The organism is Herpetosiphon giganteus (genome assembly GCF_016907925.1).
Classification (GTDB): Bacteria; Chloroflexota; Chloroflexia; order Chloroflexales; family Herpetosiphonaceae; genus Herpetosiphon; species Herpetosiphon giganteus.
The window spans coordinates 115,343-173,013 of sequence record NZ_JAFBCZ010000007.1 but is presented as its reverse complement, the minus strand read 5'-3'; the positions used below and the strand labels follow the sequence as shown (position 1 = coordinate 173,013).

At 51.3% G+C, this 57,671-nt stretch carries 45 protein-coding genes and 1 pseudogene (2 of these 46 running past the window's edge); 11 read left to right on the top strand and 35 right to left on the bottom strand.

The annotated features are described in order from the left end of the window. Both JOD20_RS08735 and JOD20_RS08730 read left to right on the top strand, forming a co-directional pair. Positions 1 to 1,711 carry the 3' portion of a GAF domain-containing protein gene (locus JOD20_RS08735; protein WP_204754899.1) on the top strand. It extends 1,166 nt beyond the left edge of the window, so 1,711 of the gene's 2,877 nt are visible here — the last part of the coding sequence; its start codon lies beyond the left edge, outside the window; the stop codon is at positions 1,709 to 1,711. 116 nt (positions 1,712 to 1,827) lie between these two features. Continuing rightward, positions 1,828 to 3,675 (top strand): arylsulfotransferase family protein, encoded by a 1,848-nt coding sequence (locus JOD20_RS08730; protein ID WP_204754898.1) that lies wholly within the window; start codon positions 1,828 to 1,830, stop codon positions 3,673 to 3,675. A 39-nt stretch (positions 3,676 to 3,714) separates the two neighbouring features. Here the strand turns inward: JOD20_RS08730 and JOD20_RS08725 are convergent, their stop codons facing one another. Then, complete coding sequence (locus JOD20_RS08725) at positions 3,715 to 4,176, bottom strand: PX domain-containing protein (RefSeq protein WP_204754897.1); 462 nt, start codon at positions 4,174 to 4,176, stop codon at positions 3,715 to 3,717. Between the two features lie 316 nt (positions 4,177 to 4,492). Here JOD20_RS08725 and JOD20_RS08720 point away from each other — a divergent pair, with 316 nt between their 5' ends. The 3 genes from JOD20_RS08720 (at position 4,493) to JOD20_RS08710 (ending at position 6,758) form a co-directional block, all read left to right on the top strand. Continuing rightward, entirely contained in the window at positions 4,493 to 4,990 is a 498-nt protein-coding gene (locus tag JOD20_RS08720; RefSeq protein WP_204754896.1) for a hypothetical protein, read from the top strand. 17 nt (positions 4,991 to 5,007) lie between these two features. Continuing rightward, positions 5,008 to 5,841, top strand: a complete 834-nt coding sequence (locus tag JOD20_RS08715) for a hypothetical protein (protein ID WP_204754895.1) — start codon at positions 5,008 to 5,010, stop codon at positions 5,839 to 5,841. Positions 5,842 to 6,092: 251 nt separating this feature from the next. Continuing rightward, positions 6,093 to 6,758, top strand: a complete 666-nt coding sequence (locus JOD20_RS08710) for a DUF6915 family protein (protein WP_204754894.1) — start codon at positions 6,093 to 6,095, stop codon at positions 6,756 to 6,758. 54 nt (positions 6,759 to 6,812) lie between these two features. Here JOD20_RS08710 and JOD20_RS08705 read toward each other — a convergent pair whose 3' ends face one another. Continuing rightward, a complete protein-coding gene (locus JOD20_RS08705) occupies positions 6,813 to 7,703 on the bottom strand; it encodes a LysR family transcriptional regulator (RefSeq protein ID WP_204754893.1) in 891 nt (296 codons plus the stop codon). 177 nt (positions 7,704 to 7,880) lie between these two features. On the opposite strand from JOD20_RS08705, the gene JOD20_RS08700 reads away from it, so the two are divergent. From JOD20_RS08700 to JOD20_RS08675, 6 genes are all read left to right on the top strand, one after another. Further along, a complete protein-coding gene (locus JOD20_RS08700; protein WP_204754892.1) occupies positions 7,881 to 9,611 on the top strand; it encodes an FAD-dependent oxidoreductase in 1,731 nt (576 codons plus the stop codon). Positions 9,612 to 10,025: 414 nt separating this feature from the next. Beyond that, on the top strand, positions 10,026 to 11,570 hold the full coding sequence (gene guaA, locus JOD20_RS08695) for a glutamine-hydrolyzing GMP synthase (protein ID WP_204754891.1): 1,545 nt from the start codon (positions 10,026 to 10,028) through the stop codon (positions 11,568 to 11,570). 79 nt (positions 11,571 to 11,649) lie between these two features. Next, positions 11,650 to 14,283, top strand: coding sequence for a winged helix-turn-helix domain-containing protein (locus JOD20_RS08690; RefSeq protein ID WP_204754890.1), 2,634 nt, complete (start codon positions 11,650 to 11,652; stop codon positions 14,281 to 14,283). A gap of 32 nt (positions 14,284 to 14,315) precedes the next feature. Beyond that, positions 14,316 to 15,338, top strand: coding sequence for a hypothetical protein (locus tag JOD20_RS08685; RefSeq protein ID WP_204754889.1), 1,023 nt, complete (start codon positions 14,316 to 14,318; stop codon positions 15,336 to 15,338). A 30-nt stretch (positions 15,339 to 15,368) separates the two neighbouring features. After that, positions 15,369 to 15,977 (top strand): CobW family GTP-binding protein, encoded by a 609-nt coding sequence (locus JOD20_RS08680; protein WP_110514616.1) that lies wholly within the window; start codon positions 15,369 to 15,371, stop codon positions 15,975 to 15,977. A 12-nt stretch (positions 15,978 to 15,989) separates the two neighbouring features. Then, the gene (locus tag JOD20_RS08675; RefSeq protein ID WP_204754888.1) at positions 15,990 to 16,337 is read left to right on the top strand and encodes a hypothetical protein; all 348 of its coding nucleotides are present in this window, start codon (positions 15,990 to 15,992) and stop codon (positions 16,335 to 16,337) included. Here JOD20_RS08675 and JOD20_RS08670 read toward each other — a convergent pair. The 33 genes and pseudogenes from JOD20_RS08670 to mraY form a co-directional block, all read right to left on the bottom strand. Then, entirely contained in the window at positions 16,329 to 16,850 is a 522-nt protein-coding gene (locus JOD20_RS08670) for a peptide deformylase (protein ID WP_204754887.1), read from the bottom strand. The genes JOD20_RS08675 and JOD20_RS08670 overlap by 9 nt on opposite strands. A 19-nt stretch (positions 16,851 to 16,869) precedes the next feature. Next, the gene (locus JOD20_RS08665; RefSeq protein WP_204754886.1) at positions 16,870 to 17,151 is read right to left on the bottom strand and encodes a hypothetical protein; all 282 of its coding nucleotides are present in this window, start codon (positions 17,149 to 17,151) and stop codon (positions 16,870 to 16,872) included. Then, positions 17,151 to 19,838 carry a serine/threonine-protein kinase gene (locus JOD20_RS08660; protein ID WP_204754885.1) on the bottom strand — a complete coding sequence of 896 codons (2,688 nt, stop codon included), beginning with the start codon at positions 19,836 to 19,838 and terminating at the stop codon, positions 17,151 to 17,153. Before JOD20_RS08660 ends, JOD20_RS08665 begins: the two co-directional genes overlap by 1 nt. Positions 19,839 to 20,031: 193 nt before the next feature. Then, the gene (locus tag JOD20_RS08655; RefSeq protein ID WP_204754884.1) at positions 20,032 to 20,655 is read right to left on the bottom strand and encodes a class I SAM-dependent methyltransferase; all 624 of its coding nucleotides are present in this window, start codon (positions 20,653 to 20,655) and stop codon (positions 20,032 to 20,034) included. 132 nt (positions 20,656 to 20,787) lie between these two features. After that, on the bottom strand, positions 20,788 to 21,975 hold the full coding sequence (locus JOD20_RS08650; RefSeq protein WP_204754883.1) for an acyl-CoA dehydrogenase family protein: 1,188 nt from the start codon (positions 21,973 to 21,975) through the stop codon (positions 20,788 to 20,790). Positions 21,976 to 22,366: 391 nt separating this feature from the next. After that, the gene (locus JOD20_RS08645; RefSeq protein WP_204754882.1) at positions 22,367 to 23,233 is read right to left on the bottom strand and encodes an HNH endonuclease; all 867 of its coding nucleotides are present in this window, start codon (positions 23,231 to 23,233) and stop codon (positions 22,367 to 22,369) included. Positions 23,234 to 23,579: 346 nt separating this feature from the next. Then, entirely contained in the window at positions 23,580 to 27,065 is a 3,486-nt protein-coding gene (locus tag JOD20_RS08640) for a tetratricopeptide repeat protein (protein WP_204754881.1), read from the bottom strand. Next, positions 27,062 to 28,306, bottom strand: coding sequence for a GGDEF domain-containing response regulator (locus tag JOD20_RS08635; RefSeq protein WP_204754880.1), 1,245 nt, complete (start codon positions 28,304 to 28,306; stop codon positions 27,062 to 27,064). The genes JOD20_RS08640 and JOD20_RS08635 overlap by 4 nt, the downstream gene beginning before the upstream one ends. A 37-nt stretch (positions 28,307 to 28,343) precedes the next feature. Continuing rightward, positions 28,344 to 29,282 (bottom strand): carbohydrate kinase family protein, encoded by a 939-nt coding sequence (locus JOD20_RS08630; RefSeq protein ID WP_204754879.1) that lies wholly within the window; start codon positions 29,280 to 29,282, stop codon positions 28,344 to 28,346. Between the two features lie 24 nt (positions 29,283 to 29,306). Further along, the gene (locus JOD20_RS08625; protein WP_204754878.1) at positions 29,307 to 30,611 is read right to left on the bottom strand and encodes an SPFH domain-containing protein; all 1,305 of its coding nucleotides are present in this window, start codon (positions 30,609 to 30,611) and stop codon (positions 29,307 to 29,309) included. 464 nt (positions 30,612 to 31,075) lie between these two features. Next, positions 31,076 to 31,870, bottom strand: a complete 795-nt coding sequence (locus tag JOD20_RS08620) for a segregation and condensation protein A (protein ID WP_204754877.1) — start codon at positions 31,868 to 31,870, stop codon at positions 31,076 to 31,078. A gap of 276 nt (positions 31,871 to 32,146) precedes the next feature. After that, on the bottom strand, positions 32,147 to 33,397 hold the full coding sequence (locus JOD20_RS08615) for a Glu/Leu/Phe/Val family dehydrogenase (protein ID WP_204754876.1): 1,251 nt from the start codon (positions 33,395 to 33,397) through the stop codon (positions 32,147 to 32,149). A 38-nt stretch (positions 33,398 to 33,435) separates the two neighbouring features. After that, positions 33,436 to 34,380, bottom strand: a complete 945-nt coding sequence (locus JOD20_RS08610) for a 2'-5' RNA ligase family protein (RefSeq protein ID WP_204754875.1) — start codon at positions 34,378 to 34,380, stop codon at positions 33,436 to 33,438. 66 nt (positions 34,381 to 34,446) lie between these two features. After that, positions 34,447 to 36,195, bottom strand: coding sequence for a peptide ABC transporter substrate-binding protein (locus JOD20_RS08605; RefSeq protein WP_204754874.1), 1,749 nt, complete (start codon positions 36,193 to 36,195; stop codon positions 34,447 to 34,449). Positions 36,196 to 36,449: 254 nt separating this feature from the next. Next, entirely contained in the window at positions 36,450 to 37,439 is a 990-nt protein-coding gene (locus JOD20_RS08600) for an ABC transporter ATP-binding protein (RefSeq protein ID WP_204754873.1), read from the bottom strand. Between the two features lie 12 nt (positions 37,440 to 37,451). Then, positions 37,452 to 38,426 carry an ABC transporter ATP-binding protein gene (locus JOD20_RS08595; RefSeq protein ID WP_054534926.1) on the bottom strand — a complete coding sequence of 325 codons (975 nt, stop codon included), beginning with the start codon at positions 38,424 to 38,426 and terminating at the stop codon, positions 37,452 to 37,454. A 25-nt stretch (positions 38,427 to 38,451) separates the two neighbouring features. After that, complete coding sequence (locus JOD20_RS08590; protein WP_204754872.1) at positions 38,452 to 39,423, bottom strand: ABC transporter permease; 972 nt, start codon at positions 39,421 to 39,423, stop codon at positions 38,452 to 38,454. A 53-nt stretch (positions 39,424 to 39,476) separates the two neighbouring features. Next, positions 39,477 to 40,544 carry an ABC transporter permease gene (locus tag JOD20_RS08585; protein ID WP_110514626.1) on the bottom strand — a complete coding sequence of 356 codons (1,068 nt, stop codon included), beginning with the start codon at positions 40,542 to 40,544 and terminating at the stop codon, positions 39,477 to 39,479. 327 nt (positions 40,545 to 40,871) lie between these two features. Further along, entirely contained in the window at positions 40,872 to 42,827 is a 1,956-nt protein-coding gene (locus tag JOD20_RS08580; protein ID WP_204754871.1) for a peptide ABC transporter substrate-binding protein, read from the bottom strand. Between the two features lie 329 nt (positions 42,828 to 43,156). Next, positions 43,157 to 44,335, bottom strand: coding sequence for a cell division protein FtsZ (ftsZ, locus tag JOD20_RS08575; protein ID WP_204754870.1), 1,179 nt, complete (start codon positions 44,333 to 44,335; stop codon positions 43,157 to 43,159). A 69-nt stretch (positions 44,336 to 44,404) separates the two neighbouring features. After that, complete coding sequence (ftsA, locus tag JOD20_RS08570) at positions 44,405 to 45,652, bottom strand: cell division protein FtsA (RefSeq protein WP_204754869.1); 1,248 nt, start codon at positions 45,650 to 45,652, stop codon at positions 44,405 to 44,407. 253 nt (positions 45,653 to 45,905) lie between these two features. Further along, positions 45,906 to 46,250 carry a small basic family protein gene (locus JOD20_RS08565; protein ID WP_201783493.1) on the bottom strand — a complete coding sequence of 115 codons (345 nt, stop codon included), beginning with the start codon at positions 46,248 to 46,250 and terminating at the stop codon, positions 45,906 to 45,908. 11 nt (positions 46,251 to 46,261) lie between these two features. Further along, positions 46,262 to 47,110: a cell division protein FtsQ/DivIB gene (locus JOD20_RS08560; RefSeq protein ID WP_204754868.1), complete on the bottom strand. Its 849-nt coding sequence runs from the start codon at positions 47,108 to 47,110 to the stop codon at positions 46,262 to 46,264. After that, positions 47,107 to 48,192 (bottom strand): D-alanine--D-alanine ligase, encoded by a 1,086-nt coding sequence (locus JOD20_RS08555; protein WP_204754867.1) that lies wholly within the window; start codon positions 48,190 to 48,192, stop codon positions 47,107 to 47,109. The genes JOD20_RS08560 and JOD20_RS08555 overlap by 4 nt, the downstream gene beginning before the upstream one ends. Beyond that, positions 48,189 to 49,097, bottom strand: a complete 909-nt coding sequence (murB, locus tag JOD20_RS08550; protein WP_204754866.1) for a UDP-N-acetylmuramate dehydrogenase — start codon at positions 49,095 to 49,097, stop codon at positions 48,189 to 48,191. The genes JOD20_RS08555 and murB overlap by 4 nt, the downstream gene beginning before the upstream one ends. A 2-nt stretch (positions 49,098 to 49,099) precedes the next feature. Beyond that, a complete protein-coding gene (locus JOD20_RS08545) occupies positions 49,100 to 50,380 on the bottom strand; it encodes a tetratricopeptide repeat protein (protein ID WP_204754865.1) in 1,281 nt (426 codons plus the stop codon). A gap of 4 nt (positions 50,381 to 50,384) precedes the next feature. Continuing rightward, positions 50,385 to 51,716 carry a UDP-N-acetylmuramate--L-alanine ligase gene (gene murC / locus JOD20_RS08540; RefSeq protein WP_204754864.1) on the bottom strand — a complete coding sequence of 444 codons (1,332 nt, stop codon included), beginning with the start codon at positions 51,714 to 51,716 and terminating at the stop codon, positions 50,385 to 50,387. A 161-nt stretch (positions 51,717 to 51,877) separates the two neighbouring features. Then, on the bottom strand, positions 51,878 to 52,510 hold the full coding sequence (locus tag JOD20_RS08535) for a hypothetical protein (RefSeq protein ID WP_204754863.1): 633 nt from the start codon (positions 52,508 to 52,510) through the stop codon (positions 51,878 to 51,880). A gap of 5 nt (positions 52,511 to 52,515) precedes the next feature. Next, positions 52,516 to 53,550 (bottom strand): UDP-N-acetylglucosamine--N-acetylmuramyl-(pentapeptide) pyrophosphoryl-undecaprenol N-acetylglucosamine transferase, encoded by a 1,035-nt coding sequence (locus JOD20_RS08530; RefSeq protein WP_275580590.1) that lies wholly within the window; start codon positions 53,548 to 53,550, stop codon positions 52,516 to 52,518. A gap of 367 nt (positions 53,551 to 53,917) precedes the next feature. Continuing rightward, a pseudogene (gene ftsW / locus JOD20_RS08525) lies at positions 53,918 to 54,967 on the bottom strand (putative lipid II flippase FtsW); the annotation flags it as partial. 49 nt (positions 54,968 to 55,016) lie between these two features. Beyond that, positions 55,017 to 55,880, bottom strand: coding sequence for a rhomboid family intramembrane serine protease (locus JOD20_RS08520; RefSeq protein ID WP_204754860.1), 864 nt, complete (start codon positions 55,878 to 55,880; stop codon positions 55,017 to 55,019). A 152-nt stretch (positions 55,881 to 56,032) separates the two neighbouring features. Then, positions 56,033 to 57,331 carry a UDP-N-acetylmuramoyl-L-alanine--D-glutamate ligase gene (gene murD / locus JOD20_RS08515; protein ID WP_204754859.1) on the bottom strand — a complete coding sequence of 433 codons (1,299 nt, stop codon included), beginning with the start codon at positions 57,329 to 57,331 and terminating at the stop codon, positions 56,033 to 56,035. Between the two features lie 61 nt (positions 57,332 to 57,392). After that, on the bottom strand, positions 57,393 to 57,671 hold the final stretch of the coding sequence (gene mraY, locus JOD20_RS08510; protein WP_204754858.1) for a phospho-N-acetylmuramoyl-pentapeptide-transferase. It continues 879 nt past the right edge of the window; only the last 279 of its 1,158 coding nucleotides appear in the window; its start codon lies beyond the right edge, outside the window; its stop codon occupies positions 57,393 to 57,395.

Sequence of the window (57,671 nt, the reverse complement as noted above, 5' to 3'; positions counted from 1 at the left end):
GCGCATCGCCGATGTGCGGGTTGATAAACGCTGGGTTGAATTGCCCTCAACTCGTGGCCGCGTGCGTTCGGCTTTGGCGGTTCCGCTGTTGCGCGAAGATCAAGTGCTCGGCGTGATGACCTTGACCCACCCACGGATCGATCATTTCAGTGCTGCCGATTTGGAGTTGGTGCGCTCGGTTTCGGCTCAGGCAGCGGTGGCAATTGAAAATGCCAATTTGTTTGCCGAGCTTGAGCAACGGGTGTTTGATTTAGAGGGCTTGAATTCGACCAGCCGCGAATTGGCTAGCTCGCTTGATCCGCTGGAAGTGGCGCGCAAAGTGGCCTATCGCTGTGCAGAAATGCTGGCCGCGCCGATGGTTGCGCTGTTGCATGTTGATGATAAAGGCGGAACCTTGCCCTTGGTTTCGTTAATCAATGGCCAAGAGCAACCGCTGTTGAAGCTTGGGCCAATTAGCGCCGCGCTGAACGATCAGGAGCCTGTGCTGTTGACCTCTGCTGGCAGCCAAATTGAGCTTTTGGTCAATAACGAAGAGCCATTGGGCGAAAGCTGGATTGGCGTGCCGCTGATGCTTGGCGATGGGATTAACGGCTTGTTGATTGCCGCCGATGAGCGCCGCGATGCCTTCGATGCCTACGAACGCCAACTCTTGACGGCCTTGGCGGGCCAAGCAGCAGTTGCCATGGAAAGTGCGCGGCTGTATGTGACAGCTTCCGAGGAGCGCACGCTCTTGGCAGCGGTAATTGAATCGGTCAGTGACGGAATTTTGCTGACTGATGAAGGCCAAATTGTGGTTGCCAACCCAGCTGCTGGCGCAATTGCTGGGGTTTCTAATAATCGTTTGGTCAACCAACCATTGCTCACCTTCTTCCCAATGTTGGCAATTTTGGCTCGCCGCGAAGATCAGGAAAGCAAAGAAATCGCGATCAACAATCGCTACTATGCGGTGAACACCGCGCCCTTGCAAAACAGCTCGTTAGGCGGCCAAGTGATTGTGCTGCAAGATATTACCCATTTCAAAGAGCTAGACCAAATCAAGAGCCGCTTTGTTTCGATGGTTTCGCACGACCTTAAATCGCCATTGACCGCAATTCAAGGCTATGCCCAATTGGTCGCCGATGGCCATATGGGCACGGTCAACGAGATGCAGCGCGATGCCTTGCAAGCAGTTGTTCGCAACACTGGCGCAATGACCGCCTTGATTAGCGATTTGCTCGATTTGGGCAAAATCGAGGCAGGCATCGGCATTTCGCCGCAAGAAACTGATTTGTCGGTGGTGCTGCGCGAAGTAATCGATGAATTGAAACTGCGCGCCAAGCAAGGCCAAATCAGCGTCCAGCCAGAAATTCCGCCAAGCTTGCCGTTGCTGGCCGATCCATCGCGGATGCGCCAAGTTTTTACCAACATTCTCTCGAATGCGATCAAATACACGCCAGCAGGCGGCAAGGTGTTGGTCAAAGCGAGCAATGGCGATACCAAAGTGCATGTGCAAATTCAAGATAGCGGCTTGGGTATTCCCGAAGATTCATTGCCGCATATTTTCGAGCGCTTCTATCGCGTCAAGCGCGATATTGATTCGCCGGTTGAGGGCACGGGCCTTGGGCTAGCAATTACCAAAAGCATTGTCGATGAGCATGGCGGCACAATCGAGGTGCAAAGCGCAATTGGCCAAGGCACAACCTTCAACGTCTACCTTCCCCAACACAAATAAATTCAAACAGGGCAGCCCAACCTGCCCTGTTTTTTTATGAGCATCGCCCTTTGATGCTCGCTTAAACCTTACGGCAGCCCAATTGTGGGGTGCTTAGTCTAAGGAGAAAGCTAGCAATGCGCCAATTTTTTGGATGCGCCTGCATCCTAATCGTGATGCTAAGTTTCAGTTTTCCCTCTCGTCAGCCTGCCCAAGCAGCCCCCATGGTCGAATATCGCGATCCAGCGCCATCTGCCAAGACGGTCAACCCAAGCACGACGATTGCAATTCGGCTCGGGCCGCGCTTAAGCAAAGCCGCAGCAGCAACGCTTGATTTTCAGGTGTTCGGCTCGCAGAGCGGATTGCATCAAGGCAAAGTCGTACTCGCCGAAGATCAACGCACCATCATTTTTCAACCAACCACAGCTTTTGCATTTGGCGAAACGGTGCGGGTCAGCATCACTAGCCCGACAATCGCGGCCCTTGATCAACAACAATGGTCGTTTAGCATCGTTGAGCGTGTGGTCGCACAACCAAAGCCTAGCCAACAACTCCGCGCCGAACAAGCTAGCAAACCAACTAGCTCAGCCCAGCCAACAGGCGGCATGCAAATGCTGCGCACCGTGCCCTTCAATATTCCGCCAGTAACCGTCACTTTAGCCATCAGCAACACACCTGGCTATATTTTCGTTAGCCCATTCGATTGGGTCAGCGATGTTACGCCCAATCGCTATTTGCTGATGCTGGATAACGCTGGCGCGCCGATTTATCATCATGGAGCAGGGGCTGGCGATTTCTTGCTCGATTTTCGCAAAATTGCCCCCAATTTGCTTACCTATTACGATAGCTCAACTCTCAAATATCATGTGCTCAATCAACACTATCAAGAAGTTGCAAGCTATCAAGCTGGCAATGGCTATCAAATCGATTACCATGAATTGTTATTGACCCCAGATAATCATGCCATTTTTATGATTTACGCCAATATTCCTTATGATTTAAGCCCGTATGGTGGCGAACAAAATGCCATTCTGACTGAATTAGTTCTGCAGGAGTTGGATGCGGCGGGCAATGTCGTTTTTCAGTGGCGCTCATCTGAGCATATTCCAGTTGGCGATAGTAGCCATAGTTTGGCGGGCAGCGCGCCGGTTGATTATATTCATGGCAATGCGATTGAAGTTGATACTGATGGCCATTGGTTGATCTCCAGCCGCCATACTGATGAAATTACCAAAATCAATCGCCAAACGGGAGCGGTTATTTGGCGTTTTGGGGGCGAGGGCAATCAATTTCAATTTCTCGATAACAGCCCACGCTTCTTTCATCAGCACGATATTCGGCGCTTAGCCAATGGCAATATTATGCTCTACAACAATTGGAATAGCTTGCCACCAAGCGCCAATGCCTTCTCAATGGCCATGGAATATAAGCTCGATGAAATCAACAAAACTGCTCGTTTGGTCAAGAGTTTTCGCACCAATCCCGATCGCTATGGCGTGGCCATGGGTAGTGCCCAACGGCTTGATAACGGTAATACAGGTGTTGGCTGGGGCAGCACAAGTACGCTCTATACCGAGTTTAATGCGCTTGGCCAGCCAGTTTTCGAGTTAACCACGGTCGAGCCAATCGTCAGCTATCGAGCCAAACGCTACGAATGGCAGGGCCAGCCGACGTGGCCGCCAACTCTCGTGGCCGAAAGCCATGGCAACAGCACAAGCTTGTACTACAGCTGGAATGGCGCGACCGAGGTCGCCGATTATCAGGTTTATACTGGGCCAACCAGTGCAAGCTTGAGTTTGCAAAATACCACTCCCAAAACCAGCTTTGAAACCAGCACGAGTGTGGTTAATAATGCCCACTGCTTTGTCCAAGTGCGGGCGCGAAATAGCCAAGGCACGGTTTTAGGCTTATCGGCAATCGCCTTTTTAGCCAGCGATAGCTGTACGCCAAATCGCGTGTACTTGCCAAGCATCAGTATCCAATAACGCTTGCAGCGCGGCACTCGTTTAAACAGTGCCGCGCTGCTATTCACAACGCGCTGGAATCGCTTGCTCACGATCAATGTGTTGGCAAATATACCAAAGCCCATCGATTTTTTGCAGCAGCAACTGGCTCGTCTGCGAGACAGTGTTACTAAGATCAAAAAAATAATGAACTTCGATCGCGGCATAATCGGCCTGTATATAGCGAGGTGCTTCATGAGTCATTGAATAAATTGGCCCATGGACTCGAAATGGCCCGCCATAGCCAGCAGCAAAAGATTGTTGATTATTGATCGTAAAGCCAGTCCGTGCTTTGGGCGTATACAATGGCTCAATTTCAGCATAGCGTTGCTTAACGCTCAACTCGCCCAACAATTGCACCACTGTTTCAGGTGCTTGTTGGGCGGTTTGATGGGTTGCATTCGCAACCACTACGGTTTGACTATTGCCACCACAAGCACTCAACCAGAGCCAACAGCCGAAAATAACTAAAATTCGTTGCATTGCATAGTCCTCCCTAAATCCTCAGTAATTAAGCAGCTAGCATACAGTGTGACAGCATTTGACACAAGCATGTGGTATAGCTAGGTCGATTGATTTAGTGAGAGCAACGACCTATGCCTGAATATCCCACTCTGCGCTTAAACCAGCAAAGTTTACGCAATCATTTTCAGCAAATCGCAGCGAAAGCTACGCATCAACTTGCAACATATGAGCACGTTGGCCTAGCCCGAAGCGCGTACTATTTGCGAAAGGCGAACATGCTTTCAAACGCTGCCAACCAAGCCCAGCAATGTAAGTCAGTGGGAGCAAACAACCTATGAGCATCGATGGCCCATTGCTTGAACCAAGCGCCAATCCCGCCCAACGCTTACTCACGCTATTGCAAGCTCACCAGATTGTCGCGATCGAATGGTCAATCTACAACAACAACGATGAGGCCGACGAGGGTTTCTGTAACTATCACTTTGCTGATGGCAGCAGCACGCCGTTTCATCAAGGCCTCGCCAACCAAGAATTAGAGCGCTTGGTTTGGGATGTAGTCAATGAGGATTGGTCTAACGCTTTTGCGGGCCAGCAACCATATGGAGTGTATCGGCTTGATGTGCAAACCGCCCAAATCAGCTATTTAGGCATGCTTTGGAGCAGCTACGAGTATGAAGATTTACGGGCTTTTGCTGAATTTGAGCCAAGTGCAATTCCCCATCCCGTCATTCAACACCCAGTTAACCAAGATTTGTATGTGATGTATTTGCCCGATGAGCTGCGCCAAGCGGTCGATCTGGCGCATTGGAATGGCACACAGCAGAGTTATTAGCTTTGAGTGGAGAACCTATGCAATTAGCATATCCGACCCTGCGCTTAAATCGCCAACGCTTGCTCGATACTGCGCAACGAATATACAAGCAATCCCAAGCCGAGAGCGAAATTTATGGCTTGAACCGACCAGATTTTGCTCGCTGTTTATATTATTTGCGTAAACCGCAGGCCGCTGATTATTTGCGCCAAGTCGCGCAGAAACAGCCTAATCTGCTAAATTATGAAGCAGCGCGGATCAATTGGTATCGGCTAGCAGGCGATCAGGCAGCGATGCAAACTCTCTATCAGCAATTATTACACAAAGCAGCCAAAGCAGACCGCCGCGCTTATGCTGATTATCAAGTGCAAATCTTCGAAGCCCACTTTTGGCTCAGCAACGATCGCGAATGTATCCAGCTCTATCAACGCGAAGCAAGCCTTCAAGAATGGCCATTATTAAGTTTAATCGCCCAAATTGCTGAAGCCCGCTTAACTCGTAACCAACACCTAGCCTTGGCAATGGCACAGCGCTTCGCCCAAGAAATTCGTACCGAATTACTTGAACCATGGGATGATTGGCTGCTCAATTATTGGGATTTATATGAAATTTGCTGTAGCTTGCTCGACCCGCCGCTCCAACTCGATACAGCCTTGATTGCGCCAGCCAGCAACCCGAGCCAACGCTTGCTTGAGCTATGCCATGCCGAACAGGTTGTTGCCGTTGAATGGGCAACCTACAATAATGAAGATGAGGGCGAAATTGGCTATCAAAGCTATACCCTTGCCGATGGCACAACCAAATCGTTTGGGGCAGGCTTTGTCAACCAAGAATTAGAGCGCTTGGTGTGGGACATCATGAATTTTGATTAGTTTCAGGCAATCTCCCAATATCAACAATATGGGATTTATCGGCTGGATGTTGCGAAGGCAGTTGTCAACCATATAGGCGAGATTTGGACGAGCTACGATTACGACGAAATGGAAGCCCAAGGCTTGCTTAATGACAATTATGCGCTCACGCCGCATCCTACCGATCCTGACTTGTATGTAATGTCTTTGCCTGAAGCACAACATCAAACCATTGATGTGGCCTTTTGGCAGGGCCAACGGCGGAGTTATTGATGTCGCATCCCTATTATCACGCGCGCAGCGCAGCCCAGCGCTGGGGCGGCATTTGGCAAGATTATTGGCCAATTGAACATTGGTTTGATAGTAGCAAAAGCTATTGTATCGATCCGCGCCATCGCATGTTGTTGCATCAAGCCTATGGCATTGAATTATGTCTAGCAATCTTTGGCGAGGTTTGGCAGCGAGCATCCGATCAACAAACTGTGCCAACCGAGTTAATCGCCATCCAGCATATTCAAGAGGATTTTGCTGGCATAGTGCCAAGCCTTGAGCAATGGTTTGCCAGCACAAGCACGCCTGCATGGCTGCGACCCAAAGCTGGAATTACTGAAATTTGCCTGCAACGCTTTGGCGGCCACGAAACCGATTATGCAGATTTTGAAACATGGTTCAATCGGCCAAGTCGTTATGGAGCTGATCCGCATTATCAATTATTGGTGTTGAACACATTCGCAGCCTTTTTATGCGAGCAAACTTTAGGCGTGCTGTGGCAACGTCCATCGGATGCCAAGCAATTTCCAACCCGCATTATTGCCGAAGCGATTATCAATCGTCTGTGTGGCGGCTATATTCCTGCGCCGTTGGAGGTGCTCAAGTTCACGCCGGTTAAGCCATGGATGAGCCAAGGAGCCAAAGCACTTTCACGCCAATTTGATTAACTCATCCCTCACTCCAACCCCTCTCCCACGGCGCGGGCGAGGGGCTTTTGCATTTTATGGTTCTTGGGCATAATGCTGGCTGACCCATTCGTGCAATACCTGATGGAGCGCCGCCGCTGCAGGCGAAGGCTGGCGTTGACTATGGCGAATCAGCCGCAAGGTGCGGTGCAAGCCGCCATCAGCAATCGTCAAGGCATGCAAGCCGATGCGTTGATCGATAGCTAATTGCGGGACGACCGCCACACCCAAGCCTGCCGCCACCAAGCTGACCACCGTATCCATCTCGCCGCCATCGAGCACAATCCGCGGCGCAAAGCCAGCTTGCTCGCAGAGTTGCAAGGTATAATTGCGCAATTCGTAGCCCTGCGGAAACAAGATAAAGCCTTCATCACGTAACTCGCTAGCAAGCACACTCTGACGCTGAGCAAAGCGATGCTGCTGACTAACTGCCACGACCAGCGGCTCGCTCAGCAAGGTGGTCGATTCTACGCCATGCACAAGCGCTGAAACAATCGCCAGATCAACCACGCCTGCATTGAGCAATTCGACCAACTCGCTGGCTCCAGCCTCGTGCAATTCGAGTTGAATGCCTTGGTAGCGCCGATTGAAAGCCGCCAAGGCCTGCGGAATTAGCCGCGTGCCGACCGTTGGCGTAACGCCCAACGAAACATGGCCAACCGTCAGATCGGCGCGGGCTTGCAAAGCTTGGCGCGCTGCCTGAATTTCGGCCAAGATTCGCCGCGCATAGGGTAGTAGCACATGGCCAGCATCGCTCAATTCAACCCCACGCCCAACCCGATCAAACAACTGCACCCCAACTTCCTGCTCCAACGCTTGCAACGCTTTGCTCATCGAAGGCTGGGCAATATGCTGTTCGTGGGCAGCTTTGGTCACGTTGCCCAACCGCGCCACCGCTTCAAAATAGCGTAATTGACTAAATTCCATCGTTGCTCCTTGATTAATATGTGATAGCCTCAGGCTATGATTTATAGAGCAATCATATCTTAGACGTAGCGATTTGTTAACGGTAGAGTAAGCAACAACAACTATATGCCTTGGCGCAATACGGGGCAATCGTTGATTGATTGCGCTGAGGCTTCATGCTACACAACGAGGTATGTTATGCGGCAGCGTTACACAAGCGATGTTTTGGTGATTGGCACAGGCGGGGCTGGTTTACGGGCAGCAATTGAGTTGCACGATCAAGGCTTGAAGGTGTTGTTGGTTGGTAAGCGGCCAAAAGCCGATGCCCACACGGTTTTAGCTGCTGGCGGCATTAATGCAGCCTTGGCGACGGTCGATCCTGAAGATACGTGGGCGATTCATGCCGCCGATACCTTGCAAGAGGGCAGAATGCTCGGCGACCCACGCATGGTCGAATTGCTCTGCCAACAAGCACCGCAAGCAATTGCTGAATTAGAAGCCTGGGGCATGCCATTTGCGCGCACAAGCACTGGATTGATCGATCAGCGCTATTTTGGGGCGCATCGCTATCGACGCACATGCTTTGTTGGCGATTACACTGGGCTTGAGATTATTAATGCCTTGATGCGCGAAGTTGAGCGCCGCCAAATTCCAATTCTCGAACGAGCATATATCAGCGATTTGCTGCACACTGGCAATCGGGTCAATGGCGCATATGGCTTTTGGCTGGCAGATCAACGCCAATTTGTGATTGAAAGCAACGCCGTTATTTTGGCAACGGGCGGCCATATTCACATCTATCAACGCTCCTCGTCGCGGCGACGCGAAAATACTGGCGATGGCATGGCCTTGGGCTTGCACGTTGGCGCACACTTGGCTGATATGGAATTAGTGCAATTCCACCCATCGGGCATGATTTTCCCACACGAATTGGCCGGAACCTTGGTAACTGAAGCAGTGCGCGGCGAAGGCGGGCAACTTTACAATCGCCATGGCGAGCGGTTTATGCAGCGCTACGATGCTGAACGCATGGAATTATCGACCCGCGACCGCGTGGCCTTGGCCAATTACACTGAAATTATGGCAGGTCGCGGCAGCGAACATGGCGGGGTTTGGCTCGATATTAGCCATATGCCAGCAAGCTTGATTCGCGAACGCTTGCCACGGATGGTCGAGCAATTTCAAGCTGTGGGCGTTGATATTACCCGCGAGGCCATGCAAATTGCGCCCACCGCCCATTATTCCATGGGTGGCTTGAAAGTCGATCCCTTCAGTCACGCGACTAATGTTGCTGGCTTGTATGCTGCTGGCGAGGTAACCGCTGGCGTGCATGGAGCCAATCGCTTGGGCGGCAATAGTTTGGCCGAAATTTTGGTCTTTGGGCGGATTGCGGGCCAGCATGCTGCCGAATATGTGCGCCAACACAGCGAGCAGCCAGTCCAAGCGGCGCAAATTCAGCAAGCAGCTGAACGCTTGGCGTGGGCTAGCCAGCAAGCAGGCGATTTCCAGCGCAGCCTGATCGATCAATTGCAGCAGCTGGTTTGGCACGGCGCGGGGGTGGTACGCAACGAACAAACGCTCGAAGCCAGCCTTGATCAACTGCATACACTGCGTTCTCAGTCGCAACAACGCTCGGTTGGCCCAGCCGATTTGGCCGCCAGCTTAGATTTACAATCGATGTTGTTGACCGCAGAAGCCACGATTTTGGCAGCCTTGATGCGGCCCGAAAGCCGTGGCGCACACCAACGCAGCGATTTTCCGGCAACTGATCCATTATGGCAACGCACAATCGTGATCAAGCCGTATCGCGATCAAACTGAACAGCTACGGCTTGAGCTTACAACCGAGTTAATTCCAACCGCCAGCGAGGACGTGCAAGCAGCCTTCAACCAACAAGAATACAGTGTGGCTGGAAGGCTCGTTGAATAACTATTTTTAATCCACGAAGGGCACGAAGGCTATATAATTTATGTCCTTCGTGTCCTTCGTGGATCAACATAAATCCCAATCTCCTAATCCCCCATCCCTATGCTCTATGTGTAATAGTTCATTGGATTGGCAACCGTGTCCCCTCACCCCCCAGCCCCCTCGCCCACGAAAACGCGGGTGAGGGGGAGCACGCATTTTCGCCACGCAGTGCGGCAGAACCACGCGATTAAAGCCCCTCGCCCGCCACGTGGGAGAGGGGTTGGGGTGAGAGGATCAAGCCGTGGTTAACCTGATGTACCAGTACATCTATGCTCTATGTTCTATGTTCTACCTTCTGCATTCCTATGTTAAACTAGCCGCATCGTATGCTCAACCAGAATAACAACGCCGTTGTTGTGCCAAACTGAGGAAACAATGACACAGAATGAAGCAATTGTGGTGCTTGATTATGGCTCACAATATAGTCAGTTGATTGTGCGGCGGGTTCGTGAGGCGGGCGTTTATAGCGAATTAGTGCGCTTCGATGCCGATGAGGCGACGATTGCCGCGCTCAAGCCCAAGGGCGTGATTCTTTCGGGCGGGCCAAATAGCGTTTATGCTGAAGGCGCACCGCATCTGCCAGACTGGGTTTTGGCCAGCAATTTGCCAGTTTTGGGCATTTGCTATGGGTTGCAGTTGCAGGCTCATCATCTGGGCGGCAAAGTTGCGCCATCCAACGACCGCGAATTTGGCCATGCCGTAATTACGATTACTGCTGAATCGCCGCTCTTGGCCGATATTCCCAGCGAACATTCGGTTTGGATGAGCCACGGCGATCGCTTGGAAACCCTGCCTGCTGGCTGGCATCCGATTGCGGTTAGCCCCAATTCGCCCTATGCAGCGGCTGCCGATGAAGCGCGGCGCTGGTATGGGCTGCAATTTCACCCCGAGGTCGTGCATTCACCGTATGGCAAGCAAGTGCTGCACAATTTTATCTATCGCATTTGCGAATGCGCTGGGATCTGGCAGCCAAGCCAGTTTATCCAAGAAGCAGTTGCACGCATTCAGCAGCAAGCACCAAGCGGCCAAGTGATTTGTGCGCTGAGTGGCGGGGTCGATTCGGCGGTTGCAGCCTTGTTGGCCCATCAAGCCATCGGCGAGCGCTTGACCTGCATTTTTGTGGATAACGGCTTGTTGCGGCGTGGCGAGGCCGAGCAAGTTTCGCGCACCTTCCGCGATCACTTCCAAATTGAATTGATCACGGTTGACGCTGCCGACGAATTTTTGGGCGCGCTGGCTGGCGTGACCGACCCAGAACAAAAGCGCAAAATCATCGGCGAAAAATTTATTCGCATTTTCGAGCGCGAAGCCCGCAACCTCGACGATGCCGCCTACTTGGTGCAAGGCACGCTCTATCCCGATGTGATCGAATCAACAGCGCCCGATCGCAACGTGGCGGTTAAGATCAAAACCCATCATAACGTGGGCGGCTTGCCCGCTGATATGAAATTGAAGGTCATCGAGCCATTGCGCATGTTGTTTAAGGATGAAGTGCGAGCAGCAGGCTTGGCATTGGGCTTGCCCGAAGATTGGGTTTGGCGGCATCCCTTCCCTGGCCCTGGTTTGGCCGTGCGTTTGCTGGGCGCAATTAGCTTTGAGCGCTTGGAAACCTTGCGCCATGCCGATGCGATTTTCCTTGAAGAATTGCGCGCAGCGGGCTTGTATCGCGCTACCCAACAGGCCTTTGCGGTCTTGTTGCCAGTTCAGAGCGTTGGCGTGATGGGCGATTATCGCACTTACGCCGATACAATTGCGATTCGCGCAGTCAGCACCGAGGACTTTATGACCGCCGATTGGGCGCGTTTGCCCTACGAACTGTTAGCGAAAGTCTCTAGTCGGATCGTTAACGAAGTCACTGGAGTCAATCGGGTGGTCTATGATATTTCCTCGAAACCACCAGCCACCATCGAATGGGAATAACCTTCTGACCGAATCAAACCCATTCTAGCAGGAGCATAGACCACCAAATTACGGTGGTCTATGTTGCCAAATGAGCACTATGAGCGATTTGCATCAATTAGTTTTGTTGACCAAATTGGCAGCTCCGCACACCCCAAGTACGCTGGTTGAGCGCCAGCATGTGCTTGAACGCCTAGCCGTTCGCGGGCGCGTAACCCTGATTACCGCGAGCGCTGGCAGCGGCAAAACCACCTTGCTGAGTGCAATGGCTGCTGAGCGCCAGCGCGTTGCTTGGCTCACCTTAGATAGTAACGACAATGATGCAATTCGCTTTGCCCGCTATCTGATTGCCGCCCTGCAAACGCTTGAACCAGCCTTAGGCCGCAATGCCATGGCCTTGTTGAATGGCTTGCAGCAACCAGCAATCGAAGCAGTCTTAACCTTATTGATCAACGAAATTAGCGTCGCTCAGCTCGCGCCAATCGTGCTGGTGCTCGATGATTATCATTGGATCGATACGCCAGTGGTGCATACGGCGCTGGCGTGGTTTATCGATCAACTCCCAGCCCAATTGCACCTGATTATCGCCAGCCGCACTGTGCCACCCTTGCCGTTGGGGCGCTGGCGCGGACGCGGCTACCTCAGCGAAATCGATGCCAACGTGCTGCGATTTAATTCTGCTGAAACTGCCCAATTGCTGCGCCAAACCCTCAGCGATTTGCCCGATCAAGCAACGATCGATTGGCTGACCGAGCGCACTGAAGGCTGGGTTGCTGGGCTACAATTGGCAGCGCTTTCGGCCAAAGATCGGGCCAATGTCCAACAATTATTAAGTGGGTTTAGCGGCAGTCATCGCTATATTTTCGATTACTTGGCCGAAGAAGTGCTCGATCGGCTTGACCCAGCGACGGTTGAATTTTTGCTTGCCACCAGCGTCGCCGAGCGCTTGACCGGAGCTTTATGCGACCAGCTTTTGGATTGGCAGCCAGGCACAGGCGCGCAAATGCTAGTGCAATTGGAGGCAGCCCAACTCTTTTTGGTCGCGCTCGATGATGAACGACGCTGGTATCGCTATCATCATTTATTTGCCGAATTTTTGCGTTTTCGGCTTCAACAGCTCGATCCGCAAGCCCCAACCGAGTATTTGCAACGGGCCAGCGCTTGGCATGCAGCCAACAACGATTTGAATACGGCGATTAGCTATAGTTTAGCAGCCAACGATCATCAACAAGCCACCAATTTGATTGCCCAATTTGGCCGCGATGCCTTGATGCGTGGCGAGGCTTTGAGCGTGCGTAATTGGTTGGCGCGCTTGCCAGCCAGCCAACTCAGCCAATCCAGCCATTTGGCCTTAATTGCAGCCTGGTCGCAATTGCTGACCGTCGATATTTTGGGCATCGAAGAGCATCTTAACCAAGCCAGTGCCCAGCTTGCAGCCTTGCCTCAAGCCGAGCAAGCCCGCGCCAAAGCAGAAATTGCCACAATAGAGGCAGTGTTGTTGCGCTTTGGCGATAATATCGAGCATTCAATGCGCCATTCGCAGGCAGCGCTTGAACTCGTCGAACACGATGATTTGGTGCTACGCGGCATTTTGCTGGGCAATTTAACCGTTTCGGCGCGCTTAACTGGCAATTTAACCATTGCGGTGGCGGCGGCCAGCGATGCAGTGACGATCAATCAACGCAGCGGCAACACCTTTGCCATGCTCTTGGCAATTGCCGATCTTGGCCAGATTCAAGCGCAACAAGGCGATTTGCGCAAAGCCGCCGCAACCTATCGCCGTGGCATCGAGCTAGCCAGCGAGCGTGGTTGGCATCAAGTGCCAGCCTTGGGCTTAATTCACGTTGGCTTAGGCGAAGTCTGTTACGAATGGAACCAGCTTGAGCAAGCCCAAACGCACGCCGAGCAAGCGATTGCAATTGCCCAAATTAATGGCTATTTGGATATTGCCACCGATGGCTATCGTTTGCGGGCACGAGTTGAGCATGCCAACAACGAGCGGCGCAATAGCCAAGCCTCAATCGAGCAAGCGCTGCATTTTGCCCAACGCAATAATGTTGGGCGCTTTGTCAACGAAGTGCAAGCCACTCAAGCCCGCATGGCCTTGATTCTCGGCGATCTGGCTACGGTGCGGCGCTGGGCGCAAAGCGTGCAGCAAACAGTTTGGCAATGGCAGCAGGTTGGCGCGGCCAATACCTATGCCCGCTGGCTGATTGCCAATAACGAGCCAGCCCAAGCGATTCAACTGATACAACCATTACTCCAACAAACGATCAAATATGGCGGCAATCGGTTGGAGTGGCTGTTGAGCTTAGCCTTAGCCTATGCCGCCCAAAATAACTCCAAGCCAGCCCAAGCCCAGCTCGAACAAGCTTTAGCAATCAGTGAGCATGAAGGAGCGTTGCGCGGCTTGCTTGATGCAGGCCCAGTGCTAGCCCAATTGCTACGCGAAGGCACGAGCTATGCCGCCCAGCGAGCGGCGATTGTGGCTGCAATGCTGCAACACAGCAGCACCGCCAGCGCTGCCCAAAGCCTCAACGAGCCACTGAGCGAACGCGAAATCGAAGTGCTGAAATTATTGGCGTTGGGCCATAGCAACGCCGAAATTGCTGAACGTTTAATCATTGCGATCGGTACAGTTAAACGCCATGTCAATAATTTGCTCGGCAAGTTAAATGCGCGCAGCCGCACCGAAGCCGTGGCAATCGCCCGCGACGAAGGCTTATTGCATTAACCAACCAAAATAATGAGTTCAGGGAGAACACTATGGGGCATCGCGCCAATTTAGTTATCGTGACCGAAACCGGCTATGAGCTGTATTACGATCATTGGATCGCCAATACTTTGCCGTTTCAGGTTTTTTGGGGGCTGGAACACGCCCTCAAACTTATTCGCCTGCAAGCCCAACGCGAGCCAGATCAATGGACTAATCCGGTCTATGCAGAAGGTGGCGTTTTGATTGATCCGTTTGAGCAGGTGGTATTGCTCTTTGGCGGCAATTATATTTCATCGAATCTCTCATTCCAAGCAGTTTTTATCGAATGTATGGGCTATCAATGGCCTGGCTGGAAGATTCAATGGGCCTATAGTGAGCTATACGATTTTGCTGCGTATCTTGGAATTTTGCACGATTTTTGTCAACACTTTTCTTTATCAGAAGCTCGAAAAGAGTGCTTCGCTTATGGAGTAGTCGCAAACCTTGATTTGGCTACGCCGACTACACCGTTATCGACATTGCTCAGTATCCGTTTTAATGATGGCCAAGTGTATTTCTTTCCTTTACAAGAAGATATATTTAATTTGCTCTATGCACCGCTGCAAGCTTTTGATGGTTTACAGCAGCATTTAATCTATCAAACATTTGATTTGAGTTTGATGCATAAAGAGTTAGTTGATTGTTTGCATCTTGATCTGCAACAGCAGGTTGTGCATGTCTGGAGTGCTGAGCTTAACGCAAACCTGCAATTGTTGCCGCATCCTTGGCCTGGCTGGCGCTTGTACCACTATGGCTATGATTTTAGCCACTATCAGCAAATCGTTGATCAGCAAGTAATCTTACCCAGCGTAGACTATGCAGCTGCTTGGGAAGTAATCAAAACTCAATTACTCGGCGATCATCAGAATCAAGCATTTGATTTTTTGGCTAAGATTCTCGACAAAAGCCAGGCCCAAGTAATTCAAATCCCCGCCGACACACTAAAACACCACGAATATCACTTGCCCTTGGAGCAGCGCGAGGCATTATTGGCGGCGACTGAGGCGGCATTTCGCCAAGCACATGGTCTATAATACCAAGGTGATTCAGCGGAGGGCACGGCCATGCGCGCGGCGGTATTAACTGGCTTTTTGGGAACAGGCAAAACAACCTTGCTCTTGGCGGTCGCCAATGCTTTGGCTGATCGGGGCGAGTATGTGGCGATTATCGAAAACGAGCGCGGGAGCGTCGGCATCGATGGCCGCTATTTGCAATCGCAGGGCATGACCGTGCGCGAATTGCGGGCTGGCTGTGTGTGTTGCGATTTGGCCTTGCCTTTGCAAATTACAGTGCAGCGCTTGAGCGAGCATTATGAGCCAGATTGGCTGCTGCTCGAAGCCAGTGGGATTGCCAAGCCTGAATTGCTCAAAGCCAGTTTGCAACACCCAATGATCAGCCAAATCAATTGGCGCTTTATTGCCTTGGTCGATCCGGTGCGCTTTGGCAAAATGTGGCACGATAGCTATGGCTTAGGTGATTTATTGCGTGGCCAAATTAATATTGCCGATGTGATTGTATTGCCCAAAAGCGATTTAGTAGAGCCAAGCGTACTGGAGCATGTCGCTGCCGAGATTCGCAGTTTGCGCCCCGATGTACCAGTGATTCCGTTTACTGCCGATGACCCAGCGGCAACCACCTTGATGCTACGGGCATTTAGTGAGCCATTGCGCTAAAGGAGCAACCACATGCTAGAAATTGGCGCAGCAACGATTGTTGAACAACTCGAACTTGCAGCAACCAACCAGATGCAAGCGCTGTTTGAAGCTGCCTTGCAAGCCGCCGACGAGTGCATTTGCACCGCCGCGCCTGAGTGGCTTGGCCATTGTAAATTAATGATGGATACAGGCGATCAGGTGGGTTATGTTTCGCGCACCGAGGCCAACGGTCATAATTCGTGGAGCAATGCACCCAAGCCATTGGCTGCTGCAACCAAGGCCGAGATTACAATCTATATTGCAGTCTATGGAATTGATGATCGCCATGCGCAGCTTGCGGCTCAAGTAGCCCAAACCATGCTCAAGCAATTAATGTGATTCGCGGCTAACGTAGCGTTTTTCATATTCTTGAGTGGTGCAGAGGCTATGCAAATCGGGGTTGCGATCGAGCCACACAAAGCCATCAAGATGATCCATTTCGTGCTGGATAATTCGCGAGAGGCTGCCTGTAGCTTCGATCCGTTGCTCTTCACCAGCCAGGGTATAGGCGACAACGGTTACGCCAAGCGGGCGTTGCACCAGCCCCCAAATGCCAGGAAAACTAAAACACGATTCATAGCGCTCGTCTTCCTCGCGGCTCCAGCGCTCAAAACGTGGGTTGACCAAAACCAAATTTGTTTCAGGAGTATCGATTAGAATCAGGCGTTTGAGCACACCAATTTGCGGGGCAGCAATACCTCGGCCATAGCCAATGCGTTGGCGCATATTGGTCAAGGTATCGCGCATATCATTCAAAATCCGCGCCACTTCAGGGCTAGTTGGGTCGGCGAAGGGAGTTGCTGGCTGGCGTAACAATGGGTTTCCAAGCTCGATCAATGATACAACCGCCATAGCAGGCTCCTTGATAGGTTTAGAATAGCTTGAAACGGCTAAATGCCCAACCTTGGAACAGAAAAATCGCGCCAACAATTGCAAAAACCGTTGGATAGGCAATTTTAACAATATCGAGCATAATCACGATCCCTGCCCAAACTAAAAACGCCGCTCCAATGCCAAGGCTCATCTGGCTAAATAATTTGCGCAGGTCGGCCACCCGACCAGAACGATTGGCGAAAAACGTAGTTGCTGCGGCCATCCAAATGATGCCGCAGCACATGATAACTGCTGGAAGTGTAAGAATCAATGCTCGCATTATTTTAGTTTATCCAATATAGCTTTTAATTCGGATTGATCATTATACGATACCGAATCGATTCCATCTTCGAGCACTTTGCGCGCCTCTTCGATATTGCCTTTGCCTTGGTAGCAATAGGCTTTGCCGATATAGGCGTTTTTAAGCGAGGAATCGTATTCGAGTGCGGTACTATATTGATCAATTGCCGCATCGTAATCTTTCCTATTGTACAAGACATTGGCTTTGCCGAGGTAGGCGGTCGCAAAATCGGGCTTGAGGTCAATTGTTTGTTCGTAGAGCTTCAAGGCCTCATCATAATAGCGGGTTTCATAGTAGGTATCAGCTAGCCCAGCAATCGCATTTGGGTAATCGGGATCGCGCTCTAAGGCCTTTTTGAAGGTTGCAAGCGCTTTATCGGTATCTTTGGTGTCGTAAAGATAGACATAGCCCAAATCAACATAGACCGAAAGCCACGATGGTGCGCCTGCCAAAGCAGCCTCATAATCGCGAATCGCAGCCTCATAATCGCTCTGCGGGTCGCTCGAATTGTTGCGGCCAAGCCACCAATTGGTCAACGCGCGGCCATTCAATGCATTAGCATCTTTGGGATTACGCTCAAGCGCCTGATCGAAAAATTGCTGCGCTTCTTCATATTTGCGTTCGTAAATTTGCGTCCAGCCCTTGCCTGCAAAGGCCAAGCCATAATTCGGGTCGAGCGCTAAAGCATCGTCGAATGATTGATAGGCTTTGGCAAAACGCTGCTCAGCGGTATCCGATTCGCCCAAGTAGAGCGCAACTCGCCCTTGTTCTGCATAAAAATAGCCAATATTATTGCGCAGCAACGGCAATTGTTCTTGCAAACCAATCGCCCGATTGAAATTATCAATCCCATCGACGACATATTCTTTGCCAGCTCCCGCGTCGCGGCTGGTTTCGTCTTGATAGACGACCCACTGCACATAGCCTTTGGCGCTATAGGCCATGGCTTGTTCAAAGCGCGACCGATTGGCGGCCAGCTCAATCGATTTATCGGCATCGGCCAAGGCTTGCTTGAGCAAATCGCTATCGCCAAGTTCGTTGCCAACATCAGAGCGAGCAGTGGCCCGCGCTACATAGGCCAACGGATTATTGCCATCCAAGCGTACTGATTCTTCGGCCTCGGCCAAAGCATCATTATGCTGGCGATTATCTGAATGCACTTGGCTGAGCCACGCATGACCACTCGCTTGATTCGCATCAAGCGCAATTGCTTTGCGAATAGCCTCATTTGCATCAGGTGTTTGGCCCCGCATCAGATAAGCAATCGCCAGTTTTTCGTGCGCTTCGAAGCTCTCATCATCAGCAGCGGTTGCTTCTTTGTAGAGATTAATCGCTTCGATCAAGCCGCCACGCCGTTCAAATGCTGCATCGCCTTGGGCAATAATATCTTCGGCATCGCTGCTATTGGCCAAAATAATGCCTACGACTGCCGCAATTAACAACAAAACGCCTACACCAATCCAGATCGTCATTTTTTGCTTGTTGGGCTGGGCCGAAGCGGGTGGCGCATAGGCCGCCAGGCTTGGTTGGCTAATTGGCTGCTGATGATACTGCACGGTTTGGCCGGTTACCGGCATAATCGCTGGCTTGGTAGCTTGGGTATTAGCCGCCACATAGCCATCATACGGCGATTGGTTGTACATTGGCACTTGTTGATTGCTTGGATTGCTTGGGTAGCTAGGCCGAATTTGCTGATTGCTCAGCGGCGTTGGCTGATAGGGTGGCACAGCCGCCTGTTGGTTACTCATCGGAGTTGCTGGGTAACTTGGCGTTGGCGCATACTGTGGTTGTTGGTTTGGCACAAAGGCTGGCGTTGCAGGAATGTTTGGCTGCGCCCCATTGTTGGCTTGGCGCAAGGCCTCAAAAAAATCAGCAGCGGTTGCATAACGTGCTTCGGGCGTGCGTGCCAAAGCTTTCATCAACACATCTTCAACCGCCGAACGCATCGTTGGCACCAAATCGCTTGGTGCTCGCGGTGCCCGAATAACCCGCGCCAACAGCACTGCTTGGGGATTATTGGCCACAAATGGCATTTGCTTGGTCAGCATTTCATAGGCCATAATTGCCAACGAATACAAATCGCTGGCCGCACCCACTGCCAAGCCTTGCGCCTGCTCCGGCGACATATATTCAGGCGTGCCCATCACCGTACCAATTTGGGTTAGCCCAGAGTCGCTGCTGCCACCACGTGCCAAACCAAAGTCGGTCAAATAGACCCAACCTTCTGGCGTGAGCATCACATTCGAGGGCTTGATGTCACGGTGAATGACACCCTTTCTATGGGCATAATCGAGCGCCTTGCCAATTGGCTCAAGCAACTCCAGCACGCGATTGACCGACATGGGGGCTTCTTGCTCAATATTTTCCTTGAGCGTGTTGCCCTCAATGTATTTCATCACGATATAGTAAAAGCCTTCAGCTTGGCCTGTTTCGTAGATTGGCACAATATGGGTATGTTCAAGCCCAGCTGCTGCCCGAGCCTCTTGCTGAAAGCGTGCAATATAACTTTGGTCAAAGGTCATCTCTGGCGGCAACAATTTGAGTGCCACTGTGCGATTGAGGTTTTCTTGGTAGGCGCGATAGACCATCGCCATCCCACCCTGACCAAGTTTATCAACAATTTTGAAATGATTGAGCATGCGCCCAATCAACTGGGGATCTTGCATATAAAAAGACCTCACAATAATTCATTGTGTCGGCTCAGTCTAGACGATCTCAGGGCTTTTGTGAATAGTTGCAGGGGCGAGTAAGCTGAGATTCTGCTGAGAGTATGTTGGCGCTTCTACGCACTTGGTTGGAGTGGTGTTTCAAGCGCTGCAATTAATGGTGATTGTTAGCACAATCTCTGCCAGCGTTCGCCTATTTGTGCCAGCGCAACGTGAGCAAACGCGGGGGTTGATTCAGATCATCGGTATGCCAATGTTCGTGCAATTGGCTCAACTGCAAGCCAGCCTTGGCCGCCGCCAGCAAAAAATCGCTGATATGATGGGTAAAAGCCGGAACCTGAATGATACCTTCTTGGCCTTGGAAGCGAGCTTGCGAGCCTTGATACTGGCGAAACGGGTGTAATTCAGAAACGACTAATTGCCCGTTGACACTCATAGCTTGGCTGGCTTGAGCGAAAAAATGATCGAGATCGGCCAAATGCTCAAGCACCAAATTCGTCACCACCAAATCGAAATGGCCGCTAGCAACTGGCCATGCTTGAGTTAAATCGGCCTGCTGAAAGTGCACATGGCTTGCGTTGATTTTGCTGCGGGCTTGTGCAAGCATGCCTGCTGAAAAATCGAGCGCCACTACTTCAGCGCCAAGCGTGCTAAAAAACTGCGTATTTTTGCCCGTGCCACAGCCCAACTCCAAAATTGCTTGATACTCTTGGCCCTGCAACAGCTCACGCATCAATTGCTGATCAAGGTCGCGGGTTCGGTTATGGTCGCTATCATAGCTCGTGGCCCATTGATTGTAGGCATTTTGAATCGACATTGGCTGCTCCTGTAATCTATCAAGCTGTGAGCATATCCAACAGTCGCCAATTCAACATCGGCCATTTGATGCAATTTAACGCCCAATCGCAGACCAAGTGGCCTGCGATTGAAAACCCGAATTGATGGCGATTTAGACGAAGGCGGCCACACCAGTAATTTCGCGTCCAACGACGAGCGTATTGATCTCGTTGCTGCCCTCGTAGGTATACACCGCTTCCATATCAGCAAAATGGCGGGCAATATGGTTTTCGAGCAACAGGCCGTTGCCGCCAAAGATTTCGCGGCCCAGCGCCACAATTTGACGGGCCTTGGCCGAATTGTTCATCTTGGCCAGCGACGATTGACCATCGGTCATCAAACCTTGGTCGCGCAGCACGCTCAAGCGCCAGGTGGTCAATTCCATGGCTACAACTTCGGCCAACATCTTGACCAATTTTTCTTGAATGAGTTGATAGCCAGCAATTGGCTTGCCAAATTGCTTGCGTTCTTGACTGTAACGCAAAGCCATTTCGTAGGCAGCTTGGGCATGGCCAACGCCTTCCCAGGCAACACCAAAGCGAGTGTTGGCCAACACAACCGCAGTATCTTTGAAGGAGCGGGCTTTTTCAAGCCGATTGCTAGCGGGAATGCGACAATTATCGAGTTTGATTTCGGCATTCCACAGCGCGCGCTTGGCAATTTTGCCGTGCATCACGGTCGCTTCAAAACCAGGTGTATCTTTTTCGACCAAAAAGCCACTAACTTGGTTGGTTGCTTCATCGCGTGCCCAAACAATAATCACATCGGCAAACGAGGCATTACCAATCCAGCGTTTTTCGCCGTTGAGCACATAGTGGTCGCCTTCAAGCCGCGCTGTAGTTTGAATATGCGAAGCATCTGAGCCGTTATTTGGCTCGGTGAGGGCGAATGCGCCAATTTTTTCCATCGAGGCCAATTTGGGCAACCAATATTCTTTTTGGGCTTCCGAGCCACAATAATAGATACTCGACATGGCCAAGCCACTGGTTACGCCAAAAAAGGTACAGACCGAGCCATCGACCTTGGCCATTTCGGCAGCAACCAAGCCGGTTGCCACGCTCGATAAACCTGGGCAGCCATAGCCCTGAATCGTGCCGCCACAGACCTTGAGTTCAGCCAATTTGGGAATCAATTCGAACGGAAATTCGCCCTTCTCCCAATATTCGTTGATGATTGGCTTAACTTCACGCTGCATAAAGCTGCGCACCCGATCACGGACTTCGCGCTCTTCAGGCGTTAACAGCAAATCAAATTGGTAGAAGTCCAAGGCGGGATCGTTGGTATGCTCTTGCATCGTCATTGATGGATCTCCTTCTATGATTTTGCGTCGGATCGAGGATGACGCACTGCGTTATTACTATACCACAGTTTTGGAAAGGATGAAGGATGAAGGATGAGGGATGAAGGGAAAATCAAAAGGCAAAGGCAAAAGTCAGAAGGCAAAAATCAAAAAGCTGTTTTTAACCACGAAGAACACGAAGAAAGGCTTTAACGCAGAGGCGCAGAGGGAATGAGGCTATTGGCTATTGGCTTTGATCATGTGGATTCCAAGCAATTTCCGCAAGCCTATAGCCTAGGGCCTTTCGTGCAATTCGTGGCGAAAAATCTAAACCTTCGTGCCCTTCGTGCGCTTCGTGGATCATTGCCCCAAATCGCGTAGCAGTTCCGCTGCTCTAAAAATAATCAAGAGTTTATTCAAATTTATGCATACTTTTTGCCCATTCTTGATGTATTCTCAACGCATTTCTTGATATACGAACACGATTCCTAATAGGATCAATTACTTGAAATTGGTGCATTTGGTTATACTCAGATTTATACAGTTCGATAGCAATATGGACTTTTAAACTCTCATAATCGATATAAATATAACCTTGATCGAAGAGGTTATGTATATCTGATCTTAACAATAAACCATTTGATAAAATATTAGTATGAATTCCTTTGTAAGGTAAAATATGCGCAGCTTCAAGAATAGGTAGAAATTTACATTCCGTAATAACACACTTGCCATCAAATACTTCTATTAACTTTTTTCTAAATTCGGGCTGTCCTTGTCTAATAGTTATATTTTTGATAGCCTTCTTGCGTAGATCGATTTGATAATTTTGTAGTATGAAATCGTCTTCATTTTTTAGTTGCATTTCCTCAATAGGAGAGAAATTCATCTTATCATCTTTGTTTTCATATAAACTATAATTTTCATCAATAAAATAAAACAAATTACTTTGTTTATTAAAATCTGAAAATCTATTTTGAAATAATATAAATAAAGATTCATAATATTCATCACCTAATGGATATTTTCTTATAGACCTCAATATCCAATTGTCATTATTATTTATTTTCTTATATTTATAAAAATATCTAATAAAATTCTTTTCAAGCATATTTTGAATATTTGGTAATATATATTTATGAAAAACAACTTTTGCTGTACTAGTATCAACCTTGATTGCAGACCTAATCATTGTGATAAAAAAATCGTAATTTACAATATCTTCAAAAAATATATCAAGGAATAATGCTTCTCTAATTTCTTTATCTTTTATTAACATAATAAAAACCTTATTAATAAAATCTCATTAATCCTATTCTGAATAACTTTATAATCTGGGTCTAAACCAATGAGCATTCGTGCTCTTCGTGTCCTTCGTGAATCAATCCTTTAACACAGCGGCGCAAAGGAAGTGAGGCTATAGGCGTTAGGCGTTGGGCTAGCAGAACACCATCAAGAAAATCTGTGGCATCTGTGACGAAAATAACGATAATTCGTGCAATTCGTGGCGAAAAATCTAAACCTTCGCGCTCTTCGCGTCCTCCGCGGTTCCGTGCTTCGTGCGATTCGTGCGCTTCGTGGCTAAAAACGAAACCTTCGTGACCTTCGTGCGCTTCGTGGATCAACTATTGGCCCAAATCGCGTAGCCGTTCTTCTGCTTGCAAGCGCCAGCGATCATCGGGGCTGGCTTGTTGGCTAATCAGCTTATAGGCCTCGCGCGCCAGATCAAGCTGGTTGGATTCTTCGGCGGTCAAGCCTTGATAATAACGGGCTTCGTGGAAATTGCCATTAACCGCTAATGCCCGTTCAAAGGCCTTAATCGCATCGTTGGTGCGATTTTGGGCGCGATAGGTTCGACCAAGCCAATATAAGGCCATCGGGTCGTTTTGATTGCGCCGCACCGATTGATCAAGCGCCTCTTCTGCTGCTTGCAAATTGTTTTGGCTCAAATAGAGTTTGCCTTGCAAATAGAGCGCTTCGCTATTTTGGGTATCGATTTGCGCTGCCCGCCCATAATCGCTAATCGCCGCCGCTAGTTGATTTTGGCGCTCGTTAAGTTTGCCACGCTCAAATAAGGCGCGACCATCGTTGGGCCGATAGCTCAAGGCCCGATCAAGCAAGCGTCGTGCTTCAGCATCATATTTAGCAGCTTGATCTGGATCATAGGCATAATTATTAATCGCCATATTGCTATAGGCGCGCCCAGCCCCAAACAACGCCTCGACATTATTCTGGTCGGTTGCGAGCACAAGATTAAATTCATCAAGCGCTCGCTCGTAGAAACCTTGCTCAACCAAGGCTTGGCCAAGCCAAAAATGGGCATTTGTGCTATTTGGCTCGCGGGCAAGGGCTTGATTGTAGTAGCCAATCGCCCCTTGCCATTCGCCGCGATCGGCGGCGGTGCGGCCTAAGCCAATATAGGCAGGAATAATCGTCGAATCGTTATCCAGAATTTCGTTATAAGCACTAATGGCCTCGTCGAAGCGGCGTTCGCGGCGAAAACTCTCGGCAATGCCAAGTTGGGCCTCGATATATACGCCGTCGGCATCGCGGGCAATCGCTGCCCGTTCCTGCTCGCGGGCAGCCTCAAAGCGGCCTTGCTCAAGGTAGGCTTGGGCCAAATAATGGCGCGATTCGGGCACATTCGGATTTAAGCGCACCGATTGCTCCAAGGCATCAGCGGCCTCGCTATACCGCCCAATCTCTATAAATTCGCGGCCCATATCCTCGAAGTTGCGTGGATCTTCGCCGCCAGCATCAATTGCCCGCTGATAGGCAGCGACCGCATTATCGGGCTGGTCGAGATAGCGAGCATAGAGCTGGCCCAAAGCCAAATGCGCTTCAACATAGCCGGTATTGATTTGGGTCGCAACCTGATAGGCTTTTTCGGCTCCAGCATAATCGCCACGATTTTGGCGCAAACGCCCAATTTCATAGGCAGCACTGGCATTGTTAGCATCAACGTTCAAGGCCCGCAAGAAAATATCTTCAGCAGCTTGATCTTGGCCAGCTTGGGCGTAAACCTTGCCTAATTCGACCAAGGCCGTGCTGTTATTGGCATTGGCCAAGGGCAATAAAGTGACTTCGGCCTCTGCCAAAGCCCCAAGCTCACGTTGGGTTGTGCCAAGCGTAATCCGCGCCCCAAGATTATCTGGGCGATTGGCAACAATCCATTGCAGATAGGGTAAAGCTGCGGCCCATTGTTTATCGCGCGTTTCCAAGCGTGCAGCCAAAATATAGCCTGGCGTGAAGTTTGGCGCGGCAGCCAAGGTTTTTTGCAAATAATCGCGTACCGCCTGATTGCGCTCAGGGCTTGGGCCTTCGGTGTTGAAACGGGTAATCGCCAAGCCATACCAACCCTCAGGCCGATTGGCGTTCAAGGTCGTGGCTTGGGTGTAATAATCCATCGCAGTTTTTGGCTCACCCAAAATCCGGTGTACGCGGCCTGCTTGAATCAAAATTGCATAATTCTGGTCTTGGGTTTTAGCGAGTGGATCAATCACTGCTTGGGCAAGCTCAAGTGGTGGATCATCGCCAAACATGCCATCCCACATGCCACGCAAACGGCCTTTTGGCTCAACCGAGGCCGAAATGCCTTCTTCGGTCATGGCCACTGCCTGCCAATAGCGTACTTGGTTGAGCAATTCAAAGGCTTGGCGCGAATGCGCTTCATGCACCCGCCCCGATTCAGGCAAGCCTGCGGCATCATCGCGGGCAGCAATTTGGCGTTGTTGAGTCGAAATCGTTTCAAGGGTAACGACCGCAGCATCGAGCCGTTGGCGCACAATCGTCAAGGTTTCGCGCGATAAAGGCGGCACAATTTCCAATTCCCACAACGGCTGATCACCATTGTTGACCAATTGGGCCATCTGAACCCGCGCGGTCATCAATTGCACCAACGGATCGTCGCTGGCATAGCCATTAAGATTATTGATGGTTTCGATCGCCTCGGCCAGTTGATTGGCCTGCAATTGGGCCTCAACCAAGGCCAATTTATTACTAATGCCGTTGGGATTCAGCTTGACTGCCAAGGCTAATTCGCCGACCGCCACTGCCGGATCAACGCCACGCAAGGCCAAAATACCACGATTCAGATGCAGCGCGGTAAGGTCGCTATTGGTGCCTTTCAGCCGATCTTGCGCATTATTAAAGGCTTGAGTGGCCTCGGAAAAACGGCCTTGCTCAAGCAACGTCACCCCAAGATTATTCCAGTATTCTGCTTTATCGGCGGTTTCCAATGCGCGGCGAAAATCGCCCTCGGCAAGGCTCCATTGCTCTTGCAAAGCAGCAATCGAGCCACGAATACCCAAGAGCAAATCAGGCCGCAGCGGCCCATCGACAGCATAGCGATCAAGCAAACTGTTGATTGCTTGCACTGTTTGATCGTAATCGCCAACTTGATAGAGATCGAGTACAACCAAAATTTCGCCAAGCAGGGCTTGGGCATTAAACGGCTGATCAGCCAAACTATAGACAAGCGGCAAAATCAGGCGTTCGCGCAGGCCCAAAGCGCGATCGTGGGGCAAAGGTTGACGCGGAGTCCAAAGCAATTGCGGCTCGATGCTGGCGCTATTGGCATCGCCACCAGCCACAATTGAACCCCAAATCACCACATCGTATTGGGGGCGATCGGGCAAACTCCAAGCACTTTGGGCATCGGCAATTGGCGTTTTGAGCACAGCAAATTGTAAATTGGCTGAACGCGCCTGCCACGCTTGAGCCATCGTGGTTGCGGCAGCAAAGCCTTCTTGGGCGGGCTGGCCAGCATTATTGGTAAATGGCGAGAGAATCACCCGCGCCCGACTGCTTGCAACTGGCTGGCTGCCAAAAAAGCCCAACAGATTTAAGCTACCAAAAAAAGCAACCAAGATAATCAGGAAGAAAATAACAACGCCCATACGACCACGAGATTGGACTTCATCGCGAACACGCACCGCCCACGAACGTTGGGTACGCAAATCGCGGGCACGTAGCGTTGGAGCCATAGCACCACTAGGCCGCGGCGTTTGGCGGCGTTGACGAATTGCAATCAAGCGTTGCACATGGCCAGTTCGATAGAGGTTATAGGCAAAAAGCCCGCATAACAACAGAACGAAAATCCATCCGATCATCGAGCCTCCAGCCGCACCAAGTGCAAAGCCAACGAAAGATACTCGTGAATAGGAATGGTCGGCTTCAAATTGGTCTGAATTTGAAGCTGGGCAAAGCGTTGCTCATCGTGTGATTGCTCAATTTTCAGGCTAATTTGTGGCAAGCCTTGCCAATGTTTAGGGACTTTCGGCAAGCGATCGCGATAGCCAAGCACGATTGCATCTGGCATAAACTCGCTTTCAGCGGTAACCACAAATAACGATTGTTGCTGAAGCAGATCGCTCAGCATATCAACCAAGCTCGCATCTTGGGCCAGCAAGCCAATGGTTGGGCCACGTTTGCGCCGATCTTGATCTTGCTCAATGCTCTGTGCGTTTGAGCGCCGATCAACCACATACACGCTGCCGGTTTGTTGTTTGGCGACCCGTTTCATTTCGGCAGCAATCCGGCTGAGATCGTGATAGCTTTGTGGCACATCGCCCCGATGCAAAACCACTCCAACCGAAAGAGTCTGGATTGGCACCGGTTTATTGCTGTTACTTGGGTCGTACAACGTCAAAATCCGTTGATCAAAGCGCCGAATTACATCTTCGCAGAGGGCATTAACCTGATCTGCAAGCGTAATAATTGCAAAATCATCGCCACCAATATGGCCAATAAACAAGCCCTCGTCGTTGTGCTCGGCTTTGATTTCGCTCAAAATGGTGGCCAGCAGTTTAATCACCAAATCGCCACGGGCAAAGCCATAGCTATCGTTATAGGCCTTGAAATTATCCAAATCAAGGTACAACAGGGCAAAAGCTTGGCCTTGGCGCAAACGATGGTTCACTTCTTCTTCGATTAAAATATTGCCAGGCAAGCCGGTTAGTGGATTGAGCACTGGCCGCCGCGTCGCCCGCAGCAATTGGGCACGCACCCGCGCCAGCAATTCGGGCATTTGAAACGGCTTGACGATATAATCATCAGCGCCCAATTCAAAGCCCGTCACCACATCTTCAATTGCCGTGCGCGCCGTCAAAACAATAATCGGAATATGCGCCAGCCGCGTATCGTTGCGCAATTGGCGAATCGCCTCGTAACCATCGATCCGGGGCATCAAAATATCAACGATCATCAAATCGGGAATATGCAGTTGGGCCTTGGCTAACAGGTCGCTGCCATCGTTGGCCAGAGTAACCTCATAGCCATGCTCAACTAAAATAAGTTCGAGCAATTGGCTTAGCGCTTCATTATCGTCAGCAACGAGAATACGTTCAGGCATACTGTTCCCAAGGCAGCACCTAGCAAAAACGCTAGGCTCAGATTAACAACTGGGCGTACAAGCTCTCTAGGCTCAGGTCGCGGCGCACGGTATCGGGCGAGGCAACTGTTAGCGCTGCGGCACTGGCTCCCAAGCGCACAGCCTCATCCAAGGGCAATTCGTTCATCAGACCAAACAAGACCGCCGCTGCCAAGGCATCGCCTGCTCCGGTTGCATCGACAAGATCGCGCACCAAGGTCGGAATATGGCCATGGCCATCGACCGTAGCATAGACTAAGCCTTCGCGGGCTAAGGTGATGATCGCAATTTCCACGCCAAGCCGCACCAACTCTTTGGCCGCAGCGGTCGCTTCTGCTGGCGAGGTTACTGGCAAGCCGGTTAAGGCCTCGGCTTCACGCTCGTTGGGCGTAATCAGATACATGCCACGCAAACGATCGCGGTAGCGGCCCGCCAAGCCATAGGCCACTGGCTCGAAGCAGACCGGAATATCTTCTTCGGCACAGATTTGCAGAATCACATCGGCGGTAGCCCGCGATAAGTTGGCATCAATAAACACCGCATCAGCAGAACGCAAAAGCTGAATATTATCCTGAATATATTCTGGCGTAACGGCGCGGGCACAATGGCTATCGTCAAGCGCCGTATACAACAAGCCATTGCGATCAAGCAGCGCCAAATAGGCTGCCGAATGCTGATCTTCCAAAATCATCATGGCATCGGTATCGACCCCAGCATCTTCAGTTTGCTGAATGATCAAGCGCCCAAATTCATCGTTGCCCACAGCGGCAATCAGGCTGCTGTGCGCCCCCAAACGGGCGATATTTTCGGCAATATTGCGTGCCACACCGCCAACACTAATCGTCAGCCGACCTGGATTTGAGGTTTTTTCGAGCATTGGCTCAAGCAAGCGCCCTTTAATATCCAGCCCAGCCCCGCCAATAACTACCACGCGCCAATCTGTATCAAAATGTTGCATGCCAGCCAACTCCCTGTTATAGCATTATTCTTGGTCAATCAGATTGTGTTCGCGGTAGACCTTGCGTTTTTCGTGCTCATCGAGCGCCAAGGTGAGCAAGTGTTTCAAATCATCTGGTTTCATATCTGGATTATCAGCAATAATTGTATTCATCCAATCTTGCAACATTTGCAAGCTGGCGGCATTTTCTATTTCGTTACGTTGGCGTTGAATTTCCAGCTCGGTTTCGGCAAATTTCTTGCGTTGATAGGCTTCAGCATCGGCCAAGGCCATCGTGCGCTTAATTTCTTGCTCAGCCAGGCGATTGGCGGCCTGAATTTCGAGATCAGCGGTAATAGTGCGATAAAAGGCCTTAATTCGATCAGCATTCAAGATAACTTGAGTAATCCCAATATCGAGCACTTCGATGCCCCACTGCTGCACTTTTTCTTGCAAGCGATTTTTTAATTGGGCAGCAATTTCAGCCCGCCGTGCAGAAATATCAGCAGGCCCAAGCTTGCCATAACTGCGTTTCTCAGGGTTATAAAAGGTGTTATCGTGGATAATTGCCCGTAAATCTTCCTCAACATCGCGGCGCAATTGCGATTGAATCGCTTCGATCCAAAAATCGGCACTCATACGCACTTGCATTACATCGATATTGCGGCGGTCGGCAATTTCTTTAAAAATATGGTCACGGTTGGGATAGTTGTAGGGTAATTTCAAAAAGCCTTCATAACGCATTTCTACGGGCATGCTTTCACCCTCATCGGGAAAGCGCTGAATAATGCGCGATTGGGTATCGACAATAATTTTATCGACTTTATGCAGCGACGCAGTATCAACCATATCAACTTCAACGTCAGTCTGAATATTGTAGGTTGGCATTATCGCCACCCCAACTTCGAGGGCGGGCACAATTGGCGAATGCAAGCCAGGCGGGCGAATAATATGTTGATGATCCATGCGGCGTTGAATCAGCAGCACTTCGCCTTCTTCAACGTGTTGGCCAATTCGCGCAGTCATGGCCAAAAAGACCATATACACGCCAGCAAGCAGCACCGGAGCACACATCAACCCCAACAAATTGCCATTCAAGGCTTGTTGGCCAAGCAACGCAGCACACGAAACTGCCGCAATGCCAGTTAAGGTGCCTAGCATATTGCGCGCTGATTCACGTTGGGCGATCGTGCCACGACTAAACGCCAAAAAAAGCCCAATTAGGACAATCAAGAGCAGAATGATCCCAACCAGACCTTGATTTGCTTGCGATTGAGCTGGCCCAATATAAATAAATAAACAGCTTACCAGCAGGATAATCACGAGGACAGAGGGCGATAACCGGCTCATCGTTGGCCTCCCATGCAGTTAAGCCGCAAGCCAGCAGCAAGGCTCAAAAAACCATTAACAAGTACTGCGGCCTATTATACACGATGCTTGCAAGCAGGCGGTATTGCGAGGGGTCAGGTGTCAGTAGTTAGGGGCAAAAATTGATCCACGAAGGACACGAAGAACATTTTTAGCCACGAATTACACGAATTGCACGAATTAGCGTTATTTTGGCCACAGATTGCACAGATATATTGTGATGATGTTTCGCTAGCCTTCAGCCAAGAGCCATCATTCCTCTGCGCCTCTGCGTTGAAAATATAATCTTATCCAGCACACAAAGGCTTTTATTCTTTAGCCACAGATTGGCACAGATGTTTAGGATTATGTTTTGCAAGGCTATAGGCTATTGATTTTTGATTTTTGACTTCTGACTTCGATGCTATCTCTGTTCTATGCTCTTTTCTGATTTTTGACTTCATCCCTCATCCTTCATCCCTCATACTTTCGGCTTCGTCCTGCATACTTTCGGTTAAGCGTTCGCCGAAGCGTGAGCCGCGCGAGAGATTGATCAAATCGAACAGTTCGTCTTGTTCAACATTGATAATTTCGCGTTTGGCAAGCTCCAACACCGTCCACAGGGCAACAATCACTTCGCTGCGGGTCGTGGCAAGGCTCAGCAAATCATCAAATGCCACATAGCGTTGGCGCTGCAAGCGCTCGCCAATCAATTCGGCCATTTCGGCAATCGTAATAACTTTGGCCTTGGGAATTGGAATTGGTGGTGTTTCGCGCTCAATCAAGCTTAAACGGCGCGATAAGGCATTGACCAAGGCGCTTAATTTATGCGCTGCCAGCTGAGGCGCAGGCAAATCGGGCTGCGGCGGTAGCGTCACTCGTTCCCAAACTCGCAAACCAGCGCTTTCCCATTCGCGCAATTTGCTTGCTGCTTGCTTAAATTGCTGATATTCGCGCAAGCGTTGGGCCAATTGTTCGGCCACATCTTCTTCTGGTGGTGCTGGCGGTGGCTCGCGGCGGGGCAACAAAGCGCGCGATTTAATCAACAACAATTGGGCTGCCAAGGCCAAAAAATCGGCAACCGTCAGCGGGTCGGGGTCGCTCATCGCCCGCACATGGGCCAGATATTGGTCGGCTACCGTCGCCAACGAAATCGCCGTGATCGCCAATTCTTCGCGCTCAATCAAGCGCAACAGCAGATCCAACGGGCCAGCAAATTCGGGTAGTTGCAATGTATAAGGGTGGTGGCTTGCTAATGGCATCGTTGTAAGGATGAGCGATGAGGGATGAATTCATTACTTATCGCTCATGATAGAACAGAGAACAGAGATCTAATTGTTGAGTAGCTTGGAAAATAGTGGCATTCCCTCACCCCCCAGCCCCCTCTCCCACTGAACGAGGGCGAGGGGGAGCACCCGTAGAATGCTCACGAATTATGAGAAAACCACCGTTAAAGTCCCTCGCTCGCGCCACGGGAGAGGGGTTGGGGTGAGTGGACTTTAACAGCATTTCCTTGAAAGCTCCCTGAACCCTAACAATTATGGATAAATCCCACGCATGGCCATCGCGCGCACGACGCGATCAACGGCGAGCAAGTAGGCAGCCGTGCGCAAGGGCACAAAGCGCTCTTGGGCGACCGTGTAGACCTCATTAAAGGCTCGTTCCATGGTTTTGGCCAACTCGCCATGGACTTCGCGCTCAGTCCAGAAAAACTCTTGCAAGCCTTGGACCCACTCAAAGTACGAAACGACAATCCCGCCTGCGTTGGCCAGAATATCGGGGACGACAATAATATTTTTATTGGCCAGAATCGAGTCGCCTGTTGGCGTAATTGGGCCATTAGCCAGCTCGACCACAATCTTGGCTTGAACACGGCTAGCATTGGCCCCGCTAATATCATTTTGGCCTGCTGCCAACACCAAAATATCGCATGGCAATTCGAGCAATTCGCTGTGGCTAATTGGCTTTGTGCCAGCCAAATTGGCCACACCATCGGTCTGAACCCGATGCTCAATCAAGGCTGCAACATCAATTCCAGCCTCAGTTTCGGCAACTACGCCGGTGTTATCATCGCTGGCGGCGATAATCTGGCAGCCCATTTCAGCCAAAAATTGCAAGACCAAGCGCCCAGTTGTGCCAGAACCTTGCATCACCACCCGCGCGCCTGCCAAATCGAGGCCAATTTTGCTGGCTGCTTGGCGCACGCTATAGCACAAACCACGGGCGGTTCCTTGGCCATGGCCTTGCGAGCCACCAACTTGAACCGGCTTGCCCGTTGCTACTGAGGGCATGGTATAGCCATGATGCATCGAATAGGTATCCATCACCCAAGCCATAGTTTGCTCGTTGGTGTTGAGATCAGGCATCATCACATCGCGTTCAGCGCCAATCAAGGGGGTAATTTCGGTCACATAGCGCCGAATAATGCGCTCTAATTCGCCGCTGCTCAGTTCGCGATGGTCACAAACAATCGCCCCTTTGGCTCCGCCATAGGGAATTTGGACAATTGCACAGCTCCACGTCATCCACATGGCGAGGGCTTGCATTTCTTCGAGCGTCGCTGCCGATTGCAAGCGCAAGCCACCAAGCGTTGGGCCACGCGTAATATTGTGGTGCACGCGATAGCCAGTCAAATTGCGCACCCGACCGTTATCCAACTTCACCGGAAAATGGACGATCAACTCACGCCGCGGCGAGCGCAACAAATCCCGAACTTCCGGTTCCAAGTCCAGCAATTCAGCGGCAATATCAAATTGGCGCTGGGCGGTTGCCATTGTGGTTTCAATCATCGTAAAACTCCTCGGCAGTGAGTGTAAGCAGCATTGCTTTAGCCAGAATAGTTAATATCATCTATCTTAACATACTCCGTCTGCTTCATGGGCGCTTGGGCTAAGCGAAAACGCCGCACTTCGTGCCACATATGGCCAAAACGTTCTTCAAACAATACGACTTCAGTTACCTGCCAGGTTTGGGGTTGCCAGCTTTCGGCTACCCACGCTTGCGCACTCTCCAAACTACTATATTGGAGCAATTTGCCAAGCGTCAGCGCTGGCCATGGCCGGCGTTCGATTGGTCTCGTTGTGGGCAACATGGCTTGAAGTTGTTCAAGTGCTGCTTGACCGCGGCTGGGCGTAACCACCAAGCGATGCTGAATTGGGGCAATTTGCAGCTGATCAAGCGTTACTTCAAACGCAGGATACTGCTGAAGCGCTGTCACAATCTGCGCTTCAAATGCATCGCGATCAAGCGGCAGGCTACTTGGCACCAACACAATATGCGGCGGCAAACCATGGCGATAACTTGGATCGTAGCGTAGCCGATAGTGATTAAGCTCGCTGATAACCGCTGCTGGTGGCACAATCGCCAAGCGAATTAATCGATGCTTGCGATAATAGCGCGCACGATAATCCTTCAAACGTTGAATTTGCTGATTCAGGGTGCGCAACGAACGGAGGCCAAAGCGTCCGACCCAAGCCAGCAGCCGATTGCGCCGCGTTGCCAGCCAACGTAAAAAACGTTTATACAACACGCGTGTCAGCCGAATCAAGCGATGGCGTGGGCCAATCAGCGCCGAGCCAAGCACCAAGAAAATCAAGCCTTGCAGAATGGGCAAAATGATACCCAAAATGCCAATGAAAATAAAAAACCAGCCCAAAATTGGCCGCAAACGGGGCCAAATACGCAAAAACCACCCCCAGAGAATTTGGCGTTCTTGGGGGCGGAAGCTACACCAGACCAGGTTTAATAGCACAATGCCAATTAATAAGCGCATAGATTTAGCTTAATCCACGTTGATTGTCATTTGTTCAGTTCCATTGATTAAGCATAATTCACGCCGTTAGCGTTGCCAAGCACTCAAGTTCCAGGTAATTGGAGCCAAAGGCTGGGGCTGAACACCGCGAATTGCAGGCGCAAGCAGCACCGTGGTTTGGCGCGTAATTACTGGCAACACTGGCAATTCGCGGGTAAAAATTTCCTGCTGTTGGCTATAAGCTGCCTTGCGCACTGCGGGATCAAGCGAACTGGTGGCGGTACGAATTGCCTTATCAGCAGTATCCATACACCAGCCAGTAAAGTTGTCGCCGGAGTAACCATTAATTTGGTTGGGAATTGCAGCGCAACTCCACAACACCGCACCATCGGGATCGACGCTGCGCAACCAGCCAAACAGGGCCAGCTCAAAGCGTCGCCCAAACAACGGCCCTTGCTGGCTATACAGGTCGGTCGTCGACAAAGCTTCAAGCTTTATATCAATCCCAATCGCTCGCATATCGCTGACAAATTGCTCGCTCAGCCGTTGGCGAATTGGGGTTTGAGTCGATGTCGTCAAGGTTAATTGGAATGGCGAGCCATCAGGGCGCTCGCGCAAGCCATCGCTATTGGTATCAAGATAATTCATCTGATCAAGCAATTCGCGCGAGTAGTCGGGATCAAAGGTATAGCTGACGGCGGTGGTTGGATCAAAGGCCCACGATTCAGCAGCCAACCAGCTATGCAAAACAGCCTTGGGCGAGCCATACAAGGTGGTGCTAATTGCCTCACGGTCAAAGCCATGGGCAATTGCTTGGCGCATGCGAATATCTTGCAAAGCCACAACCGCCAAGTTCATATCAATATGTTCCCAAATTGGGTTGGGCGCTTGCAAGAGTTGCAGGGTTTTGGATTGCACGTCGGTTTTAAGCTCAGATGCTAATTGTTCCAACGAGCCTTCAGTCCAAGCCACGTCAACCCGCCCGCTCAGCACATCATCGCGCATCATGGCAATATCGGGGTATAGGCGGGCAACAATCGTGCTTGGCAATTGTTCAGCTTGGCCTTCGCGGCGCACAAACTCCAATTGCGTGCCAGCAGTCCAAGCTTTGAGCTTATACGGGCCATAGCCAACCGGCGATTGACCTAAACGATCGCTCACTTGTTTGGCGCTTGGCTCGCCTTCAAAAAGATGGGCTGGCAACGGAGTCCAAACCGTAATCAAATAATTCGGATCATCGCGCTCTGGCGGCAAATAAGCGCGTGTCGTATATTCGTCAAGTGCCACATAATCGGCGGTTAGGTCGCTTTGGGTGGCCAATTGAGCCGTCGAGGCGCTGCCACGTAGCAACTTATAGGCAAAGACCGAATCAGCAGCGGTTAATGGCTGACCATCATCCCACTGCAGATTTTTATTCCAGCGATACGTAACCGTCAACTGGCGCACGCTGGTAATGGTTTCGGTTTGGGTCGTGGTAATCACGCCATTCGAATCAAGATTAACTGTGGTTGTAATATATTGCACATCGCCATTTTCAAACGATGGCACGCGCTCCAAAACCCCAGTTGTGGTATAGGCTTCGTTCACCACCGTCAATGGAGCTGGGTAGAGCAATTCAATCAAGGGCGCAGCGCCCCGAAACGCATAACTATAGGGATAGAGATCGACTGGTTCTTCAGTCAGACCCAATGTCCACAGATTGCTTGTGGCGGGATTAGTTGTTGGCAGGGGAGTCTGAACCTGCACCGTTGGCTGACCAACTGGCGCACCACCCTCAACACTACAGCCAACCAAACTAAAACACAGCAAAAGCGCAAGGCTAAAACGCAATTTCATCAGCATCAATCCAAGGCGAACCATCGTGCAAGCCCAAAAAACTTGCCGATCGTTGACGCTCTAATTTATTCAAACCGCAACGTTCGATCACTTTTAAGCAACAGGCAGTGTAGCGCAGCCATGCATTTTTGTCGAATGCAGCCAAGCCATATTTAGGGCACAAATGGGGTTTCTCATCAGATCTTTAGCTGGTTAAACAACGAACCGAGGTAGCAAAGCCGCCTCGGTTCTGATGCGTAATCCCAACAAGCTGTTTAACCCTGAGCAAAGTGACAAGCAACAAAGTGGCCTGGCTCTTTTTCCTCAAAGGCGGGGTCATCGTGTTTACAAATATCTTGCGCCAGCCAGCAGCGTGGGTGGAAGCGACAGCCGCTTGGTGGATTAACTGGGCTTGGCACATCGCCTTCCAAGATAATCCGGTCGCGCTTGATAGTTGGGTCGGGCAAGGGAATTGCCGACATCAAGGCTTTGGTATACGGGTGCATTGGCTTGCGGAACAATTGGTCACGGCTTGAAAGCTCGACCATGCGCCCTAAGTACATCACGCCTACCCGATTGCTAATATGCTCAACAACGCTTAAGTTGTGGGCGATAAACAGATAGGTCAGGCCCAAATCTTTTTGCAAGTCGTTCAACAAGTTAAGCACTTGGGCTTGAATCGACACGTCCAAGGCTGAAACTGGCTCATCGCAGACGATCAATTTTGGCTGCATCACCAAGGCGCGAGCAATCCCGATCCGTTGGCGTTGGCCGCCAGAAAACTCGTGGGGGAAACGACGCATGTGGCTTGAATTCAAGCCGACCCGTTCCAGCACCTGGGCAACTTGGTCAAGCCGCTCCTTGGGCGTGCCAATATTGTGAATTTTCAAACCCTCGGCAATACTTTGGCCTACGGGAATCCGTGGGTTGAGCGAGGCATAAGGGTCTTGAAACACAATTTGCATATTACGCCGCAGGACGCGCATTTGGCCAGCGCTTGCCTTGAGCACATCTTGGCCTTCAAACAACACTTGACCACCAGAAGGTGGAATCAAGCGCAGAACTGTGCGGCCAGTGGTCGTTTTGCCACAGCCCGATTCACCGACTAAACCAAGCGTTTCGCCCTTCTTGATGCTAAAACTAACGCCATCAAGTGCCTTAACTTCGGCGACTGTGCGGCGCATCAAGCCACCTTTAATCGGGAAATATTTCTTGAGATTGCGTACCTCAAGCAAATGCTCACTGGTACTGTTGGAAACAGTCATGTAAAACCTCTTCTAGTACAACCAGCAACGTACCAGTCGATCACCTTCGAGCTTGATCAACGGGGGTTCTTCTTGGGTACATTGATCCATCCGATGGGCGCAGCGTGAAGCAAAACGACAACCAGCAGGCGGGTTCAACAAGCTTGGAACCTGGCCAGGGATTGTTTCTAGTTCATCACGTACATTGCCCAAAACCGGAGTTGAAGCGATCAAGCCTTGGGTATAGGGGTGTTTGGGTGCTTCAAACAGCGCATGGACAGGGGCGTATTCGACGGCCCTGCCTGCATACATAACCATCACATTTTCGGCCATTTCGGCCACAACCCCTAAATCGTGGGTAATCAAAATAATTGCAGTATTGACTTTTTCGCGCAACTCGCGCATCAGATCCAAGATTTGAGCTTGAATCGTTACGTCAAGTGCGGTGGTTGGTTCGTCAGCAATCAACAATTCTGGGTTACATGCCAACGCCATTGCGATCATCACCCGTTGGGCCTGACCACCAGAAATTTCGTGGGGGAACGAGCGCATCCGACGCACGGGGTCGGGCAAACCGACTAAGGTCAAAAGCTCAATCGTGCGTTTATTGGCTTCCTCGCCCGAAAGCCCTTGGTGAATTTGCAAGGCCTCGATAATCTGTTCGCCAATGCGGAAAACAGGATTCAGACAGGTCGTTGGCTGTTGAAAAATCATTGAAATCCGATTACCACGGATTTTGCGCATTTCTTCTTCACTCAAGTCGAGCAAATTTTCGCCATCGAACATGATTTCGCCTTCGATGACTTTACCAGTTTTGCCCAGCAAGCGTAAAATCGACATGGAGGTTACGCTTTTGCCACAGCCTGATTCACCGACAATCCCTAAGGTTTCGCCACGACGCACCTGGAAATCGAGGCCATCGACGGCATGGACAGTGCCTTCATCGGTGAAAAAGTAGGTTTTGACACCCTTGAGTTTCAACAAAACATCGGATTGAGCCACAAGCATGCCCCTATCTAGCAAGAATTACAGGTTAGCGTTTGGCGCGTGGGTCAAGAGCGTCGCGCAAGCCATCGCCAATAAAATTGAAGCACAATGAACAAATAAAGATCGCCAGCCCCGGGAAGAAGGCTTGCCACGTATATTTTTCCAGAATCGTGGTGTTGACACCTTTAAGCATATTGCCCCATGAAGCAGATGGCAACTTGACCCCGAAGCCTAAGAAGCTCAAGGCTGCTTCGGTAATCATCACACCGCTCAAGGCCAACGAGGCATTAACGATGTTCGGAGCCAAGGCGTTTGGCACAAGGTGGCGGAACATAATCCGCAAGTTGGAAGCACCCAAGGCCCGCGATGCAGAAACATATTCTTGCTCGCGTAAGCTCAAGATTTGGCCGCGCATCAAGCGTGCGCCACCAGTCCAACTAAAGAACACCAAGATCAAAATTAGCAGATTAACCGTTGGCTCAAGAATTGTCGAGATAATCAGCAGAATTGGCAGCAACGGCAAGGTGTTGAGGAAGTCGACAAAGCGCATTGCAAAGGCATCGACAAGACCGCCAAAGTAGCCACTCATCACACCAATGATAATCCCGATCAATTCGCTGAGCAAGGTAACCGCAACCGCAATATACAGCGACACGCGGCCTGCATACAACAAACGGGTCAGCAAATCGCGGCCAATGCCATCTGAGCCAAGCCAGAAGGTCAGGGTCGTGCCGGCGGCAGTTCGCACATCGCCACCAATACTATTATAGTAAAGATTTTTGGGGACAACATATTCGGTGCCTGGTGGTTGATCCTTTTTGGTAACTGCGGTATCAGTTTCGCCAAAGGGCATAAACAATGGCCCAAAGGTAACCGCCACAATCATCAAAAACAAAACCACTACGCTTGCAACCGCAAAGCGGTGGCGTGAAAAGCGTTTGAGAATCTCAAGCCACGGGCGCTCATATTCTTCTTTTTTCGCCTCACGAGCCTCGACTTGAGTTGTTGAAACAGCCATGGATTTTCCTTTCACACGGGTCGCTAAACCAATCGAAAACGTACGAGCCTCAACTAGTCAAGTCGAATTCGTGGGTCAACAATGGTATAGAGCACATCAGCCAGCAAGGTAGCAAACACCAGCAAGATCGATGAGATCAGCAAGAAGGCCATTGCTAAGGGATAATCTTTGAGGTTGAGGGCACTAATAAAGGTAAAACCAAGCGCCTTGTAGTTGAACACCGTTTCGGTAAACAACGCACCGCCAAAAACCCCAGGAATCGCAAATACGATGATTGTAATCAAGGGAATCAACGCATTGCGGAAGGCGTGCTTGTAGATCACGACCCGTTCCTTGACCCCTTTAGCGCGGGCAGTCCGCACATAATCTTGGCTGAGCACTTCGAGCATACTGGCGCGCATAAAGCGGCTCCAGTTGGCCAAGTTGAGCATCGAAAGCACGGTAACCGGCATTACCAAGTGCATGACCCGATCGAGGAACGAGCCAGCGACAACCGTACCGAGGACTGGCACTTCGTAATTGCGCAAGGCCAAAATATCGCCAGCAGGGAAATAGAACCAGCCATTGCGTTTAAACCACAGCGATACCGCAATAATCAAAAGCCCAAACCAGAAGGAGGGCAATGATAAGCCGATAAAGCTAAATGTGGTCAAAATATAATCGAAGAATGAATATTGGCGCACTGCCGAGAAAACGCCAAGCGGAATCCCCAAGACCAACGAAATAATCGTTGAGGTAATCATCAGCCAGAGCGTATCGGGCAGCTTATCTTTAATAATATCTAAGACGGGAGCATTGCGCTGGAACTTCCATGAGGTACCCCAATCCCAGCGTAAAATACCTTTGCGCTCGCCGACATATTGTTCAAGCCCAACTTTATCGAGCCACGTATCACCAGCAAGCCATGTGGGATACCACAAGTACCACGGTTTATCAGCCCCGAGCAATTTTGCTTGACGCTGAATATCCGCCTCACTCGGACGGCTCTTAGGGTCAGTATTTTGGCGTAACTCATCAAGGGGGCCACCAGGAGCCAAGGCAAACAGCGAGTAGATCACTGCCGATGAGAACAGGAGAACGAGAATCGCTTGAAACAAGCGCCGAATGAGATATACAGTCATGCGGTACCTCTAAAGATGCTTGAAATGGTTAATTGCCGATAAGATAAATGGTTCTTAACTAGTACACTCTGTTACGGCAAATTACGTTCAAAAAAAGAGCATTGAATTTTATCGGTTTGGAAAACTGGCCTATTGTACCATTTATCTCGCATTACAAAAAAAACCACACAAGCACGACAATCACTGTCTGGTGGTTAAGATCCGGGCGTGACAACATTGTCTTGATTTAACTGTTTATGGTGCGCTCACAAAAAGCTGTGGGAAGGCGAGGGATACAACTACGGAGCTACGTGCAAGCACGCAGCTCCGTAGCGAGGAGCTTACCAATTACTTGGTAATGTCCCAGGTTTCGATGTTCCAGAAGTCAACTTGGCTGGTTGGATTCAAGTCCAAGCCGCTAACCTTGACGTTATATGCACCAACATTGACGCGTTGGTACAATGGGAAGGTTGGCAATTCGGCATTGAATACTTTTTGAGCTTCGATGACCAAAGGAATACGCTTGGCGCGGTCGGTTTCAGCTTGTGAAGCCAACGCAGCTGCATCGTATTCAGGGCTACACCAGCCAGTGTTGTTCTGACCGCCGTAGCTGTTTTCTTCGGTTGGAATTTGATCACAGAGGTACAGAGCGGTCGATGGCTCTGGGCCACTGACCCAAGCGTACAAGCCCAAGTCGAAGCGGCGGCCAGCCAAGATACCTTCTGCGCCGTTCTTGAACAAGACATCGGTTGCTGGTACGAAGTTCAATTGAACATCGATACCGACAGCTTTCAAGTCTTCTTGGATCAATTGAGCAACGGCTTCGCGGGTTTGGTTGTTTTCGGTGGTGAAGAATTGGATCGTGAGCTTAGCACCATCTTTTTCAAGGATGCCATCAGCGCCAGCGGTCCAACCAGCTTCGGTCAAGAGAGCCTTAGCTTTTTCAACATCGTATTCGTATGCTTCCAAGCCTTCGCCGTTTGGTGGGTAAGCCCAGTGATCGGCTGGCAAGAAGGTGTTCATCACAACGGTCTTGCCGAACAAGACGTTATCGATGATTTGCTTGCGGTTGATTGCATAAGCAACAGCTTGGCGCAATTTCACATCGGCGAAGATTGATGGTTGACCATCATTGCGTTCTACGCCAAAGTCCATGTGTTCCCACACGGTTGCTGGAACATATTGACCTTTGAGCGTGCCAGCAGCTTCGAGTTCGTCGAGCTTAGGAGCGTTCGCCAAGGTCAAACCAATTGAACCAACGACGTCAATTTCGCCGCTTTCCAATTGTTGCAAGACTTGATCTTCACTGGTCAGATACTTGAAGGTAACATTACCAATGATTGGGTAGCCTTTTTTCCAGTAGGTTTCGTTAGCAACCAACTTGGTGCTTTCTTGTGGGGTGTTTTCTGCAATCTTGTATGGGCCATATGCCAATGGCTTAGCAGCGTAGTCGCTACCACCAATGGTTGCTGGGTCTTCACCTTCCAAAACGTGCTTTGGTTCAGGACCAAAGGTGTTCAAGAAGTAGGTTGCATCGGTGTAACCAGGAGCTGCGTACCATACCAAGGTTTTTTCGTCCTTGGCTTCGTATTTTTGGGTACGATCAAGTACAAAGCGGCTAGCGTTCTTGATGCCTGGATCTTGGTACAATTCAGCAGCAAACACGAAGTCAGCAGCGGTGATGGCGGTGCCATCTTCCCAAGTCAAACCATCGATCAAGGTCCAAGTTACAACAACTTGTTCCATGTCCATAGCTTCGGTCAAGCTAGCGGTGTCGGTGATCAACTCGTCGTTGATGACGATGTTGCCTTCGTAGCTGCTGTCAACCGAAACGGTTTGGGTCACTGCATCGCCATCTTCGAAGCTTGGCAATTTGGTGAAACAAACTGGTTGGTATTCATAGTCCAAGGTGGTGAAACAGGCTGGCTGAATCGCTGACAACACTTGGGTGGTGGCGCTTGATTGTGATTCAATGCCGAACAAGGTGTCTGGCGATTGGGTCATACCAATGATGATGGTTTTTTCTGGGTCGGTGCCAGGGCCTTCGCCCGTGGTGCCGGTACCAGCGGTTGGTTCTGCGGTTGCTTCAGCTTCAGCAGTTGGTTCAACAGTTGCATCCGTTTCGGTTGCGGCAGCGGTTGGTTCAGTCGTAGCTGCTGCTGCGCTATCTGTAGTTGCGGTTGCAGGGACTGTTGTTGCTGGAGCCGTGGTTGGAGTTGCATCGCCACCACAAGCAGCCAAGATCGGAACAACAAGGACCAACATGAGCGCAAAGCTCATCAATTGGCGCTTTGATCGAAGCATTCTTGCCTCCTAAATCAATGAGTCCAAAACCCGATTCGTAGAATCGAACATTCCTGCATCAGAGGGACACAGGGCCAACAAGGTTGGTACACAACCACATCCATCTATGGATTTTGGGGTATTCTCATAGGTAGCACGGATGTGATTGGTATTCAGAGCTTCATTATAACGATTAAAAAGCTGATGTCAAAATTTGTAGTACTTTTTGCCTAAGCTTTGGGCAGTTTGCCCAACGACCTAAGTAGTTATCAAAAAATATTCACGCTCAATTTGGGCAGTTTGCTCGCTCCAGCGGGGTAGTACCACCGCGCTGGAGCGAGCAAACTTGGTTATTTTCGGCGTTCGCGGTTGCGCAAGAATGGTGGAATATCTAAATCATCATTGCTACCAAACGTGGTTGGTGGCGTAGGCCGTTGCGGTTGTTGCGGTTGTTGCGGTTGAGCCGCTGGCCGTACTGGTTGTTGGGTTGATGGCTGATAGTTTGATTGTGGTTGGCTTGGTTGGCTTTGCGCCGATGGATACGAACGTGAGCGATTGTTGCCTTGAGGCCGTGTTTGGTCAAAGCCGGTCGCAATAATCGTAATTTTCACTTCATCAGCTGGCAAGTTGGGGTCAATTCGTGCCCCGAAGATGATGTTGGCATCAGGATCAGCAGCCTTCGAAATAATCTCAGCAGCTTCGTTGACTTCCAACAAGCCCAAATCTTCGCCACCAGTGACGTTGAACAGCACACCCTTGGCCCCGTCGATCGAAATTTCGAGCAACGGTGATGAAATTGCCATATTGGCTGCATCGACCATGCGATTATCCCCAATGCCATGGCCAATTGCCATCAACGCCGTGCCTTGTTGCGACATAATCGTTTTTACGTCGGCAAAGTCGAGGTTAATCAAACCGCGGCTGGTAATCAAATCGGAGATCCCTTGAATACCTTGGCGCAGCACATCGTCGGCCATGCGGAAGGCTTCGTTCATTTTGGTGTTTTTCGAAGCGATTTGCAGCAAGCGATCGTTTGGCACCACAATCAAAGCATCAACGGTTGGCTTCAGTTGGTCAATCCCCGATTCGGCAACTTTGCGCCGATGGTTGCCTTCAAACAAGAAGGGCCGCGTGACAACCCCAACTGTCAAAGCGCCAATTTCTTGGGCAATTGCTGCAATCACTGGCGAAGCGCCAGTGCCAGTGCCGCCGCCCATGCCAGCGGTGATAAACACCATGTCCGAGCCACGCAATACATCGTGCAGCTCGTCGTGGGTTTCTTCAGCAGCTTTTTGGCCAATCACTGGGTTGCCGCCAGAGCCAAGCCCACGGGTCAATTTATCGCCAATCCGCACCCGAATCGTCGCAGGCGAGTGGATCAAGGCTTGCGCATCGGTGTTGACCGTAATAAATTCAACCCCTTGCAGTCCCGATTCGACCATGCGATCAACTGCATTCGAGCCGCCGCCACCAACCCCAATCACTTTGATTTGGGCGAAATTTTCAATTAAGTTGTTATTGAAATCCATAGTTAAGTTGCCTCCAGATCAGCACCAAAGCTCAGCAATGGCGTGGATCGACTGTAGCCAGATGCCGGTTTAGGGTAAAAACTCCCGTAACCACATTTTGAAGCGGTCGTAGGTTTGTTTCCAGTTGGTTGTTGCTGGTTGACTTGCAGTGTGGCCGCCAACGCTGCCCATTCCATGACGCAAGCCCCAACGGACAAGCCCCACAGCCGTGGCATAGGGTGGTGCATCAATTGCTTCAGCTAATCCAGTCAAATTCGTTGGGATGCCAATGCGCACTGGCATGCCTAAAAGTTGGCGAGCCATCTCATCTAAGCCAGGCAATTGGGCCGAGCCACCTGTCAGAACAATTCCCGCAGGCAGCAGGCCTTCATAGCCAGAACGACGGATTTCATTGCCAATCATGTCGATCAGTTGTTCGGCGCGAGCTTGCAGAATTTCGTTAAGTTCAAGCCGCGAAACTTGTTGATGTTCACCTGGTGAGAAGCCATCGGTATCAATCAAATCCTCTTCAGGATCATGGCTTTCAATATCGCTCACTTTACCATAGCGCAGTTTAAGATATTCAGCGGTGTTATGCGGGGTGTGCAAGACATACACCAAATCGTTGGTGAAATGTGCGCCACCAATCGGCAACACAACGGTGTGCCAAATGCCACCACCAATAAAAATTGCAATGTCGGTCGTGCCGCCGCCAATATCGACCAAAACAACCCCACGGCTTTTATCTTCTTCGCTGAGCACGGCCTCGCCCGAAGCCAAGGGTTGCAGCACAAGGTCGTCGATGCCAACCCCAGCCCGTTCAACGCTCTTGATTAAGTTTTGAATCGCCATCACTTCGCCAGTGACAATATGCGTTTCAACTTCAAGCCGATAGCCAGCCATGCCAACTGGGTCGCGAATGCCTTCGTGGCCATCGACAATATAAGCTCGTGGAATCACGTGGATGACTTCGCGTTGGGTGGGAATGGCAATTGCTTGGGCTGCTTCAACGGCTCGGGCCACGTCAGTGCGCGAAATTTCATGGTCGGGCCGTGAAATTGCGACAACCCCGCGACTGTTGACCGAGGAAATATGCCGCCCAGCAATCCCCACGAAGGCTGTACCAATGCGATAGCCCGAAAGCCGCTCGGCCTTTTCGACCGAGGTTGCAATCGCGCTGACTGCTTCATCGATATTGACAACAACCCCGCGATCAAGCCCTTTGGAAGGCGTGAGGCCAACCCCTAAAATATTGACTTTGCCTGTATCGTGAACTTCAGCAACCAAAGTACAGATTTTGGTTGTACCGACATCAATACCGACAATGGTGCGATTCATGGAAAACCCCTTGTGTTAGGCTAAAATGTTGCCTGTCAAGCAGGGTTGCTGGCGATTATACGAGATAGCAGATCGCTTTGCAACCACGCTGCATTGCGTCAACAACCTACACTAGGTCGCAGAAGAAGCTGGTTTATCAAGGCGGGAACAATGATCAATGTCGGGTTGCTCGAAATAACGAATGATGAGAGCGCGACATTGCAAAAAAGTGCATCCATCAAGCGTAGCTTCGCCTTGGTTTCGCTCTTTGCGCCTAGCCAACCAGATGTTGGCGAATGCGACTGGCATTTTCAAACAAACGGACACCAAAGGCCACCACTGCCGCCAAATAGAGGTCGATGCCTAAGCGCTCGCCAAGAAACGCCAGCACAACCGCCAACACAGTGTTGCCAATTAATCCCGAGATAAAAATCCGATTCCGATAGCGTTTTTCGATCGTGGCTCGCGTTGCGCCAACAATCGAATCAAGCGCCGATAAAACTGCTACCGCTGTGTAACGGGCAAATTGCGAGGGAATCGTTAGGCCGGAAACAAGCCCAATCGCCACCCCAACTCCAAGCCCCGCCAGCGGAATCCACATAGCTTGTCGCTGCTCCACCCATGTGCTCCTTATTGCGACCCTTCAGGTGGCGTTGGAGTCGCCTGCGGTCGATAGTAGGGTTTTTCCGGTCGTAAATCAATAAATATCCAAGCTGCATCGCTGGTTTGGACTTGTTGCAAGGTTGCAAGTTTGCGATCAAGGCTAATCGGTTCGCCTGCCAAACGCCCAAACACAGCTTGTTTGGTGTCATTGTAAACCGAAAGCCCGTAGTATGGGTCCCACTCGTAGCGCGTCGGTTGCCAACCAAGCTCTTTGGGTATACGCAAATATAAGGTTTGGGCCAAATTCAAGGCATCGGTGTCAATATAGCTGCCCGCCGAAATTGGAATCGTGCGGGTATCGTAAATAATCAAGGTTGCGGTGGTTATCGAGGTGGCCAAGCCCAACACTTCGCCGCCAGCAGTCACTTCGTAATTTGTACCGCCAACATTCCACACAACCGCTGCCTGCCGCTCTTGCACCCGCACCAAAACCCGTGCCGGAATGCGCAATTGCACCGTGGCGGTGGCAACATAGGGATTTTGGCCAATCCGCGCCGCCACCGCCGCCGGATCAATATCCCAAATCGAGCGGCCTTGCAGGTTGGCCAATTGGCTAATTGTGGTCGCATCGACTGAGCGATTGCCTTCGATCTCTAAGTTGCCAACCACAAAGGCTGGCGAACGAAAGACAAAAATCAAGCAGCCAATGCTCGCCAACAATAAAACCAAAGCCAGCAATTTGCCGTTCATGAGCATGCTGCGCAAAATCGTGCGCGCGGTTGGCCGCACCATGGGCGTGCTGGTACGCACCCCAAGCGCAGTCCGCCCGCGTGGCTTGCGGCTGATTATGCGGCCTGTCCGACGTGGATTACTCATCGTCCTCGCTCGTGATAGCGCTCAATTGCCAAGTCGATCAAACGATCAAGCAATTCGCTATAGCTGACTCCCGTGGCTTCCCATAATTTGGGATATTGGCTCATCGCCGTAAAGCCGGGGAAAGTGTTAATTTCGTTGATATAGATCGCGCCAGTTTCGCGCTCGACAAAGAAATCGACCCGCGCCAAGCCAGCACCATCAATTGCTTTGAAAGCGGTCACGGCCATCGCCCGCAATTGCTCGCTAGTCGCCGCTTCAAGCTCCGCCGGAATTGCAAATTGGGTTTGGCCTTCAAGATATTTGTCGGCGTAATCGTAAAAATCGTTGGCTGGCAGCACTTCGCCTGGCACTGAAGGCGATGGATCATCGTTGCCCAAAATCGCGACTTCGATTTCGCGGGCATTGATGCCTTGCTCAACCACAATCCGGCGGTCGTAGCCAGCAGCCTCGGCCATGCCAGCAGCCAATTCAGCCCGATTGCTGACTTTGCTAATGCCAACGCTGCTGCCAAGGTTGGCTGGCTTGACGAACATTGGATAGTTCAAAGCAGCTTCAAGCCGCTCGTAGACTGCTTCGGGCTGTTGTTGCCAATCGCGACGCAACACCAATTGCCACGGCACTTGGGGCAAGCCAGCAGCCGCAAAGGCCGATTTCATCAAGCCTTTATCCATGCCCACCGAGGCCGCCAACACGCCACAGCCAACGTAGGGCAGATTGGCCAATTCAAACACCCCTTGAATCGTGCCATCCTCGCCAAACGGGCCGTGTAAGACCGGAATAATCACATCGAGCGCGGCCATATTGGTGTGTTCTGGCAAGCTGCCAGCACTTTGCACAATGGCAGTTTCGCTGACCAAACCAGCTTGGGGTGCACGCCCAAGCATCTTTTGGTCGGCCTGTTGCTCTAAAGCCAACAATGGATCGCCACCGCTGAGCCATTGGCCGTTGCGGCTGATGCCAATTGGCACAACCGTATATTTTGCAGGATCAAGCGCATTCATCACCGCTCGCGCCGATTTTAACGAGACTTCGTGCTCGCCCGATTTCCCGCCAAAGACAATTCCAACTCGCCGTTTTGTCATAACGATTGATCCTCACTGGAGATCACGCGAACTTCTAATTCAAGTTCGATGCCAAATTGTTTTAAGACTTCAGTTTGAGCATATTCGGCCACTCGCAAAATATCGCTTGCGGTTGCGCCGCCAAGATTCAAAATATAATTGGCATGTTTTTCGGCAATTTGGGCCGCGCCCATGCGAAAACCTTTCAAGCCAGCAGCATCGATCAAGCGGCCTGCGGTGGTATTGGCTGGGTTTTTAAACACCGAGCCACACGAGGAACCAGCAGGCGTGCGTTGCTTGCGGCCTTCGGCAATCTCGGCCATTGTGCCAGCAATCCGCACCGGATCATCGCGCCAGGCAGTTAATACCGCATCGAGCACATATGGAATGCGCATGGTTGGCCGATTCGCTGCCAGTCGTTTGAGTTGGCTGGTGCGATAATCGAACTGAAAATCAGCCGCCGACCACTCGACAATTTGATTATCGGGCATTAAGAGCCGCGCCGATTGCAGGTGTTTGGCCGTTTCGCCGCCGTAGCAGCCAGCATTGCCATAGATTGCCCCGCCGATTGTGCCAGGCAAACCTTCGGCCCATTCAAGCCCAGCAATGCCCTGCGCCGCCAAACGCCGCACCGTACCAGCAGTTGGCGCGCCAGCTTGCACATGAATCGTCAGCTGCTCGCCATGCTCCTGCACTTCAAAGCCCGTCGCCCGATTGCGAATCACCAAGCCATTCCAGCCTGCATCGCTCATCAGCAAATTCGAGCCGCCGCCAAGCATAAAAATTGGCACTTGCTGAAGTTCGGCCCATTGCACAGCCTCAATTTGTTGCTCAGGGCTGCTGACATTAACAAAATACCGCGCTGGGCCACCAATCCGCCAAGCGGTATATGGCGCAAGTGGCTCGTTTTCGCGAAGGTCGATCATGCTTAAACCTGCATTCCTAAACTGCGCAAGCGTTCGCGCAAGCGCTTTTGTTCATCGTAGTGGCCAAGCCCTTGGCGCAACAAAAATGCTGTATGCCAATGTTTGCCCGCGTCATGGCGATCATTCCATTCGTAGGCCAAATCGCCCAAACGCTCGCTGGCCAAGGCAATCCCAACCGTATCGCCCAATTGCTGAGCATTGGTCAGCGCAACATTGTAGCTGGTGCTCGCCGAGCCATAATCTGCTTGCGCGCGATAGGCATCGCCCAAACGATTGTGCAACATAATTTGGCCAACGCCCTGCGAACGCCGATCTTCGTATTGCAAGGCCTTCAAAAACGAGTCAACTGCGGTCTGATAATCGCCACGCGCATGGTGAATCACGCCCATCACGGTGTAGGCGCGGGCCGTACCCACCGCATCATGCAATTTTTCGCGCAACATCAGACTTTCTGCTTGGCAACGCAGCGCTTGATCCAAATCGTTTAATTCGAGATACGAAAGTGCTAATTTTTCGTGCACAATCGCCACGCCCAACGTGCCAGGCAAATGCTCCTCGATTTCCAAGGCGCGGGTGTAATAATCGGCGGCCTGTTGGCCCGAGCCAATCAAGCGATAAACATCGCCGATACTTGTGATAATTTTAGCGATTGTTAGCCGATCGTCAATCACCGCTCCGCGTGCTTGGGCGGCGTTATACAGGTGAATTGCCTCGGTATGGCGGCCTTGCAGTTGCTCAGTTTTGCCAAGGTGCAACAAGGCTTCTGCTTCAAGTGGCAGATTGTTGGTCGTGCGGGCCAAATCGAGCGCGCGCTTGAGCGTTTGCTCGGCGTTGGCAAAATCGCGCATAGCTCGTTGCGAGCGACCCAACGCTACCAACGAACCACCTTCAATCTGCACCGATTGGGCGGCGCGGGCCAAGGTTAATAGCTGCTGCGCATAATACAAAGCATCGTCGTGATTGCCCGCCCAATCGAGCACCGTCCATGCCAAACTGTAGGCGCGCAGGGCAAAATTGGCGCGTTGCTCCTCAGCCAAGCGGCTCAGATAATCCAAGGCCCGCTCGCACCAAACCCGCGCATCGGCAATATTATGTTGCGCAATCACGCTTTCTGCCTGATCAAGGGCGGCGTTGATTGCGTCGGGCCATTCACAGGCCAATGCTAAATGCCATGCCATAATTCCATCCAAGCCTTCAGGCCGACCAATTTGCTCGGCGTAAAGTTGACGCAACCGATCTGCTGCATCACGATGAAATTGGCGATACGCAGCATCAGCAATCATCGAATCACCTCAGCGCCGCCACCAACCGCTCGCCAACCGAAACTCCATCGCCAGCTCCCAAGGTCAATACCACATCGCCAGCCTGCACATCGTGTAACAATTGTTCAAAAGCTTGGTTCAAATCGCCAACCGCCAAAGCATTTGGATGTTGCATCCCAGCCACAATTTGCGCCGTTGGGTCGCCCTTGCTGGTTTCGCGTGCGCCATACACTGCGCCAATGCGCACCACATCTGCTTGTTCAAAAGCTGTCTGAAATTCAGCCAAAAACGCTTCCAAACGACTGAAGGTATGCGGCTGAAAATAGGCCACAATCCGTTGCTCAGGGAAGCGTGCGCGGGCTGCGGCAAGCGTGGCCCGAATTTCGGCAGGATGATGCGCGTAATCATCAAACACCCGCACATTGCCAACCTTGCCTTTTGGCTCGAAGCGCCGCGCTGCCCCTTGATAATGGGTAATTGCTGCTGCTGCTACTGCCAAATCAACACCATAAGCGTGGGCCGCAGCCAAGGCCAACAGGGCATTTTGCACATTGTGCAAGCCAGCAACAGCTAGTTGAACAGCAATTGGCTCGGCCACAGGGCTAATCAATTCAAATAGCATGCCATCGGGCGTAGCCTGAATCGCCGTTGCGCGCCAAGCGTTATGTTCAGCCAAGCCGCAGCGAATCGCCGCAACATCGGCCAACACTCGTTGCGTGCCAGCATCATCGCCGCAAAGCACCAAGGCTTGCAGGCTGGGCTTGCTAGCAAACTCAAGAAAGGCCGCATCGTACTCAGCTTGGCTGGGATAAATATCAACATGATCCCAATCGAGGTTGGTGATAATGCCAATCGTTGGGTCAAGCGCCAAAAAGGTGCGCGCATATTCATCGGCTTCAAGCACCAACGGCCCTTGGCCCCACGCGGCGCTCGCTCCCAAGGCAGGCACTTCGGCTCCAATCAAAAAGCCCGGGGTATAACCAGCATGCTTGAAAATAACTGCCAACATTGCAGTAGTGGTGGTTTTGCCATGCGTTCCAGTAATCGCCAGCGTCGGGCGCTCGGCACTCCATGCGCGCCAAAGATCGTGGCGCGTTAGCACCGGAATCGCTGCTTGGTGGGCGGCCACCAACTCAACGTGGTCGAGTGGCAAGGCCGAAGTAACCAACAGGCGATCGATGCCGTCGATATGGATTGGATCATGGCCAATTTCAATCTGCACGCCGTGGTCGGCAAGCCGCTTGGTTGCGGCATTGGCAGCCCGATCGCAGCCTGAAACCTGATCGCCACGCTCCACTAGGATCGTTGCAATCGAACTCATCCCTGAACCACCAATTCCAACAATGTGCGTATGCACCAGCGACTCCTTAAAAAAGCCAGATAAAAACAGCAGAAACGCTGAGATCGACGATTCCCAGCGTCCCCAAGCATTTTTCAGAACATAGAGCATAGAGCATAGAGCATAATCGATGAATATACATTGCTATGTTCTATGTTCTTTGCTCTATGCTCTCCTTGCTACTCCCGCATTCGGGGTAGTCGGAAGAATGTGACAATCAACACGACCAAAAAGAGCAAGGCAAAGATCGTTGGCAAATTGTCCTTCAAGGCATTTTGCTGCGAAATTGACGAGACGGTGATGCCAACGCCCTCATCAAAGGGCAAATTAGCGCCCTCTTTGTCGTAGGCAATCCAAAAATCGAGCAAGCGTGAAAGCACAAGATACGAATTCAACACGCCCACGCCAACCCCAATCACCCGCCCACCGCGACTGACCTCATCGCGACTGCCAATCGCCGAGCCAATCACATACGAAAGAAGCACCCCGATGATAAACGAAATTGCCCGAAAATTCTCAAAATTATCGCTATCGATAAAGGGGGAACGTTCGCCGCTTTCGCTACCAAACAGGGCATTAATAAACACCGCAAAGGCATTGATAATCCGATTCAGCAGCCCAGCCATGTTTTCAGCAACCGTTGGGTTGGCAAACAACACCAATGAGAAAATGAGCCCGACCGTGGTAATCGCCTCTTCCTTCCAGCCGCGTCGCCAGCCAAAGAAGCCTGCGATTGGAAAAATCACAAGCATCAAAAGCTGCAAAAAGCTAAACTGGATCGATTGTTGCAAGAGGATCACTCGAAACGACATACGCTTTAGCCTCCTCGGGCAAGCGCCAGCCATTCGCTGGCAAGCCGCGCCCCTGCGTCTGGTTGGGCAAGGCTGGCACTGCGTTGCGCCATCGTTTGTAAACGCTCAGGGCTACTCAGCACTGCTGAGAGTTCGCGCCACAAACGGCCTTGGGTTGGCTCTCCAGAGCCTAGCATTGCCTCATCGGGAATGCTAATTGCTGCGCCACGGTCGGCCAGGGCAGCAGCGTTGTATTCTTGCTTCACCATCGTCAAAGGCACCAAAATCGAACCAATGCCTGCGGCGGGGAGTTCGGCCATCGTCGAAGCACCAGCCCGACTTAACGCAAAATCTGCTGCGCCAAATGCCGCGCTCATCGAGCGTTCAGCATCGGCATGCAGATAGGGGTAAAGATGATAACGGCTGGCCTGTTCAGGGCTGAGCTTGGCCTGCGCCTCACGCAACCATGGTTCATCGCCATTCCGTCCGCAAACATGCACGACCTGCGCTAATTCTAACAGATCGCTTAAGAGCGCGGCAACAGCCTGATTGATCGAGCGTGCGCCTCGGCTGCCACCATACACCAACAGCACTGGCAATTGATCATTCAGCCCAAACAACGCCCGACAGGCGGCTTTATCTTGATTAAACACCTCGCCACGCACCGGATAGCCAGTTTCGACCACCTTGTGCGCTGGCAAATAGCGCTTAGAATCATCAAAGGTTACGGCAATACGGGTGGCTAAACGGGCCAAAACTCGCCCCGCCCAACCAGGGACAATATCGGGCAAATAGAGCAAGGTTGGTACTCGTTCGAGCGCCGCCGCCACAAACAGCGGCACACAAACATAGCCACCAGTGCCCAAAATTGCTGCTGGGCGTTCGCGCCGCAATAAGCTACGGGCAGCAAGCACACCTTTGATCAACACGCCAGCATTTTTCAGCATCTGAATTGGGTTGCGCCCACGCATGGCAGCAGCAGGCAAGCCAACAAACGGAATTGCGCTCTCGCGCTTGACCAAATCGCCTTCCATGCCATCAACCGAGCCAATATAGCGCAGTTGCGGTTTAACGTTGGCGTTGATTGCGCCGCCGCTGCTCGATCCGTTCGCGGGCGGTGCTGCCGTTGATTGGCTGGCTGACCAAGGTTTTGCGCTGTTTGGGCTTGCGCCACGCGATGAGCCGCTTGGATTCGTCTGCTGGTTTGCGCCATGTGCCGCCGAGGGAGTTGCCGATGGCGAAGCTGCTTGCTCGCTGAGCTTCTTCAGAGCGCTGGCTACGGCCAAAGCCGGGTACACGTGGCCGCCCGTGCCACCGCCGCACAGCATCAGCAGCGGCGACCACTCGTGGTCGGAGTTGGCCAATTGTGGGGATGGAGCGTTCATTGGTTTGTTCCTCAGCCCGTTTCAACGGCGCATAACGGGTAACACTCAGCAGCAAGCCCGCCGCAATCATGGTCATCATCAACGATGAGCCACCATAGGAAATAAATGGCAATGTAATCCCGGTAAACGGAATCACGGTGGTTACCACCGCAATATTAATCAGCGCTTGCACGACGAGCCATGTCGTCACGCCAACTGCAATCAGTGCGCCAAATGGGTCGAGCGAGCGCGAAGCAATCCGGAAGCCACGGATAGCCAGCATAATAAAGGCTGCCAGCACCAAGCCTGCGCCAATCATGCCCAATTCTTCACCAATCACCGCATAAATTGCATCGGTATGGGCGAAGGGCAACCAGAAAAATTTCTGGCGGCTTTGGCCCAAGCCAACCCCAGTCCAGCCGCCAGAGCCAAGCGCATACAAAGCATGAATTGGTTGGTAGCCACCGTCGCGTGGGTAGCTAAATGGATCTTGCCAAACCAACACCCGCAACGCACGATAACCCGCCGATTGAATTGCTGTCCAACCAACCAGCGTGGTGATGCTGGCGGCAATTCCCAAGTGGGTCAAGCTTGCGCCAGAGGTAAACAAAATCGCGGCACTGATCACCACAATCACAATCGTGGTACTCATATTTGGTTGCAAGAGCACCAAGCCCGCCAACAGCCCAAGCATAATCCCAAATGGCAACAGCCCAGTGACAAATTGGCGAATTTTTGAGCCACGCCGCGAAAGCCAGTCGGCAAAATAAATAATTGCCGCAAACTTAGCAACCTCGCTTGGCTGCATCCCGATTGGCCCAATGTTAATCCAGCGGCTGGCTCCATTGACCTTGGTAATATGTTCGGGCAACAGCAATACCAGCAACAGCAAAAAGAGCGTCAGCGCCATCAAGGGCAAGGAAAACCGCCGTAACTTGCGATAATCGAACTGCATTGTGATAAACATTGCCACAACGCCAGCAATCGCCCACATGGTTTGGCGCAACACCCAATAGACCGAAGAATCGTACTCGGCATAGGCCACATAGAACGATGAGCTATAGACCATCACTAGCCCAAACGCAACTAGGCCAACCACGAGGGCTAGCAACATTCCATCAGGTTTTCGCGGAACTCGATCGTTCATGCCGACCTCCAACCGTCTAACGGGCACTTTGGATCCATGCTTGATAGAAATTTTCGAGCAACGCTCTGCTGCTTGCATCAGCCATGCGCTGGGTATGCACAAACCAGGTTGCGCCAACCACAAAGACTAAGGCCGCAACCACGCTCAGCCAACGAATTGGCGCAGGCGCTCGGGCCTCAATGCGCGGCTTAAACCAATCGGCAATATAGGCCAAACGTGGGGCCAATGCAAAGCCCAGCGCCAAACCCATCACCATGCCACCAATGTGGGCATAGTTATCAATCACCGATGAGAGCGATAAGCCAATAATCAGGTTAATTGCCGCCGTGCCAACCATTTGGCGCAAGTTCTGGCGCGCAAAATCACCCAGCACACTGCGGGCGGTCAGGAAGAAGCCAATCAAACAGCCAATCAGGCCGAAGATTGCGCCCGAAGCGCCAATCGAAGGGCTGCGCGGATCGCCAAATGCATACGAAGCCCAAGCCCCGCCAATGCCGGCAATTAGGTAAATTACGCTAAAGCTCAGGCTGCCATAAAAGCGCTCAACAGTTGGGCCAAGCGCATACAGGGCATACATATTGAAGCCAATATGTACCAGCCCGCCATGGAGCACGGTTGCGGTCAGCAAGCGCCACCATTCGCCGCCAATATCCATCAACGGTGACCATTTGGCTCCCAATTCGATCAGTACCAGCGCATCACCTTCGCTGCTGCCCATCACGTTCATGCCCTTGAGGATACAAACCACAAACATGATGACGTTGATCGCCATAAACACCCACGTAGCCCGTACTGGCGCATTCGGGAGTTGCACCATCACAGGCTGGCTGGGAGAATATTCAACACGCTCAGGCTCATAACCTGAATAGGGATCTTGCATAGTTTGCCAATTTCTGAGCCAATTGTAGCAATCAAGCTCAATAGCGACGAAACAAGAACTTAGGCCTTTGGCAATAACCATAATTGCAGAACCTTCACTATCGTGGCTGGTTTCACCAATTTTGGCTATAGCCCAATCTTCCTAAATAATTTTTAATCTTCCGCCAGTAGGCCGACAATCCGTCGGAATTCTTCGCCCCGATGAAATTCGTTGCGAAACATACCAAAGCTCGCCGCTCCAGGCGAGAGCAAAATTGTATCGCCAGCTTCAGCCAAGCTAAAAGCGGCGCGAATTGCTTGCTCAAACGATTGATAGCGCTCTTGCTCAGTGCCAAGCGCCGCAGTCAGCGCAGGCGAACCAGTGCCATCCAAGATAATGAGCTGTTTTAATTGGCTCGATTGTTGAATTGCCTCAACCAACGGAGTCCAAGCTAGCTTTTTATCAGCACCGCCAGCAATTAAAATCACTGGGCTACTCATCGAATTGAGCGCAGCGGCGGCAGCGGTTGGCGTAGTTGCTGCCGTATCGTTGACGAAACGCACGCCATTGATTTCGCGCACCAACTCCATGCGATGTTCAACCCCAGCAAAGTGCTCGATGGCATTGCGAATCGCTGCATCGGGAATGCCATAGGCTTGGGCCAAGGCCGCAGCAGCAGCGATATTCAAAGCATTATGTTGGCCTTGCAATTGGCCCAGCGGCCAGCCTTCGTTGCCATCAAACCAAATCACCCGCCCAGGTGCTTCGTTCGCCCAGGTCTTGACAATCAAATCGTGCTTGGGCAGCACCACCACATCATCAGGGTTTTGATACAGAAAAATTTGTTGCTTGGCTAATCCATAATCGGCCATCGAGCCATAGCGGTCGAGATGGTCAGGTGACAAATTGGTGACACAAGCATACTCTGGGCTTAACCCAGCCTCGCCCAAGCCTTCCAACTGCCACGATGATAGCTCCAGCACCACCGGCGTTTGGGCGCTGATGCGCGGCAATTGCTCCAATGCCGAAACCCGCAAGTTGCCAGCAACCACCGTATCGGGGTAAACCTCACGCAACATCGCCCCAGTCAACGTGGTGGTGGTGGTTTTGCCCTTGGTTCCAGTAATGCCAATAATCGGCGCTGGGCAAAGCCGGAAAAACAGCGTCATCTCCATTTCAATTGCTACGCCAGCGGCGCGAGCCAATTGCAAATAGCGCGATTCACGCGGCACACCTGGGTTGCGAATCACCATATCAACCAGCTCAAAATCTTGGTCGCGATGTTCGCCAAGCACAAACTCAACGGGCAAGCCTGCCAAAGCTGCTAAAGAAGGCTGCAACACTTCAGCACTGCGCAGATCGGTCACAATTACGTGTGCGCCTTGCTCCAGCAAAAAGCGGGTAACGCCTAAGCCGCCACCATGAACACCCAAGCCCATCACGGTTATTCGTTTGTTGCGTAAATCGAGCATGCCATGCCTTACTTTGCTAAATGCCTTGCGAGTACATCAAACCAAATCAATCAGCCGTGGCCTAATTTTCCAATGGCGATGGATACGGCGTGGCGGTCGGATCGTCGGTCGTGGTAAAAGGATTATCAGGAATCGTCGGCTGGGTTGAGCTTGTGCTGACTTGCTGGGGCAAGGCTGGATTCAAGGCCAGCGAAATGCCGATCATCGCCGCAATAATCCCAATCATCACAAAACGCTGAACAACTTGCATCTCCGACCAGCCAGTCAACTCGAAGTGATGGTGGATTGGGGTCATTTTGAAGACCCGCTTGCCAGTGCCAGTCGTGATCCGCGTATATTT

Bases quoted from the DNA above. Each gene is read 5' to 3' on its own strand.
- JOD20_RS08730 (WP_204754898.1), top strand. From the start codon at position 1,828: ATGCGCCAATTTTTTGGATGCGCCTGCATCCTAATCGTGATGCTAAGT.
- JOD20_RS08725 (WP_204754897.1), bottom strand. From the start codon at position 4,176: ATGCAACGAATTTTAGTTATTTTCGGCTGTTGGCTCTGGTTGAGTGCT.
- JOD20_RS08720 (WP_204754896.1), top strand. From the start codon at position 4,493: ATGAGCATCGATGGCCCATTGCTTGAACCAAGCGCCAATCCCGCCCAA.
- JOD20_RS08715 (WP_204754895.1), top strand. From the start codon at position 5,008: ATGCAATTAGCATATCCGACCCTGCGCTTAAATCGCCAACGCTTGCTC.
- JOD20_RS08710 (WP_204754894.1), top strand. From the start codon at position 6,093: ATGTCGCATCCCTATTATCACGCGCGCAGCGCAGCCCAGCGCTGGGGC.
- JOD20_RS08705 (WP_204754893.1), bottom strand. From the start codon at position 7,703: ATGGAATTTAGTCAATTACGCTATTTTGAAGCGGTGGCGCGGTTGGGC.
- JOD20_RS08700 (WP_204754892.1), top strand. From the start codon at position 7,881: ATGCGGCAGCGTTACACAAGCGATGTTTTGGTGATTGGCACAGGCGGG.
- guaA (WP_204754891.1), top strand. From the start codon at position 10,026: ATGACACAGAATGAAGCAATTGTGGTGCTTGATTATGGCTCACAATAT.
- JOD20_RS08690 (WP_204754890.1), top strand. From the start codon at position 11,650: ATGAGCGATTTGCATCAATTAGTTTTGTTGACCAAATTGGCAGCTCCG.
- JOD20_RS08685 (WP_204754889.1), top strand. From the start codon at position 14,316: ATGGGGCATCGCGCCAATTTAGTTATCGTGACCGAAACCGGCTATGAG.
- JOD20_RS08680 (WP_110514616.1), top strand. From the start codon at position 15,369: ATGCGCGCGGCGGTATTAACTGGCTTTTTGGGAACAGGCAAAACAACC.
- JOD20_RS08675 (WP_204754888.1), top strand. From the start codon at position 15,990: ATGCTAGAAATTGGCGCAGCAACGATTGTTGAACAACTCGAACTTGCA.
- JOD20_RS08670 (WP_204754887.1), bottom strand. From the start codon at position 16,850: ATGGCGGTTGTATCATTGATCGAGCTTGGAAACCCATTGTTACGCCAG.
- JOD20_RS08665 (WP_204754886.1), bottom strand. From the start codon at position 17,151: ATGCGAGCATTGATTCTTACACTTCCAGCAGTTATCATGTGCTGCGGC.
- JOD20_RS08660 (WP_204754885.1), bottom strand. From the start codon at position 19,838: ATGCAAGATCCCCAGTTGATTGGGCGCATGCTCAATCATTTCAAAATT.
- JOD20_RS08655 (WP_204754884.1), bottom strand. From the start codon at position 20,655: ATGTCGATTCAAAATGCCTACAATCAATGGGCCACGAGCTATGATAGC.
- JOD20_RS08650 (WP_204754883.1), bottom strand. From the start codon at position 21,975: ATGACGATGCAAGAGCATACCAACGATCCCGCCTTGGACTTCTACCAA.
- JOD20_RS08645 (WP_204754882.1), bottom strand. From the start codon at position 23,233: ATGTTAATAAAAGATAAAGAAATTAGAGAAGCATTATTCCTTGATATA.
- JOD20_RS08640 (WP_204754881.1), bottom strand. From the start codon at position 27,065: ATGATCGGATGGATTTTCGTTCTGTTGTTATGCGGGCTTTTTGCCTAT.
- JOD20_RS08635 (WP_204754880.1), bottom strand. From the start codon at position 28,306: ATGCCTGAACGTATTCTCGTTGCTGACGATAATGAAGCGCTAAGCCAA.
- JOD20_RS08630 (WP_204754879.1), bottom strand. From the start codon at position 29,282: ATGCAACATTTTGATACAGATTGGCGCGTGGTAGTTATTGGCGGGGCT.
- JOD20_RS08625 (WP_204754878.1), bottom strand. From the start codon at position 30,611: ATGAGCCGGTTATCGCCCTCTGTCCTCGTGATTATCCTGCTGGTAAGC.
- JOD20_RS08620 (WP_204754877.1), bottom strand. From the start codon at position 31,870: ATGCCATTAGCAAGCCACCACCCTTATACATTGCAACTACCCGAATTT.
- JOD20_RS08615 (WP_204754876.1), bottom strand. From the start codon at position 33,397: ATGATTGAAACCACAATGGCAACCGCCCAGCGCCAATTTGATATTGCC.
- JOD20_RS08610 (WP_204754875.1), bottom strand. From the start codon at position 34,380: ATGCGCTTATTAATTGGCATTGTGCTATTAAACCTGGTCTGGTGTAGC.
- JOD20_RS08605 (WP_204754874.1), bottom strand. From the start codon at position 36,195: ATGAAATTGCGTTTTAGCCTTGCGCTTTTGCTGTGTTTTAGTTTGGTT.
- JOD20_RS08600 (WP_204754873.1), bottom strand. From the start codon at position 37,439: ATGACTGTTTCCAACAGTACCAGTGAGCATTTGCTTGAGGTACGCAAT.
- JOD20_RS08595 (WP_054534926.1), bottom strand. From the start codon at position 38,426: ATGCTTGTGGCTCAATCCGATGTTTTGTTGAAACTCAAGGGTGTCAAA.
- JOD20_RS08590 (WP_204754872.1), bottom strand. From the start codon at position 39,423: ATGGCTGTTTCAACAACTCAAGTCGAGGCTCGTGAGGCGAAAAAAGAA.
- JOD20_RS08585 (WP_110514626.1), bottom strand. From the start codon at position 40,544: ATGACTGTATATCTCATTCGGCGCTTGTTTCAAGCGATTCTCGTTCTC.
- JOD20_RS08580 (WP_204754871.1), bottom strand. From the start codon at position 42,827: ATGCTTCGATCAAAGCGCCAATTGATGAGCTTTGCGCTCATGTTGGTC.
- ftsZ (WP_204754870.1), bottom strand. From the start codon at position 44,335: ATGGATTTCAATAACAACTTAATTGAAAATTTCGCCCAAATCAAAGTG.
- ftsA (WP_204754869.1), bottom strand. From the start codon at position 45,652: ATGAATCGCACCATTGTCGGTATTGATGTCGGTACAACCAAAATCTGT.
- JOD20_RS08560 (WP_204754868.1), bottom strand. From the start codon at position 47,110: ATGAGTAATCCACGTCGGACAGGCCGCATAATCAGCCGCAAGCCACGC.
- JOD20_RS08555 (WP_204754867.1), bottom strand. From the start codon at position 48,192: ATGACAAAACGGCGAGTTGGAATTGTCTTTGGCGGGAAATCGGGCGAG.
- murB (WP_204754866.1), bottom strand. From the start codon at position 49,097: ATGATCGACCTTCGCGAAAACGAGCCACTTGCGCCATATACCGCTTGG.
- JOD20_RS08545 (WP_204754865.1), bottom strand. From the start codon at position 50,380: ATGATTGCTGATGCTGCGTATCGCCAATTTCATCGTGATGCAGCAGAT.
- JOD20_RS08535 (WP_204754863.1), bottom strand. From the start codon at position 52,510: ATGTCGTTTCGAGTGATCCTCTTGCAACAATCGATCCAGTTTAGCTTT.
- JOD20_RS08520 (WP_204754860.1), bottom strand. From the start codon at position 55,880: ATGCAAGATCCCTATTCAGGTTATGAGCCTGAGCGTGTTGAATATTCT.
- murD (WP_204754859.1), bottom strand. From the start codon at position 57,331: ATGCTCGATTTACGCAACAAACGAATAACCGTGATGGGCTTGGGTGTT.